We start from the raw sequence: 57,671 nt of genomic DNA, 5'->3' as shown, positions 1-57,671 counted from the left end.
ACGTGCTGCATATAGGCGATCTTTCAGATGCTTGGGAATGCTCTGAGTACCTTGACGAAGCAGGGCAGCGCTAGCCTGGCCAAATTGGTCGACTTGGGTCTGGGTAAATTGGTCATCAAAGTGTTTCACAGCGTAATTCCTTTTAATTTCAATGCTTTAGCTAATGTCTGGGTGGCTCTAGAACAGTGCGTTTTGACGCTTCCTTCGCTACAACTCATTACTTTGGCCGTCTCAGTAATGCTTAGCTCATCCCAATAACGCATCAGGAAGGCTTCTCGTTGACGTACAGGCAATTTAGATATTTCTGACTCAAGGGCCTGTAAAAGCTGACTTTTTTCAAGCTTTTGAGCCCCATCTTGGTGAATTTCACTGTCATCAGGGGCTGAAAGGGACTCCAAAGGGTCAAAATCATCGCTTTCATCGGTCTTTTTGCCCATGTTGGAAAACAAGGTGACCCAGGTATTTCTAACCTTTTGCCTTCTAAACCAATCATGAATGCGATTTTGCAGAATTCTGGTGAATACCAGGGGAAGTTCTCCTGCTGGTCTATCACCGTATTTCTCGGCTAATTTGATCATGGCATCTTGCACGATATCCATCGCAGCATCGTCATCACGCACGGCGTAGACCGCCTGCTTAAAAGCACGCTGCTCAACACTACTGAGAAAGTCGGATAGTTCTTGGGCTGATGCCATGCAATGGATTAGACCTGAATCTGTAAGAATTGAGTCATTTTAGGGGATTGCTATAGAATATAGGGCTTACTACCTAGAATCTCATTCAAGAAGTGGTTTTTTCCGGTAGCAGCGCCGTTCGAACTCAGGCCAAAAGCAAGAGATAGAACAGACCAAACAATTTTTTGCCGAAAATTGCAAAGGACGAAAGAAAATGAATACAAGCAGCGCCGAATTTTTAGCTACTAAAGCTAACAAAGACACAACAAATACAAATCTCGTAGAAGCGCCTCCAGAAATGATTGGTGCTGAAATGCTCGTGCATGCCCTGCACAAAGAGGGTGTTGAATTTGTCTGGGGTTACCCAGGCGGATCCGTTCTCTTTATCTATGATGAAATTTTTAAACAAGATAAGTTCGAACATATTTTGGTTCGCCATGAGCAAGCAGCAGTTCATGCTGCCGATGGTTATGCGCGTGCAACTGGTAAGGTTGGCGTTGCACTAGTTACCTCTGGTCCTGGTGTTACCAATGCGGTGACCGGAATAGCAACCGCCTATACGGATTCGATCCCAATGGTGATCATCAGCGGTAACGTGCCAACGTACGCGATTGGTGAAGATGCTTTCCAAGAGGCTGATACCGTTGGTATTACTCGCCCAGTAGTGAAGCACAACTTCCTTGTGAAAGATGTTAAAGATCTTCCATTGGTTCTGAAGAAGGCTTTCCACATTGCACAGACAGGTCGCCCTGGTCCTGTATTGATTGATATTCCGAAGGACGTATCTGCAGCTAAAGGGCCATTCGTCTATCCAGAGACTCTGGAAATGCGCTCCTACAACCCTGTTGTAAAGGGTCACAGCGGTCAGATTCGTAAAGCGGTGGCGTTACTGCATGAGGCAGAGCGTCCATACATCTATACCGGTGGTGGCGTAATCCTTTCTGATGCTGCTCCAGAGCTCAAAGAGTTTGCCGACTTACTCGGTTATCCAGTTACCAATACCTTGATGGGCTTGGGTGGTTTCCCTGGCACAAGTCCTCAGTTCTTGGGTATGCTCGGCATGCACGGCACTTATGAAGCCAATATGGCGATGCAACACAGTGATGTGTTGATTGCCATTGGCGCTCGTTTTGATGACCGCGTGATCGGTAATACACAACACTTTGCAAGTCATCCGCGCAAGATTATTCATATTGATATTGATCCTTCCGTTATCTCGAAGCGTGTCAAAGTGGATGTTCCTATTGTTGGCAATCTCAAAGAAGTATTGGTAGAGATGACTGCGCAATTGAAAGCTGCTGGCCCACGCAAGAATGGTGACAAAGTTGCTGCTTGGTGGGATCAGATTAATGAGTGGCGTAAAAAAGATTGTTTAAAGTACGACGAAGCCTCACAAATTGTGAAGCCGCAGTATGTGGTTCAAAAGCTGTGGGAGCTCACTGGTGGTGATGCATTTATTACCTCAGACGTAGGTCAACATCAAATGTGGGCAGCACAGTTCTATAAGTTTGATCAGCCGCGTCGTTGGATTAACTCAGGTGGTCTGGGTACCATGGGCGTAGGATTGCCTTATGCCATGGGTATCAAGAAAGCATTTCCGGATAAGGATGTATTCGCCATCACTGGTGAAGGCTCTATTCAGATGTGTATTCAAGAGCTCTCTACCTGCAAGCAATACAACACTCCTGTCAAGATCGTATCCTTGAACAACCGTTACTTAGGTATGGTTCGCCAGTGGCAAGAGCTCACCTATAACAAACGTTATTCCAGCTCATACATGGATTCTTTGCCTGACTTTGTGAAGTTGGCAGAGGCCTATGGTCACGTTGGTATGCGTATCGAGAAAAAATCTGATGTTGAGGGCGCGCTTAAAGAGGCAATTCGCTTAAAAGATCGTACGGTGTTTATGGATTTCCAGACTGACCCAGAAGAAAACGTTTGGCCTATGGTTCAAGCAGGCAAGGGTATTACTGAAATGCTTTTGGGTAGCGAGGATCTCTAATGCGACATATTATTTCTGTACTCATTGAGAACGAGCCGGGTGCCTTATCGCGTGTAGTGGGTTTATTTTCTGCGCGCGGTTACAACATTGACACTTTGAGTGTTGCGCCTACTGAAGACCCATCTTTATCTCGCATGACGATCGTCACATTTGGTTCTGATGACGTCATTGAGCAAATTACTAAGCACTTAAACCGTTTGGTTGAAGTGGTGAAGGTATTTGATTTAAGTGAAGGTCCACATATTGAGCGTGAGCTCATGATGATTAAAGTGCGCGCTGTTGGTAAAGAGCGCGAGGAGCTCAAACGTACTACCGATATCTTCCGCGGTCGCATCATTGATGTGACTGACAAGAGTTACACCATTGAGTTAACGGGTGATGGTGCCAAGTTGGATGCCTTTATTGATTCGATTGATCGCGCTTCGATTCTCGAAACTGTCCGTTCGGGCGGTTCTGGAATTGGTCGCGGTGAACGCATCCTCAAGGTTTAATTTTTTTTAACTGATTACTGCATTAATTACATTTTCAATACAAGGAAAGAGCATGAAAGTTTTTTACGATAAAGACGCTGATTTGTCCCTCATTAAGGGCAAGAAAGTCACCATCATTGGTTATGGTTCACAGGGTCACGCACACGCATTGAATCTGAAGGATTCCGGCTGTAACGTTACTGTTGGTTTGCGTAAAGATGGCGCTTCCTGGAGTAAGGCTGCGAATGCTGGCTTGACAGTAAAAGAAGTTGGTGAAGCGGTTAAAGACGCAGACGTAGTCATGATGCTCTTGCCCGATGAGCAAATTGCTGATGTTTACAGCAAAGAAGTTCACGGCAACATCAAGCAGGGAGCTGCATTGGCGTTTGCTCATGGATTTAACGTTCACTACGGTCAAGTGCAGCCACGTGCTGACTTAGATGTGATCATGATTGCCCCTAAGGCTCCTGGTCATACAGTTCGCGGCACATACGCTCAAGGTGGCGGTGTTCCTCATTTGATCGCTGTTTATCAAGATAAGTCTGGCTCCGCTCGTGATGTTGCTTTGTCATACGCAACTGCAAACGGCGGCGGTCGTGCTGGCATCATTGAGACTAACTTCCGCGAAGAAACTGAAACTGACTTGTTCGGTGAGCAGGCTGTTCTTTGTGGCGGTGCGGTTGAATTGATCAAAGCCGGTTTTGAAACTTTGGTTGAGGCTGGTTATGCTCCTGAAATGGCTTACTTCGAGTGCTTGCATGAGCTCAAGTTGATTGTTGACTTGATCTACGAAGGTGGTATTGCCAATATGAACTATTCCATCTCTAACAATGCTGAGTACGGTGAGTACGTTACTGGCCCACGTGTTGTGACTGAAGACACTAAGAATGCAATGCGTCAGTGCTTGAAAGATATTCAGACCGGTGAGTACGCTAAGAGCTTTATCTTGGAAAACAAAGCAGGTGCGCCTACTTTGATTTCACGTCGTCGTTTGAACGCAGAACATGACATCGAAGTTGTTGGTGCTAAATTGCGCGCCATGATGCCTTGGATTGCTAAGAATAAGTTGGTTGACCAGACTAAGAACTAAGCTAAAAGCTAAGCATCTACTAATAGCAGTTCAATAAAAGGCTCAGAACAAAGATGATGTATCCGCACCCCATTATTGCGAAAGAAGGTTGGCCGTATTTAGCGTTAGTGGGGGCATTGACTTTGCTAGTTCACTATTTAGGTGGGATAGCTTGGTCATGGCTTCTTTGGATCATTTTTTTCTTTGTTCTGCAGTTCTTTCGTGACCCACAGCGTATTCCTGCTTTAGGTCGCGATCTTGTTTTATCTCCGGCGGATGGACGGATTGTTGTCGTTGAAAAAACTAATGATCCGTATGCTGGTCGTGAAGCGCTCAAAATCAGCGTATTCATGAACGTATTTAACGTGCACTCTAATCGTAGCGCGGTAAATGGCTTGGTGAAAGAGATTCAATACTTCCCCGGTAAATTTGTGAATGCAGATTTGGATAAAGCATCTACCGAGAACGAGCGAAATGCCGTTGTTATCGATGCCAATGGTCAAGTAGTTACTTTGGTCCAGGTTGCTGGCTTAATTGCCCGCCGTATTCTTTGCTACATTCATGTTGGCGATCGCCTCAAAGCAGGTGAGCGCTACGGATTTATTCGCTTTGGTTCACGAGTAGACATTTATTTGCCACTGACTGCAGAGCCGCTAGTGAGCGTTGGTGATAAAGTATTTGCAACAAATACAGCCTTGGCTCGTTTGCCTGGTTTGGATTGATTCGAAATATTATTCACTGGGATATTCTTTGACTACATTTCGCCGTCGTGGCCGTATTGACCGTAGCCGCCTCTCTCAGAAACGTCTTACTTCTTCACAAGATCAATGGGCTGAAGACTTAGGCGATGGTATTGATTACGAAGTAGAGGAGTTGCATCCTCAAAAGCCCCGCTTACGCAGCAAAGGCATCTATCTTCTTCCAAATGCTTTTACAACCGCAGCTTTGTTTTGTGGCTTTTATGCCATTGTGAACGCAATGAATCACCAGTTTGAGATTGCGGCAATTGCCATCTTCGCTTCAATGGTATTGGACGGCATGGATGGGCGTGTGGCCCGTATGACCAACACTCAAAGCGCTTTCGGTGAGCAGTACGATTCTCTTGCTGATATGGTCTCGTTTGGGGTTGCGCCTGCATTGGTCGCTTATGAATGGGCATTAAAAGATTTGGGTAAATGGGGGTGGTTAGCAGCATTCACATACTGTGCTGGTGCTGCCTTGCGTTTAGCCCGCTTTAATGTGAATACGGGCGTAGTGGATAAGAAGTTTTTTCAAGGACTGCCAAGTCCGGCTGCAGGTGCATTAATGGCCGGCTTTATTTGGTTGGCTGATGATAATAAGATTCCAGTTCGCGATACAGCAATCCCTTGGATTACCTTCTTTATCGCCGTCTATGCCGGACTGACTATGGTTTCTAATGCTCGCTTTTATAGTGGTAAGGCTCTGGATGTCCGTTACCGCGTGCCATTTGGTGTGATGGTTTTAATGATCTTGACCTTTGTCTTGATATCCTCAAACCCGCCATTAACGCTGTTTGGTTTATTCGTGATTTATTCCATCTCTGGCTATGTAATTTGGGCTTGGGAGCGTCTCAGCGGTAAACGTTTTGGCTAATTCCCTATTTTTGGGGTATATTAATTCCATGTTGATGAATTTCTCACCTTTATCTAGCCTCCTTCCGCTAGCACTAAGCCTAAAGCTTGGGGCGGGTAAGGCCTGAGTTAATGAGATAAACCAGATTCATTAACCACCACATACCAGCCCCAGCTAATTGCTGGGGTTTTTGTTTTATGAGATTGAGTTATCTGAAGAAGTTAAAAAGTGTTTAAAACCGGAGAGTAGTGATGAGCGACAAAGTAATCATATTTGATACCACCTTGCGTGATGGTGAGCAATCGCCGGGTGCATCCATGACTAAAGATGAAAAAGTACGCATTGCGCGTCAATTAGAGCGTCTTAAAGTAGATGTGATCGAGGCAGGCTTTGCCGCTAGCTCTGAGGGTGACTTCCAAGCTATATCAGCGGTTGCGGCCGCTGTTAAGGATTCTATTGTTTGTTCGTTGGCTAGAGCTAACGACAAGGACATCACACGAGCTGCCGATGCATTGCAAGCGGCAAATGCAAAACGTATACATGCATTCTTGGCAACAAGTCCATTGCATATGGCCGTTAAATTACGCATGTCTCCAGAAGAAGTTTTAGAACAGGCTAAACGCTCCATTCGTTTTGCACGTAACTTGGCCTCAGATATTGAGTTTTCAGCTGAAGATGGTTATCGCTCTGAAATGGATTTCTTGTGCAGAGTAGTTGAGGCGGTTATTAACGAAGGTGCATCTACTATCAATATTCCTGATACCGTAGGTTATGCCACTCCTGAGTTGTATGGAGAATTTATTAAGACTTTGCGAACCCGCGTGCCCAACTCCGATAAAGCGGTCTGGTCAGTGCATTGCCATAACGACTTGGGAATGGCAGTTGCCAATTCCTTGGCGGGTGTAAAGATTGGCGGAGCGCGTCAAATTGAGTGCACGATTAACGGCTTAGGCGAGCGTGCAGGTAATACCGCTTTAGAAGAAATTGTGATGGCTTTGCGCACACGTAAAGACTACTTTGATATGGTGTGCGGCATTGATGCAACACAAATTGTTCCAGCATCTAAATTGGTATCTCAGATCACCGGCTTTGTGGTCCAACCTAACAAGGCGGTCGTTGGTGCCAACGCCTTTGCGCATACTTCAGGCATTCATCAAGACGGTATTTTGAAGAACCGCGACACCTATGAAATCATGCGCGCAGAAGATGTGGGTTGGTCTGCTAATAAGATTGTTTTGGGTAAGTTATCTGGCCGGAATGCCTTTAAGCAGCGCTTGCAAGAATTGGGAATCACCGTTGAAGCCGAGGCTGAATTGAATGAAGCCTTCGCCAGATTTAAATCATTGGCTGACCAAAAGTCTGAGATATTTGATGAAGATATTATTGCAATCATGTCTGATTCTGCTGCTGCAGAAGAGGGTGAGCACTATAAATTTATTTCCTTAAGCCAGCACTCTGAAACTGGCGAGCGCCCGAAATCTCGCGTGACTTTTCGCATGGGTGATAAAGAGATGTGCTCTGAAGCAGAAGGTAATGGTCCAGTAGATGCGAGTTTGAATGCAATTGAAGAAATTGCGAAGAGTGGGGCAGAGCAGTTGCTCTATTCTGTCAATGCCATTACATCAGGTACGCAGTCTCAAGGTGAGGTGACAGTACGCTTGGCAAAAGGCGGTCGTATTGTGAATGGCGTAGGCACAGACCCAGACATCATTGCTGCTTCTGCAAAAGCCTATTTATCTGCTTTGAACAAATTGCATGATCCGAGTCAGGCCAAGCTCAATGCACAGATGACTCCTTAATCATTGAGTCATCTGCAAAGAGATTTACTTATTTAAGTCAGTGTTTTTATAGTACTTGGTGCCTTTGCCGGTGATTTCAGCGGCAATGCCAGAGTCTGTCAATTGGTACATTAAAACTCCCGGGGCAACTACGGTTGCATCCTGGTATGCGCCGCCATCTTTTTCGTATTTCGCAGCAGCGGTTACCTGGCCACCGAAAGTCCAGCCTGAGTTAATAAAGTCATTCATAGCCGTTTCAGTTTCAAATACAAAAATATTTTGGAATGATTTAATGCCCAGGCCCAAGCCAGCCTGAACTTCAGCCATATTCATGTAGACGGGCTTCTTGTTTGCTTTGTTAATCACAACGCCGCTACCAGTTCCGCCTCCTGCAATTAGAATTTTCATGCCGAAGTTACTAAAGGTCGCATAACCTACTGACTTTTCAATGAGATCCTTCGCTTTTGGCTGCGCCTCATAAAGTTGCTTCAGAATTGCTTGGTTTTTAATCAAAATGTCCTGGCGTTGCTCGGCAACCGTTTTATCTGGCCCAAAAAAGGAACCAAACTGGGCATGGGCGGGCTGAAAAAGTCCGAATCCGAGGCAGAGAAACGCAATAAGTGAGCGATGTAGTAAGGACATTTTTTATAAGTTATTGATTAATAAAGGAAAAGTGTATTTATTTGCCTAAATATAAGCCTACAGCATAACAACTTCCATGGGGGAATCCGGTAAATACGTGCCGGCTCTGCTACAATTCGATGGTTTTGATTTTTAAAGCTTTTTTGTTTTATTTTGTTAATCACGCACGACACAGACTGGGTGAAAGCTCGAGTGTTCGCAAGTAAGGAGTATTAAAAATGGCAGTTGCTGATATTAAAACGGCGGAAATCGTCAAAGATAACGCGCGCAGCGCAAACGATACGGGTAGCCCTGAAGTTCAAGTTTCATTGCTCACAGCCCGCATCAATGAATTAACCCCCCATTTCAAGGCTAACGCTAAGGATCATCACAGCCGTCGTGGTTTGTTGAAGATGGTTTCACGTCGCCGTCGCCTCTTGGATTACCTCAAGGGCAAAGATTTGGACCGCTATCGCGCATTGATTGAGAAATTAGGTCTCCGTAAGTAATTCTTATCGGTATGCAATGCCATCTATCTTAGGGTTGTTTCTTCGCGGATTCAGTCTTAAGCAGATGGCATGTTTTTTTGGGCGCTTCAAGATTATTTGTGTAGGGGATTGTGTCATTCCAATGAGCTTCTGAAAGTTGATTCAGAGTCTCCCTGGAATGGCATCCCTTGTGATCTTAAATCGCTCCAGTGTTGTCGTGACACTGCTTTATCCCACGACAAGCGCAACTCTCATGTGAGTTTTGCGTGAACAATTTGGAGAAGATCAGAATGACAATGTTTAAAAAAGCAGTAAAAAGTTTTCAATGGGGCAACCATCAAGTAACAATGGAAACAGGCGAGATCGCCCGTCAATCCGGTGGCGCTGTTATTGTTAACGTCGATGACACAGTAGTTATGGGTACAGTAGTAGCCTCTAAGTCTGCAAAGCCAGGCCAGTCTTTTTTCCCGTTGACTGTTGACTACCTAGAAAAAACATACGCAGCAGGTAAGATTCCCGGCGGCTTCTTCCGTCGCGAAGGTCGTCCATCAGAAGGTGAGACATTGATCTCCCGCTTGATCGACCGTCCATTGCGTCCTTTATTCCCAGAAGGCTTCTTGAATGAAGTTCAAGTAGTGGTTCATGTGTTGTCTATCAACCCTGATGTTCCCTCTGATATTCCTGCTTTGATCGCGGCTTCTGCAGCTTTGGCTATTTCAGGCATCCCATTTGCTGGCCCAGTTGGCGCAGCACGCGTTGGTTACGCTAATGGTCAATACCTCTTGAACCCAACTCGTACAGAGCAAGCTACTAGCGAACTCGATTTGATCGTAGCTGGTACACAGGCTGCTGTATTGATGGTTGAGTCTGAAGCAAACCAATTATCTGAAGAAGTGATGTTGGGTGCGGTTGTATATGGTCATGACCAAATGCAAACAGCCATCAACGCAATCAATGATTTGGTACGTGAAGCTGGTAAACCAGAGTGGGATTGGACTGCAGCACCTAAAGATGAGCCATTCATCGCTAAGGTAACTGCATTGGCTGAAGCGCCATTGCGCGAGGCTTATCAGATTCGTCAAAAAGGGGCTCGTTCAGACAAGCTCAAAGAAATTACTAAAGAAGTGGTTGCTAAGTTACAAGAAGAGGGTGATGTTGACGCAGTAGCTGTTAACGATATCTTGTTTGAAATCGAAGCGAAGATTGTTCGTAGCCAGATTTTGAACGGTGAGCCACGTATCGATGGTCGCGATACACGTACTGTGCGTCCGATTGAAATTCGTAACGGCGTATTGCCACGTACACACGGTTCTGCATTGTTTACTCGTGGTGAAACACAAGCTCTTGTTGTAGCTACTTTAGGTACTGCACGTGACGAGCAAATCATTGATGCGCTTGAAGGTGAGTACCGTGATCGTTTCATGTTCCACTACAACATGCCTCCGTTCGCTACTGGCGAAACAGGTCGTGTAGGTAGCCCAAAGCGTCGTGAAATTGGTCACGGCCGTTTAGCTAAGCGCGCATTGATTCCAGTATTGCCAAGTGCGGAAGATTTTGCATACAGCATCCGTGTTGTTTCAGAGATTACTGAGTCCAATGGTTCATCTTCAATGGCTTCTGTTTGCGGCGGCTGTTTAGCAATGATGGATGCTGGTGTTCCAGTTAAAGCACACGTTGCTGGTGTAGCAATGGGCTTGATTCTCGACGGCAACCGTTTTGCTGTGTTGACTGACATCTTGGGTGATGAAGATCACTTGGGCGATATGGACTTCAAGGTAGCGGGTACTGCTAACGGTATTACTGCACTCCAGATGGACATTAAAGTTCAAGGTATTACTAAAGAAATTATGCAAGTGGCTTTAGCGCAAGCTAAAGAAGGCCGTTTGCACATCTTGAGCAAAATGCAAGAAGCAATGGGTTCAGTTCGTACAGAATTGTCAGCTCATGCTCCACGTATGGTTTCTTTCAAAATCCATCCAGACAAGATTCGTGAAGTAATCGGTAAAGGCGGCGCAACAATTCAAGCCTTGACCAAAGAAACTGGCTGCAGCATCGACATCAAAGATGATGGCACTGTAACAATTGCTTCTACTTCCGCTGAAGGTATGGCTGAAGCTAAAGCTCGTATCGAAGGCATTACCGCTGAAGCTGAAGTAGGTAAGATCTACGAAGGCCCAGTTGTGAAGTTGCTAGAATTCGGCGCTTTGGTAAACATTCTTCCTGGTAAAGATGGTCTCTTGCATATCTCTGAGATTTCTAATGAGCGTGTAAAAGAAGTTAAAGACTATTTGGCAGAAGGCCAAGTGGTTCGCGTGAAATTGCTTGCTGCTGATGAGCGTGGCCGTTTACGTTTGTCATTGAAAGCTGCGATGGCTGATGAAGGTGGCACGATTGCTCCTTTAGCTGGCGCTGCCGAGGTTGCTGTTGAAGCAGCTCCTGCTTCTGACGAAACTGCCTAAGCAAGAAGTCTCGGGAGTATTTATGCGTGTTATTGAAATCAAAGAATTTGGCGCCCCAGAAATGCTGGTGCCAACTACTCGCCCTGATCCAGTAGCTCCTGCTGCTGGGACTGGTGAAATTTTGATCAAAGTTCTGGCAGCTGGAATTAATCGACCTGACGTTTTACAGCGTAAGGGGCATTACCCGGTTCCAGCTGGCGCATCTGATATTCCCGGTCTTGAAGTTGCCGGTGAAATCGTCGGCGGTGATTTAGCTCATCCTGACAACATATTTGGCTTAAAGCTGGGTGATAAGGTTTGCGCACTCGTTCAAGGTGGTGGTTACGCTGACTTGTGTACTGCGCCTGTAGCCCAGTGCTTACCTTACCCTAAGGGGTTTACTGACCAAGAAGCTGCAGCTTTGCCTGAAACGTTTTATACCGTATGGAGCAACGTCTTCATGCGTGGTCAACTGGCCGAAGGCGAAACTTTATTGGTTCAAGGAGGCTCCAGTGGTATCGGCGTGACTGCAATCCTGATTGCTAAAGCCTTAGGCCATAAAGTATTTGTGACTGCTGGTACGGATGAAAAATGTGCCGCATGTGTAGCATTGGGCGCTGATCTCGCCATCAATTACAAGACACAAGATTTTGTAGAAGAAGTGAAGAAGGCCACTGATGGCAAAGGTGTTAACGTCATTCTTGATATGGTTACTGGCGCTTATGTGCAAAAAGAAATTGACTGTCTCGCTGATGATGGTCGCATTGTGATTATTGCTATCCAAGGTGGATCAAAAGCAGAAGTGAGTACCAATCAGATTTTGCGTCGTCGCCTAAACATTACCGGTTCAACCTTACGTCCACGCCCAGTTTCATTTAAGAAGCAAATTACCAAGCAGCTTTTTGAAAATGTTTGGCCTTTGCTCAATGCTGGCAAACTGAAGCCAGTCATTTATAAAACGTTTACGCTAGATCAAGCGGCAGATGCTCATGCATTGATGGAGTCATCCGAGCACGTTGGCAAAATTGTTTTAACTGTTTAGAAATATTCATTACCCCTATGCGACCACTCATCGTTATCGGCAATTGGAAAATGAATGGCAGTCTTGCGAGCAATCAAGATTGGATCAAGACCGTTGCTCGTGGCATGGAGAGTGGAATGCCATCTGGACGTAAATATGCGGTCTGCCCGCCATTTCCGTATTTATCCCAATGTGCACAGTTGATTAAAGAGCATTCATTGGCTTTTTTGAATCTAGGCGCACAAGACGCATCAGCCCATAGTTCGGGCGCTTATACCGGTGAGGTTGCGGCCTCAATGCTCAAAGAACTTGGTTGTACTTATGTCATCGTTGGGCACTCTGAGCGCCGTCAAATGCACCAAGAGGTTGATGAGGTCGTTGCTGCTAAAGCCCTCGAGGTATTGGACAATGGTATGACTCCAGTGATTTGTGTGGGTGAGACTGCTGATGAAAGAAATTCAGGTAGGGCGGAAGAGATTGTTTGTGCTCAAGTTGCAAAGCAGGCGGGTGTTTTACAAGATCGTCTTGCTGATTGCTTAATCGCTTATGAGCCAGTATGGGCGATCGGTACAGGCAAAGTCGCCAGCGCTCAAGTTGCGCAAGATATGCATCGTGCTATTCGTCTGCAATTGGCTGAATTTAATGAAGATGTTGCATCTCACGTTGGAATTTTGTACGGCGGCAGTGTCAAGCCTGATAATGCCGTTGAATTATTTGCCATGCCAGATATAGATGGTGGATTGGTTGGGGGAGCATCCTTGAATCCCCAGGACTTTCTAGCTATTTGTCAGGCATAGATTTTTTATTTGGAGATAAGCTGTGGAATGGTTTAAGACTTTATTGATCGTATTGCAGGTAATTTCAGCTTTGGCTGTCATTCTATTGGTGCTATTACAGCAAGGTAAGGGTGCCGATATGGGTGCAGCCTTTGGCTCAGGCTCTTCTGGCAGCCTCTTTGGTGCTAGCGGATCCGCTAATTTCTTGTCCCATACAACGGCTGTTTTTGCAGCAGTTTTCTTCCTTTGTACTTTAGGAATTACTTGGATTGGTAACAAGAAGGAAATAAGTCCTGGTGTTCTCTCCGGAACTGTAGCCCCGGCAGCAATGCCAGCCGCTCCAGTAGCCCCAACACAGGATCCAAGTAAACCAGCAGTTCCTAAGTAAAACAGTAGGCTTTTACAGATTTTCTAGCCCAGAATTTGGGGTAGTGCACTTGTGCAATGCAGTAGAATTGATGAGTTTTGCAAGATGCCGACGTGGTGAAATTGGTAGACACGCTATCTTGAGGGGGTAGTGGCTTAGGCTGTGCGAGTTCGAGTCTCGCCGTCGGCACCAAAAAAGGGTATTGATGAGCGTTTTTTGCTCCAAATCAATGTCTTATGTAGTGGAATAAGTAATAATTTGTTGTTTTTAGGATTTACCAGACAAACGAATCAGGGCTATTTTGAATCTCGCTAATTACTTTCCTGTTCTGCTTTTTATCCTCGTAGGTATTGGGGTGGGATTAGTCCCCATGTTCCTCGGAAAAATCTTGGCTCCTTCGAAGCCTGACGCTGAAAAACTCTCTCCCTATGAGTGCGGTTTTGAAGCTTTCGAAGATGCGCGTATGAAGTTTGACGTGCGTTACTACTTAATCGCCATTCTCTTCATCCTATTTGACTTAGAAACTGCATTCCTATTCCCATGGGGTGTAGCGCTACGTGACATTGGATGGCTTGGCTACGCCTCTATGGTGATTTTCTTATTGGAATTCATTGTGGGATTTGTATATATCTGGAAAAAGGGCGCTCTCGACTGGGAGTGATAGATATGGCATTGGAAGGCGTACTTAAAGAAGGTTTTGTAACTACCACTGCGGATCAGTTGATTAACTGGACGCGTAACGGCTCCTTATGGCCTATGACCTTTGGTCTGGCTTGTTGTGCGGTAGAGATGATGCATGCGGGCGCTTCCCGTTATGACTTGGATCGATTTGGCGTCGTATTTCGTCCATCTCCACGTCAATCCGATTTGATGATTGTCGCCGGCACTTTGTGCAACAAGATGGCTCCAGCACTCCGCAAGGTTTATGACCAAATGCCAGAACCACGTTGGGTAATCTCTATGGGTTCCTGCGCCAATGGCGGTGGTTATTACCATAACTCTTATTCAGTAGTACGCGGTTGCGACCGCATTGTGCCAGTCGATATTTATGTTCCAGGCTGCCCCCCAACTGCAGAAGCGTTGATCTATGGAATTATTCAGCTGCAATCTAAGATTGCTCGTACGAGCACGATTGCGCGGAAGGCTTAATTTATGTCAGATCGTTTAATTCAATTAGCAGCCAACTTAGAAAAAGTTTTAGGTAAGCGCGCTAAATCCATTGAGATTTCATTGGGTGAGGTGACTGTAGTTGTTAATGCGGACACTTATTTTGAATCTGCCATGTTGTTGCGTGATGATCCTTCGCTTGCTTTTGAGCAATTGATTGATCTATGTGGTGTTGACTATCAAGATTTCCGTGATGGAGCATGGAGCGGTCTGCGCTTTGGTGTTGTAAGCCATCTACTTTCTTTGCAACACAACTGGCGTTTACGTGTTCGTGTTTTTGCGCCCGATGATAGCTACCCATTAGTAGCCTCAATTACACCAGTTTGGGCTGCGGCCAATTGGTTTGAGCGTGAAGCCTTCGATCTCTACGGTATCCTATTTGACGGTCACGAAGACTTGCGCCGCATTCTGACTGACTATGGCTTCATTGGTCATCCATTTAGAAAAGATTTCCCAATCAGCGGTAATGTGGAAATGCGTTATGACCCAGAGTTAAAACGTGTTGTCTATCAACCGGTCACGATTGAGGCACGAGAAATTACTCCACGCATTGTTCGTGAAGAGCAGTACGGAGGCCCGGTTTAAGTTATGGCACAAATTAAGAACTACACCCTCAATTTCGGTCCTCAGCATCCTGCTGCGCATGGCGTATTACGTCTAGTGCTTGAGCTCGATGGTGAAGTGATCCAGCGTGCTGACCCGCATATCGGTTTATTACATCGCGCGACAGAAAAATTAGCTGAAACACGTACTTGGATTCAAAACGTCCCCTACATGGATCGTTTAGATTATGTTTCCATGATGTCCAATGAGCATGCCTATGTCATGGCCATTGAAAAATTACTGCAAGTTGATGTTCCGTTGCGTGCTCAATATATCCGCGTGATGTATGACGAGCTCACTCGTTTGCTGAATCACTTGCTTTGGATTGGCTGTCATGGTCTGGACGTTGGTGCAATGGCTGTCTTCTTGTACGCTTTCCGGGATCGCGAAGATATCTTTGATATGTATGAGGCGGTATCTGGTGCACGTATGCATGCCGCTTACTATCGTCCAGGTGGCGTTTATCGTGACTTGCCTGATCAAATGGCTCAGTACACCAAGAACAAGATTCGCAGTGCATCTGCTATCAAGCGTTTGAATGAAAATCGTAGTGGCACATTACTTGATTTCATCGAGCAATTTACCAATGGGTTTGATGCCAATGTTGACGAGTATTGCAACCTCTTAACTGATAACCGTATTTGGAAGCAACGTTTAGTGAATATCGGTATTGTGACTCCTGAGCGCGCATTGCAGCTCGGCTTCACAGGTCCAATGCTTCGTGGTTCAGGTATCGAGTGGGATTTGCGTAAGAAGCAGCCATATGAAGTCTATGACCGTTTAGATTTTGATATTCCAGTGGGCGTGAATGGCGATTCTTATGATCGTTATTTAGTGCGCATGGAAGAAATGCGTCAATCTAATCGCATCATCAAACAGTGCGTAGCTTGGTTAAAGGCTAATCCAGGTCCTGTGATGAGCGACAACCATAAGGTTTCCCCACCAAAGCGTGTGGATATGAAAACCAATATGGAAGAGTTGATTCACCATTTCAAACTATTCACCGAGGGTATTCACGTTCCTGATGGCGAGGCTTACTCAGCTGTTGAGCATCCTAAAGGTGAATTTGGTATTTACTTAATTTCTGATGGTGCAAATAAACCCTATCGCATGAAGATTCGTGCGCCAGGATTTGTGCACTTGTCGGCAATGGACGAGATGTCACGTGGTCACATGTTGGCTGATGCAGTAACCATTATTGGTACCCAAGATATTGTGTTCGGGGAGATTGACCGCTAATAGGCGTGCCAAGGAATATTTAATGACTACGACTCTGCAACTATCCGATAAAACACTAGCTGATATTCATCGCAATATCGCTAAGTATCCTGCTGAGCATAAGCAATCCGCTGTGATGGCTTGTTTGATTGCTGCTCAAACTGAGGTGGGCTGGGTTTCTCCTGAAGTTATTGAAACGGTTGCCCAGATTTTAGAAATGCCAAGCATTGCTGTTGATGAAGTCGCAACTTTCTACAACATGTACAACACCAAAAAAATTGGTAAGTACAAATTGGTGATTTGCACTAATTTGCCATGCCAATTAACCCATGGTGAAACTGCAGCAACATACCTTAAGGAGACCTTAGGTATTGGCTACAACGAAACTACCCCATGCGGAACTTTTACCTTGAAAGAGGGTGAGTGCATGGGTGCCTGTGGTGATTCACCAGTGATGTTGGTGAATGACAAGCGCATGTGCAGTTTTATGAGCAAAGAAAAGATTGATGCTTTATTGAGTGAGTTACGTGCAGAAGGGAAAGCAGCATGACCAGCTTGCACGATCGCCATATCAAGCCTTTAATCCTCGCTGGATTAAATGGAGATAACTGGCGTTTAAAAGATTACGAAAGTCGTGGTGGTTATCAACAACTACGTCGTTTAATTAACGACAAAGTATCTCCTGATGCCATCATTGCCGAATTAAAGGCTTCTTCATTACGTGGTCGCGGAGGCGCAGGCTTCCCAACGGGTTTGAAGTGGAGCTTTATGCCCCGTCAATTCCCGGGACAAAAATATTTAGTTTGCAATAGCGATGAAGGTGAACCCGGTACTTTTAAAGACCGTGACATCATGCGCTATAACCCACACGCTTTGATTGAAGGCATGATCATCGGCGCTTACACAATGGGTATTACAGTTGGCTACAACTACATCCACGGTGAAATCTGGGATGTGTATTCTCGCTTCGAAGAGGCGCTTGAAGAAGCGCGAGCAGCAGGATATCTGGGTGACAAAATTTTAGGAAGCGATTTTTCCTTCCAGTTACACGCATCCCCAGGTTGGGGTGCTTATATTTGTGGTGAAGAAACGGCCCTGCTTGAATCTTTAGAAGGTAAGAAAGGGCAGCCACGCTTTAAGCCACCATTCCCGGCAAGTTTTGGTTTGTATGGCAAGCCAACAACCATTAATAACACTGAGACATTTGCTGCTGTGCCATTTATTTTGGCCATTGGCGGTCCAGCCTATTTAGAGCTTGGAAAACCCAATAATGGTGGAACCAAAATATTCTCGGTATCGGGTGACGTGGTTCATCCAGGCAACTATGAAATTCCGTTGGGTACTCCATTTTCAGAGCTCTTAAAGCTTGCTGGCGGTATGCGTGATGGCAAAGCTTTGAAGGCTGTGATTCCTGGAGGATCTTCTGCGCCAGTTGTTCCTGGTGCGCAGATGACTGATCTGACTATGGACTACGACAGTATTGCAAAAGCAGGATCAATGTTGGGATCTGGCGCTGTGATCGTGATGAACGAAACCCGTTGTATGGTCCGCGCCTTGGAGCGTTTGTCTTACTTCTACCACGAAGAATCATGCGGTCAATGCACCCCATGTCGTGAAGGTACTGGTTGGTTATGGCGCATTGTTCATCGCATTGAACATGGTGAAGGACGTCCAGAGGACTTGGATTTGCTGAATGACGTAGCTGCCAATATTCAAGGTCGTACGATTTGCGCTTTAGGTGATGCAGCAGCAATGCCGGTACGTGGCATGTTGAAACATTATATGGATGAATTTGCGTATCACGTAGAACATAAGCGCTGCTTAGATTCTGCACAACCTTTATAAAGATTTAGAGCACGGGATATCTAAAAGTGAGCATGGTAGAAATCGAATTAGATGGTAAGACTGTAGAAGTTCCGCAAGGTTCGATGGTGATGCACGCCGCGAACAAGCTCGGCACCTACGTTCCTCACTTCTGCTATCACAAGAAGTTATCGATTGCTGCTAACTGCCGCATGTGTCTAGTAGAAGTGGAGAAGGCGCCTAAGCCATTACCTGCGTGTGCGACTCCAGTGACTCAAGGCATGAAGGTGTTTACGCATTCTGCAAAAGCGGTTGAGGCTCAGCGTTCTGTCATGGAATTCTTGCTCATTAACCATCCATTAGATTGCCCAATTTGCGATCAGGGTGGCGAGTGTCAATTACAAGACTTAGCGGTTGGTTACGGAAAATCAAACTCACGCTACGATGAAGAGAAGCGTGTTGTCTTCCATAAAAATGTTGGCCCATTGATCTCCATGCAAGAGATGACACGTTGCATCCATTGCACTCGTTGTGTACGCTTCGGCCAAGAAGTTGCCGGCGTTATGGAGTTAGGTATGGTCAACCGCGGTGAGCATTCCGAGATCACCACCTTCGTTGGTCAGACGGTAGATTCAGAGCTGTCTGGAAACATGATTGATTTGTGTCCAGTTGGCGCTTTAACCAGCAAGCCATTCCGTTATGCAGCGCGTACATGGGAACTCGGACGTAAGCGTTCAGTTAGTCCGCACGATAGCTTAGGTGCCAACACTACAGTTCAGACTAAAGCTAATAAAGTCATGCGTGTAGTTGCTCTAGAAAACGAAGCTATTAATGAATGCTGGATTAGCGATCGTGATCGCTTCTCTTATGAAGGTTTAAATAGTTCTGACCGTGTAACCACACCAATGGTGAAGCAGGGCGGCCAGTGGTTAGAAACAGATTGGCAGTCAGCTTTAGATTATGTTGCTCATTCTCTGAAAACAATTTCAGCAGAAAGTGGTCCTGAGTCGATTGGTGCTTTAGCCCACCCAATATCTTCTACTGAGGAATTGCACCTCTTGCAAAAGTTAGTGCGTGGCCTTGGCTCCAATCAAATGGAAACTCGATTGCGCCAAACTGATGTAAAAAATGCTGCAGCAGCGCCATGGTTGGGTATGCCAATCGCCAAGATCAATGAATTGGATCGTGTATTAGTTATTGGTAGTTTCTTGCGCAAAGACCAGCCTGTATTAGCTGCTCGTATTCGTACTGCCAGCAAACGCGCCTTACAAGTATTACGTATCGATGCGGGTGGTGATGACTGGTTTATTCCAAGTAGCGGTATTTCAGTGGCTCCAAGCGCATGGTTGAATGCATTGAGTGAAGTTGCACTTGCTGTTGCAAAAGCAAAATCAGTAACAGCGCCAGTTGGCACATTTAATCTAACCATTTCTCCTGCGGCGCAGAAGATTGCCGATAGCTTGCTCTCCGGTGAGTCAAAGGCTATATTGCTTGGTTCTGCTGCTATTGCGCATCACCACGCTTCTGACTTGCACGTCATGGCGCAATTTATTGCTGATCAGACTAGTACTACCTTAGGCTTCTTGCCAGTTGGTGGCAATGCCGTTGGCGCATCTTTAGTGAATGCTAACGGCGTGGGTGTTGAGTCAGTCTTATCTGGCGAACGTCGCGCAGTGATCTTGATGAATATCGAGCCAGATTCAGATTTGCCAAATCCAGCAACTGCTCGTGCGGCTTTGGCAAAGGCTAATACCGTTATTGCTTTGAGCGCTTATAAGAGTGCTGACTTGATGGAGGTAGCCGATGTCATTCTGCCTACTTCAGTGTTTTCAGAAACAGTCTCTACCTTTGTGAATTTAGAGGGAAGGGTTCAAACAGTCCAGCCTTCAGTAAAACCTTTAGGTGATTCACGTCCAGCATGGAAAGTATTGCGTGTATTGGGTGGGCTCTTAGGTTTAGACGGTTTCTTGTTTAATGCTCCTGAGGAAGCGCTAGGAGAAGCATTGGACGATGGTTATTGCAATCGCTTAAATAACAAAGCTACAAGCTCTTCGATTGCCAATGGAAATCTAGCTCCTTTCAATGGTCTCGAGCGTTTGGCTGATGTCAACATTTATGCTGGCGACCAAATCGTACGGCGTTCTTCAGCTTTGCAGTTAACGCGTGATGCTAAGCGTGGCAATCAGGTAGGCTTAAATAAAATCACTTTCGTTGAATTGGGCCTCAAAGAGGGTGATGCAGTGCGTGTTAGCCAAGATTCTCATTCGGTTGATATGCCGGCAACATTAGAGGTTAATTTAGCGCCTGGAGCTGTCAGAATTTCTGCTGGCACCATGGCAAGTGCCAAATTGGGATCGATGTTTGGTCCAGTAACTATTAGTAAGGCATAAGGGACGAGATGGATAATTTCTTGAACCTCATAACTACTCAAGGCGAGGCTATTTTTGGCTCATTGTGGCCCTTGGTTTGGGCATTGATTCGTATTGTGATCATCGTATTGCCGATGTTTGGTTGCGTTGCCTATCTAACCCTTTGGGAAAGAAAGTTGATTGGCTGGATGCATATTCGTCTTGGCCCAAATCGCGTAGGTCCACTGGGTTTATTGCAGCCAATTGCTGACGCATTAAAGCTCTTGATGAAAGAGATCATTGCACCTGCTCAAGCTAGTAAGGTTTTGTACTTCATTGCACCAATCATGGTGATCATGCCTGCATTTGCTGCTTGGGCTGTGATTCCATTTCAGGCAAAGATGGTTTTAGCTGATGTAAACGCAGGCTTGCTGTACATCATGGCTATTTCTTCTATTGGTGTTTATGGGGTTATCTTGGCTGGTTGGTCTTCTAACTCTAAATATCCATTCCTCGGTGCAATGCGCGCATCAGCTCAAATGATCTCCTATGAGATTGCAATGGGCTTTGCATTGGTTACCGTCTTGCTTACCTCGGGTTCGTTAAATTTAAGCGCCATCGTAACTTCACAAGAGCAGGGCTACTTTGCCAGCATGGGTCTTAATTTCCTCTCGTGGAATTGGTTACCTTTATTACCAATGTTCTTGATTTACTTTATCTCTGGCGTTGCTGAAACAAACCGCCATCCATTTGACGTGGTTGAGGGTGAATCTGAAATCGTAGCTGGACACATGGTTGAGTATTCAGGTATGTCTTTTGCCATGTTCTTCTTGGCTGAATATGCCAACATGATTTTGATTGCAGCTGTTGCATCCATCATGTTCTTAGGAGGTTGGTTGCCGATTGTTGACTTGCCAATCTTGCGTGATATTCCAGGGTTCTTCTGGTTATTTGGTAAAACATTCTTCCTCCTATCCTGCGTTATTTGGTTGCGCGCTACATTACCGCGCTATCGCTATGACCAAATTATGCGTTTGGGTTGGAAAATATTTATTCCCATATCAGTATTTTGGGTGGTTGTGATCGGCGCGTGGGTTGTCTCTCCATGGAATATTTGGAAATAAGTTGATAAATCATGTTTAAGAAAATTTCCCAATTCCTCGATAGCTTGATGCTAAGAGATATCTTGGTCGGCATGTCTATTACCGGTCGCTATCTCTTTAAGCCAAAAATTACCGTTCAATACCCAGAAGAAAAGACGCCGTTATCCAGTCGCTTTCGTGGTTTGCACGCACTTCGTCGTTATGAAAATGGTGAAGAGCGCTGTATTGGCTGCAAGTTATGTGAAGCAGTTTGTCCGGCTTATGCTATCACCATTGAAACTGCTGAGCGTGATGATGGCACTCGTCGTACCAGCCGTTATGACATTGACCTGACTAAATGTATCTTTTGTGGTTTCTGTGAAGAGGCTTGCCCAGTAGACGCCATTGTTGAAACAAATATTTTTGAGTATTTCGGCGATAAGCGCGGCGACTTGTATTTCACTAAAGACATGCTTTTAGCTGTGGGTGATAAATACGAAAAAGATATCGCCGCTAACCGTGCAGCTGATGCACCTTACCGTTAATCGAATCGAGCTTAACTAATATGACATTCGATCCATCTACTTTATTTGCCATGTTTTTTTATGGCTTTGCAGGCTTATTGGTGATTTCTGGGCTTCGTGTGATCACGGCTCGTAACCCAGTGCATGCAGCACTATTCTTGGTATTGGCTTTCTTTTGCGCGTCAGGTCTTTGGATGTTGCTCAAGGCGGAGTTCTTAAGCTTGGCTCTGATTTTGGTCTATGTTGGCGCAGTGATGGTCTTGTTCCTCTTCGTGGTGATGATGCTGGACTTAGATATTGAACATTTACGTCGCGATTTCAAAAAGTTTCTACCGGTTGCCTTCTTGATGGGTGCCGTCATTGTTCTTGAGTTATCAATTGTGATCATTCGTAGCTTTATTGGAACTGATGTGCCAGTGCAGCTCATGCCAGAAGAGTTGATGGCAAACAATACCCAAGCTTTGGGTATGTTGATCTTTGTCGATTATGTATACGCCTTTGAAGTTGCTGGTGTGATCTTACTAGTGGCGATTATTGCCGCAGTTGCATTGACATTGCGTAATCGCAAAGACTCTAAATCGCAGAATATTCACGAGCAAGTCAATGTCGTTGCAGCAGATCGCATGCGCATTGTGAAAATGGGTTCAGACATGGCTGCAAAGCAAGATACAAGAGGGGGGAAGAAATGAATATCACTCTCGCTCATTATTTAGTGTTGGGTGCGATCTTATTTGCAACTAGCGTTATCGGAATTTTCTTAAACCGCAAGAATGTCATCGTTTTGCTGATGGCAATTGAGTTGATGCTTCTCTCGGTGAACATGAACTTTGTGGCTTTCTCCCATTATTTGGGTGATATGGCTGGTCAAGTATTCGTATTCTTTATTTTGACTGTGGCAGCTGCTGAGGCAGCTATCGGCCTGGCAATTTTGGTTGTGCTCTTCCGTAAGGTTGACACGATTAATGCCGATGATCTTGACCACCTAAAAGGCTAGTCATGCAATTGACCTTAAACATACCTGTACTTTGCGCTATTCCTTTGGCGCCATTAGTCGGATCTATCATCGCTGGTTTCTTTGGCACCAAATTAGGCGGCAATCGCATTGGTCATGGGGCCAGTCAGTTTGTGACTATTTTGGGCGTAACCATTGCATTCGTGCTTTCCTGCAATGTATTAGTTCAAGTGATGGATGGCTTCTATTTCAATGGAACTGTTTACCATTGGATGCAATTGGGCGAACTCAATTTAGATATTGGCTTCCTGATTGACCCTTTAACGGCAACTATGATGTGCGTCGTGACCTTTGTGTCATTGATGGTCCACATCTACACCATTGGCTATATGCACGGTGAAGAAGGTTACAACCGCTTCTTCTCCTATATTTCTTTATTCACCTTTGCTATGTTGATGTTGGTGATGAGTAATAACTTATTGCAACTCTTCTTTGGCTGGGAAGCTGTGGGTGTGGTTTCTTATTTATTGATTGGTTTCTACTTTGAACGCCAGTCTGCAGTGTTTGCTAATATGAAGGCTTTCTTAGTTAACCGAGTCGGTGACTTTGGCTTCATCTTGGGCATCGGCATTCTGTTGGCCAGTACTGGCTCGATGCAATATGACGTGATCTTCTCTCAGAATTCCGCTCTAGCAGCCCAGACATTACCTGGTACTAGCTGGAATTTGATGACCGTTACCTGCATCTGTTTATTTATTGGTGCAATGGGTAAGTCAGCTCAATTCCCATTACACGTTTGGCTACCAGATTCGATGGAGGGTCCAACACCAATCTCTGCATTGATTCATGCTGCAACCATGGTTACTGCTGGTATTTTCATGGTGTCACGCATGTCACCACTGTTTGAGCTTTCAGATGTCGCGCTGAGCTTTATCTTGGTGATTGGTTCAATCACAGCGCTCTTTATGGGCTTCCTCGGTATTGTGCAAAACGATATCAAGCGCGTTGTTGCGTATTCAACTTTGTCTCAGTTGGGTTACATGACAGTCGCATTGGGTGTTTCTGCATATCCGGTAGCCATCTTCCATTTGATGACTCACGCTTTCTTTAAGGCATTGTTATTTCTTGCAGCAGGTAGCGTGATTCTTGGTATGCATCACGAACAAGATATGCGCAAGATGGGCGGTCTCTGGAAATATATGCCAATTACTTGCTTGATGATGTTGTTAGGCAATCTGGCTCTGGTGGGAACTCCATTCTTCTCAGGCTTCTATTCAAAAGACTCCATTATTGAGGCGGTAGCTGCAAGTCATATCCCTGGTTCAGGCTTTGCCTACTTTGCAGTCATGGCTAGCGTATTCGTAACAGCCCTGTATTCATTCCGTTTATATTTCTATGTATTCCACGGTAAAGCACGCTGGGGTCATGAGGATTCACATGCCCACGACCATCATCATGATCATGCGGAGCAGGGTGACGATCATGCGCATCATGGTTTAGCTCCAGGTCAAAAGCCCCATGAATCACCATTCGTTGTGACATTGCCATTGATTCTTCTGGCAATTCCATCCGTAATTATTGGTTTCTACACAATCTCACCGCTGTTATTCGGAACTTACTTTGGCGATTCCATCTTTATCGACTTAGCACGCCATCCGGTGATGAAAGAGTTGGAAGATGAGTTCCATGGTCCAGTTGCAATGGCAATTCATGCATTCACTTCACCAGTCTTGTTGTTGGTAGTACTTGGCGTGTTGACTGCTGCGATTGGTTATCTCTGGGCTCCTAAGCTACCAGCCAAAGTTGCCGAAACATTTGCACCAATTAAGAAATTATTTGATAACAAGTATTACCTCGATGAAATCAACCAAGCCGTGTTTGCTAAAGGCCTTATTTGGATCGGCGGCTTCTTATGGCATCGCGGTGATCAAAAGATCATCGACGGTTTCTTTGTTAATGGTAGTGCCCATGCAGTAGGGCGCTTTGCCGGAGTAATTCGTCATTTGCAATCCGGCTATCTCTACCACTATGCCTTCGCAATGATTGCGGGCCTAGCTGTATTGTTAGCTTGGGTTTTGTATGCTTACCTGCCTTTTGTTCGCTAGGCCTTTGTTACTTAAGTAGCCACTATGATTCTTTCTTACGCCATTTGGACCCCGATTGTCTTTGGACTCATTATTTTGTTTTATGGGTCTGAAAGATCAACTGCCGGTGTACGCTGGTTGACCCTGATCGGAGCTGTGCTTAGCTTTATTGCAACGCTTCCATTGTTGATTAATTTTGATATCGCTAATTCTGGAATGCAGTTCGTTGAAAAGATCAGCTGGATTCCACGTTACGATATTAACTATTACCTAGGCATTGACGGCATTTCTGTTTGGTTCATCGTACTTACTGCATTCATCAACGTCATTGTGGTGATTGCAGCATGGGAAGTGATTCAAACTAAGGTTTCGCAATACATGGCCTCGTTCATGATCCTGTCTGGACTAATGATCGGCGTATTTTGCGCTCTTGACGCATTGCTTTTCTATATGTTCTTTGAGGCGACATTAATTCCGATGTACATCATCATTGGTGTATGGGGCGGCCACAACCGTATTTATGCGGCATTTAAGTTCTTCTTGTATACCTTGCTTGGCTCTTTGCTTACTTTGATTGCCATGCTGTATTTGTACAACGTGACTAATACATTCGATATTTTGGCTTGGCAAAATGCCCGATTAGATATTGTCGAGCAGATCCTATTGTTTGCAGCATTCTTTATGGCGTTTGCTGTCAAGGTTCCAATGTGGCCATTACATACTTGGCTACCAGATGTCCACGTTGAAGCGCCAACAGGTGGCTCAGTGGTTTTGGCTGCAATTATGTTGAAGCTTGGTGCCTATGGATTTCTGCGCTTCTCTTTGCCAATCGCGCCAGATGCGAGCCAATACTTAGGCCCTTTTGTAATCTTCTTATCTTTGGTTGCGGTGATCTATGTAGGTGCAGTTGCTCTTGTTCAAAAAGACATGAAAAAACTGGTTGCCTATTCTTCAGTTGCTCACATGGGCTTTGTAACCTTAGGCTTCTTCCTCTTTAGTCCGCTGGGTATTGAGGGCGGTATTGTGCAGATGATTTCACACGGCTTTGTTGCCGGTGCGATGTTCTTGTCCATTGGCGTACTTTACGACCGTATGCATACCCGACAGATCGCTGATTACGGTGGCGTAGTGCATCGCATGCCTGCATTTACTGCGTTTGCCGTATTAATGGCGATGGCCAACTGCGGTTTACCTGCTACCTCTGGGTTTGTTGGTGAATTCATGGTGATCTTAGCTGCTGTTGACTATGACTTTGTCATCGGTATCCTAGCTGCTACAGCATTGATCTTAGGCGCCGCTTATTCCTTGTGGATGGTGAAACGTGTATTTTTCGGTACCGTTAACAATGCCCACGTTGAAGAGTTAAAGGATTTGAACGGTCGTGAATATTTCTTGATGGCAGTTTTATCTATCTGTGTAATTGGTATGGGTGTCTATCCAAAACCATTTACCGACATCATTCATCCAGCTGTAATTAATCTGTTGCAGCATGTTGCTGTCAGCAAACTCTGAGTAAGTACAAATGCAAGCATTCGACCTTTACGCCATCCTGCCGGAACTTGTTTTACTCGTAGCAACCTGTTTGTTATTGGTTGCTAGCGTTTATGTTCACGAAAGAGTGGCATCTACCCCTGGTGTTGAGCAAGACATCTTTCATACTCCGCGTGGAGTTGGCTTCGTGTACTTTTTCTCGCTGATCTTATTGGCGTATCTCATTTTTGCTTTCATTGGACGCATGGGCGATCCAGCGCTTGTAGCAATGAATGGGCTATTTCAGTCTGACCCATTTTCTAACTTACTCAAGGCATGTTCTTGCATCGCTGTTTTGGTGAGCTTGATTTATTCTAAGCAATATTTGATGGATCGCGCCTTGTTCCGTCCGGATTTCATTGTCTTAGCTCTGCTTGCTTTGCTTGGCCAGTTTGTATTGATCTCTGGTGCAAATCTGTTAACTCTATACCTAGGCTTGGAGTTGATGGCTTTGCCTACATACGCATTAGTTGCAATGCGTCACAGCAGCGAAAAGAGTGTGGAAGCCGGTATTAAGTACTTTATCTTGGGTGCATTAGCATCCGGTTTCTTACTTTATGGCATGTCGATGCTCTACGGTGTCACCGGATCACTTGACCTTATTGAAATCTTTAAAACCGTTGCTGACCCTCGTGTAAACCATTTGGTGATGGCGTTTGGCTTGGTATTTATTGTTGCCGGTTTAGCCTTCAAGTTGGGTGTGGTGCCATTTCATATGTGGGTACCGGACGTCTATCAAGGTGCGCCAACTGCTGTGACCTTAATGATTGCTGCAGCTCCAAAATTAGCTGCATTTGCATTGTTATTTCGCTTATTGGTAAATACCTTATTGCCTTTATTGGGCGATTGGCAGCCAATGCTGGTTTTGCTCGCAGTTCTATCACTAGTTGTAGGTAACGTGACTGCAATTGCGCAAACCAACATCAAGCGCATGCTGGCTTATTCTGCCATTGCGCAAATGGGCTTTGTTCTCTTGGGCATGTTGTCTGTTTTTGATGATCACGCATTTAGTGCAGCAATGTTCTACGCCATTACCTATGTGTTGACAACCCTTGGCACCTTCGGCTTATTGATGGCTTTGTCGCGCAAAGGTTATGACTGCGAAACCTTGGATGGATTAAAGGGGCTCAATAAGAAGCATCCGTGGTTTGCCTTTATTGGTCTGGTTATGATGTTCTCTTTAGCAGGGATTCCGCCTACAGTTGGTTTTGCAGCTAAATTGGGCGTTCTAGAAGCGCTAGTGGATGCTGAGCATACCTTCTTGGCAGTCATCGCTGTAATGGCTTCTTTAGTGGGTGCCTTCTATTACTTGCGCGTAGTCAAGGTGATGTATTTTGATGAACCTGAGCACGAGATCACAGTTTCTGGTTCAGGCTTTGCTAAAGGGCTCTTGAGTCTTAATAGCATTTTGGTTTTGGTTATCGGCATTGTTCCTGCGGGTCTAATGAGTCTTTGTTTAGATGCAATGCGCCGTACCTTACTGGGGTCTTAGAAGGAATTAACATCTATCTAAAGGCTCCGTAAGGGGCCTTTATCATTTCAGGTGCCATCAAAATGACATTCAATTTAGTTAAGCTGGTTTAATCAATAACAGACGGAATATGTACTAAGACCTATGACTGAAAAATCATTTGAAGATCTGTCTACTGGTGATAAACATTTACGTGAAGTGCGTCTATCTGGAGAGGATATTTACGGCGGCATCTTTTTAAAGATGAAGCGAGATAAAGTGTCATTGCCTGATGGTGAAGAGGCGATACGCGAATATTTAACCCATCCGGGTGCGGTAGCTATTGTTGCGATCTTGGATGATGGTCGTGTGTTGCTCGAGCGCCAGTATCGCTATCCAATCGCAAAAGCCTGCATTGAAATTCCTGCAGGAAAACTAGACCCTAAAGAGGATCATTTAGTATGCGCGAAACGTGAGCTCGAAGAAGAAACCGGATATACAGCAAAAAAATGGAGTTTCATTCGCCGTATTCATCCCGTGATTTCGTATTCAACAGAGTTCATTGATATCTATCTGGCAGAGGAGCTGATCCCCGGTAAAAGCCATCTTGATGATGAAGAGTTTTTGGATGTATTTGCTGCTCCATTGGAGCTATTGATTTCTTGGGTTGAGGATGGCGAGATTACGGACGTCAAAACCACGATAGCCACCTATTGGCTTGATCGCTATCGTAGGGGCTTAGTAAAACCGCATCCAATCGAATAGGGCGCATTCAAACCCGATTAAAATAGGGTATTGAATTTATCGTTTTTGCCCTTATATACGTTTTATGAAAGTTTATAACTTAGCCTGCCCCCTAGACCATCGCTTTGAAGGATGGTTTGCTTCAGAAGAAGATTGCCTTGCTCAGCAGGACAAGGGGATGCTTGCTTGTCCAGTATGCGACAGCACAGAAATCACCCGCATGCCTTCAGCCCCCCATATTGGTAAATCAAGCTCTACTGAGTTAGCCTTATCTAAAGCTGAACCTGAAAGTATGAGTGGGGGCGTTGTTGCTTTGACTGGAAGCGACCATTCTCATCTCGAGGCTCAAGTACAGGCCGCCTTTTTGAAAGGTATGCGTGAGCTAATGGGCCGATCTGAGGATGTTGGCAATTCTTTTGCTGATGAGGCCAGAAAGATTCACTACAAAGAAACTCCTGAGAGAAGTATTCGTGGCCAAACTACTTTCGATGAGGCTGAAGCCTTACGAGAAGAGGGCATCGATGTCCTCTCGATGCCAATGATTCCCGCTCTTAAAAATACGCTACAGTAATTTTTTACTTCATCCTGGCAAATAAAAAAGCGATCCGAAGATCGCTTTTTTGCTAATCACTTCCTGGTATTACTTAGAGGTAGGCATTACAAACTCTGCACCTTTAGCAATACTCTCGGGCCAGCGTTGCATCACACTCTTTTGCTTGGTGTAGAAACGTACGCCTTCTTTGCCGTATGCATGCATATCGCCAAAGATCGACTTTTTCCAACCACCAAAGCCATGCCATGCCATAGGTACTGGAATTGGTACGTTAATACCAACCATGCCTACTTGTACACGACGAGCAAATTCACGGGCAATATTGCCATCGCTTGTGAAGCAGGCAACACCATTGCCAAATTCGCAAGAGTTAACTAAGTTAAGCGCATCTGTAAAGTTGGCAACACGCAAGCAGGACAAAACTGGTCCAAAGATTTCTTCTAAGTAAATCTTCATGTCTGGGGTGACATTGTCAAACAATGTACCGCCGATAAAGAATCCGCTCTCGTTGCCAGGAACTTTGAGTCCGCGGCCATCAACAAGGAGTTTTGCTCCCGAAGCTACGCCAGCCTCAATATAGCCGGTAATGCGCTCTAGAGCTGCTTTAGTAACGATTGGTCCCATTTCAGCATCAAGTTCCATGCCGTTTTTAACTTTTAGAGTCTTGGTGCGCTCAATCAGCTTTGGCATGATCTTCTCTGCCACATCACCAACCAATACCGCTACAGAAATGGCCATACAGCGTTCGCCAGCGGAGCCGTAAGCAGCACCAACCAGGGCATCAATTGCTTTATCAATATCAGCGTCAGGCATGATCACCATGTGGTTCTTCGCGCCGCCTAAAGCTTGGGAGCGCTTGCCAAAGTGCGAGCAGCGCTCATAGATGTAATTGGCAATTGGAGTGGAGCCCACAAAACTGACCGCTTTAACATCTGGATTTTCTATTAAGGCATCAACCGCTTCTTTATCGCCTTGAACAACGTTGAATACGCCGTCAGGTAGGCCAGCTTCCTTGAGGAGCTTAGCCATGAACAGTGAAGCGGAAGGATCTGTAGGGCTGGGTTTGAGAATGAAAGTGTTGCCGCAAGCAATCGCAACTGGGAACATCCACATTGGCACCATGACTGGGAAGTTGAATGGGGTGATACCAGCAACTACACCTAAAGGCTGACGCATAACCCAGTTGTCGATACCAGTCGATACTTGCTCGGTGTAGTCGCCTTTGAGTAGCTCAGGAATGCCAGTAGCAAATTCCACAATCTCAATACCGCGTGTTACTTCCCCTTGGGCATCGGTAAATACCTTGCCATGTTCTGCTGTAATGATGGCAGCCAACTCATCGCGATGAGCGTTTAGCAATTCAAGATACTTGAACATGATGCGTGCACGGCGCAATGGGGAGGTTTGACTCCATGACACAAAGGCTGTTTGGGCATTGGCTACAACTTCATCAACTTCTTTACGGCTAGCAAGCGCAACACGGCGTGCTACTGTTCCTTTGGTTGGGTTGTAAACATCGGCAAAGCGACCATCTTTAGGGTTAACTACATTGCCGCCAACAAAGTGGCCAATATCTTCTTTTGATTCAAAGGCTTGAGGTGCGTTCATAATCTCTTGTGGTGAGTATTTTTCAGGTTTTGGGTAAAAAAGCCGTTTGGCCAATTAGCCTGCACGACTTCGCTGTCTCGTTTATTCTGCTTTTTAAGTATTCTAGCGCTTAACAGCAATTTTCGTATTTTTGACCTATTTTTGGATTTTTCAAGGCATTTTATGAGTCTTTTATTTTCGAGCTATACCCTCAATTCCCCGCGGGGACCTCTAGAGCTGGCAAATCGCATTGTGGTTGCCCCGATGTGCCAGTATTCGGCCAATAACGGCGAGGCAACTGACTGGCACCTCATGCACTGGGGTAATTTGCTGAATAGTGGCGCAGCACTCTTCATTATTGAGGCTACAGGGGTAAGTCCGGAGGCCAGAATTACGCCTGCTTGTCTTGGGCTCTGGGATGATCGCACTGAAGCAGCTTTGAAAGACAAATTAAGTCGAGCGCGCGGGTTGGCTCCTGCCGTACCTGTTTTTATTCAGTTAGCGCATGCAGGTCGCAAAGCATCCAGTGCAACCCCCTGGGATGGCGGACAATTGCTCCCAACGGATCAGGGCGGATGGGAAACTCTAGCACCCTCAGCGATCCCCCAGTTAGATGGAGAGCGTTTACCTCATGAATTGAGTAAGGTTGAATTAAAAAAGTTGATTGATGATTTTGTAGCATCAGCAAAACGTGCAGGTCGTATTGGAATTGATGGGATTGAACTCCATGGTGCCCATGGATACTTGTTGCATCAATTTTTATCTCCTATCGCCAATCAACGCACGGATGAATACGGCGGCTCATTTGAAAACCGCATTCGCTTTCCATTAGAGTTATTTGCTGCCGTAAGAGCCGCATATCAAGGAGTTCTTGGCATACGCATTTCAGCTAGCGACTGGATAGAGGGTGGCTGGACTCCGGAAGAAACAGCGAATTTTGCAAGACAACTCAAACCTTTGGGTTGTGATTTCGTACACATTTCTTCTGGTGGCATTTCGCCAAAACAAAAGATTGCAATTGGTCCAAATTACCAAGTGCCTTTTGCAAAGATAGTTAAAGATCAATCTGGTTTGCCAACTATGACTGTTGGACTCATTACCGAGCCACAGCAAGCCGAAGACATTTTGCAGGCGGGTGATGCGGATCTCATCGCTTTGGCTAGAGCATTCCTATACAAGCCTCGCTGGGGTTGGGAAGCTGCAGCAGCTCTAGGTGGCACAGTTACTGCAAATGAGCGTTATTGGCGTTGTTTACCTCGAGAAGCCCAGGCCGTATTTGGTGATGTAAAAGTAGGGCAGCGATAAACATTAAAAAATCATATATTGGGGGAGCGCTAATGAAAAAATATTCGGTGATACGCAGTGCGCTTGTAATTTTGGGGTTTGGGATTTCATGCCTAGTTATGGCCCAATCCTTTCCGGATCGTCCAATTACTTTAGTAGTACCCAATCCACCTGGTGGGCTGGTTGATACTTCGGCACGTCTATTAAGTGAGCCGTTGACGCGTGTGATCGGTCAACCGGTGATTGTTGACAACAAGCCGGGAGCAAGTGGCAATACCGCCTATCAGTATGTTGCCAAAGCAAAACCCGATGGCTACACCTTATTGATTTCCTATTCTGGTTATCACGTTGGTAATCCCGCTTTATTCGATAAGCTTCCGTGGGATCCCATTAAAGATTTTTCTCCAATTGCCTTACTGACTGTTTCAACCAATGTCATTGCAGTGCACCCTTCAGTTCCGGTAAATAATTTGAAGGAATTTATTGCGTACGCAAAAGCTAATCCAGGTAAATTAAATTACGCCTCACAAGGCAATGGTTCTGTGTCGCATATTGGTACTGAGATCTTCAAGCAAACTACTGGTGTGGATATGGTGCATGTTCCATACAAGGGATCTGGTCCAGCCATTCAGGACGTTTTGGCGGGGCAGGTACAGGTATTTATTAGTACGCCACCCTCAGTCATGCAACACGTCCAAAGTGGAAAACTCAAGGGGCTTGCTGTGACCGGCAAAAATCGTCACCCTGGTATGCCAAACGTACCAACTACCGCTGAAGCTGGTCTACCATCATTTCAGTTGGAATCATGGGTGGCCCTTTATGCGCCTGCAGGAACACCTGCAGCAGTGGTTACCAAGCTCACTAATTCTGTAAAGCAGAGCTTGGCATTGCCTGAAATTAAAGAGCGTGCCGATGCCGCTGGTGTTGAACTTCGTTACTTGGGACCAAACCAAACTGATGCGCTAGTTAAGAAAGAACTTCCTTTCTGGGCTAAAGCAATTAAAGCGGCAAACATTACTCTTGATTAAGGGCTTGGCTAAGCCTGATCTCGCAGGGTGGGGTCAGGTAATGCCAATGTAAATGCCCGGGCAGCACTCAATAAGAAATGATCTTTACCTGGGCCTGCAATGAGCTGAACTCCTACTGGCAATCCATTGGGGCCACTGCTTACATTGATATTGATGCAGGGCAAACCTAGAAGAGTCCAAGCTCTAGAAAAAAGAGGATCTCCAGTACCATCTTTAATGTTGGGCGCTTCGCCATTTGCACTTGGGGCTATCAAGATATCCACTTCATTATTAAATAAGTCTTCCATGGCCGCCCTTGACTTATCGGCAAGGCTCAAATCTTTTGCATATTGCTCGTAGCTAATTTCAGCGCCTTCACTAAGTTGCTTCAGAAGTTGTGGGCTGAGCTTTTTAGCGTAATGCACACGTTCAAAAGTAAGGCTGCGTGACATTTCAGAGATCATGATGCGAGTTTGCGCTTGGGTGAGTCCATCACATGTCTTTGGTAACTTCAGATCAATTACGGTGCCTTTAGCAATCATCTCGGCAGCATGCCGGGCAACAGCAAGCGCTGTAGCAGTTTCTTTTTGTGCAAACGGCCAGCTAGATGTTTTGCAAATGGCGATGCGGGGTTTGTTATGCAGGACTTCAATATTTGCTAGTTGATGATCGCCACTCATGGCAGCTACACCAAGACCCACATCTTCTACTGTTCTACCAAAGCAACCCATGGTGTCGAGTGTTATAGAAAGACTTTTAATTCCCGCAATACTCACTTTGCCATGACTAGGTTTAAAACCCACTACACCACAAAAAGACGCAGGGCGAATGATTGAGCCAGCAGTTTGACTGCCGGTTGCTAGTGGAACCATAAAATCGGCTACCGCAGCCGCAGAGCCGCTAGAAGAACCGCCGGGTGTGTGCTTTGGGTTATGGGGATTTGTTGTTAAGCCACTCTTAAATGTTGCAAATTCTGTTGTAACGGTTTTGCCTAAAATAATGGCACCAGACTGTCGCATCAGGGCAACCGCCACAGCATCGGCAACTGGATAGTGGTTGGCGTAAATGGGTGAACCATAGGAGGTCGGCAAATCATAGGTGTCATAAAGATCCTTAACCCCAATTGGGAGACCATGTAATAGGCCCTGAAAGGCACCTTTATCAAGCTGTTTGGCGCGAGATAAGGCATTTTCCTTTCCTAGGCTTGCCCAGGCCTTAACAACGCTCTCTTTTTGTCCTATGCGGTCTAGGCAGGATAGGAGTAAATCAGTGGCTTTAATTTCCCTCTTAGAGAGGGCTTTGATGGCTTGGGTAGCGCTTAGGCTTTCTAGATCTTTCATGGACTCATTCTACTTATGGTGGCGTATGATCGCAATTGATGGTTTTTGTCCTAGATTTCGATAGAAGAGAAGTTAAATGAAGCAACATACAGTCCGTGAGGCTTGGCTAGAAGACGCCGTAAGGCATCTTGAGCCGGTCTTTTCAAAAGCAGGTTATGCCATCCCTCCCGTCAGGGTCTCATGCGGATTCCCGGCCTCTAGTAGTCCTAGAACAACACTAGGCCAATGCTGGCCACGTGAGCGCTCAGGTGGTGGCGTAAATGAGATATTCATTTCCCCTAAGTTGGATGAGCCTGTTCAGCTTTTAGATACCTTAGTTCATGAACTCTGCCATGCAGTGGATGACTGTTTTAGTGGCCATGGCGAAGATTTCAAGGGAATCGCTCAAACGGTGGGTCTGGAAGGCCCTGCCAGAATGGCTCATGCCACTGAGGAGCTCACTGTAAGACTGATGATGATTAGTCAGGAGCTTGGCCCTTACCCGCATCAAGCGATTGTTTTCCCGCCCCCAAGGCCTAGCAATGCTAGTCGAAGTAAGGCTAAATGTGGGCAATGTGGCTACGAGGTAACTTTGCTCAAGAAGTGGGCCAGTTATGGAGCGCCAATCTGCCCCAAGGACAATATTCGGATGCTAGAAGCTGTTCCAGAGACCATTGAAAATACCACTGATTACGATAGTGAATCAGTTGAAAAGGGTAGCAAGAAGGCGCCAGATGAAATCCGTCGCGCTATTAGCTAGTTATTTGTAAAATTCATCTTCAACAAAATAAAACGAGACACATCATTTATGAACGCAAAGAAAATATTTAAGAATCCAAAGATTGCCGTTATTCCTGGGGATGGTATTGGCAAAGAAGTCATGCCGGAGGGCGTACGTGCGCTAGAGGCAGCCAATCGTAAATTTAATCTAGGTATGCAGTTTGATCATTTTGATTTTGCAAGCTGTGATTACTATCTCAAGCATGGGAAGATGATGCCGGATGATTGGTTCGATATCCTCATGAAGTACGATGCGATCTTTTTTGGCGCTGTAGGTATGCCGGATATTCTGCCTGACCATGTTTCACTCTGGGGCAGCTTAATTCAATTCCGCCGTGGCTTTGACCAGTATGTCAATTTGCGTCCAGTACGTTTATTGCCCGGTGTGCCTTGCCCACTTGCCAACCGTAAGCCCGGTGACATCGATTTCTTTGTGGTGCGTGAGAACACTGAAGGTGAATACTCCAGCGTTGGTGGCAAGATGTTCCCGGATACCGATCGTGAAATCGTGATTCAAGAATCTGTCTTCACTAGACAGGGTGTTGACCGAATTTTGCAATACGCTTTTGACTTAGCCCAAAGTCGCCCTAAGAAGCATTTAACTTCTGCAACCAAATCAAATGGTATTGCCATCACTATGCCTTATTGGGATGAGCGTGTAGAGGCAATGTCTAAGAAATTTGCCGATGTAAGAGCCGACAAATACCACATTGATATTTTGGCGGCTCACTTCGTTATGAATCCAGATCGCTTTGACGTTGTCGTTGCAAGTAATTTATTTGGCGACATTCTCTCGGATTTGGGTCCTGCATGTACCGGCACCATTGCGGTAGCACCATCTGGCAGTATCAATCCTGAAGGTAAATTCCCTTCCTTGTTTGAGCCGGTTCACGGTTCAGCGCCTGATATCTTTGGCAAAATGATCGCCAACCCAATTGGTCAGATCTGGAGTGGGGCGATGATGTTAGATCACCTTGGTTATCCAGAGGCTGGTAAAGCAATATTTAGTGCCATTGAAAAGGTATTGGCATCTGGTCCAGGACATGCGCCATTGACACCAGATCTTGGTGGCACCGCTAAGACAGATGATTTGGGTAAGGCGATTGCCGCAGCAATCTAACTAGTAATCTACTAATTAGGCAGTAGCATTTAAAGGACTCCAAACGGGGTCCTTTTTACTTGCCTTGGCAATTTCTGCCAAGATTTTTTCATGGCTTTCAAGGTCATCATCTGATGCAGACAGCACCATGAGATTAGTTGGTAAAGCTTTGGTATGACCAGTAGAGTCTGCTCCCACTGTGTAGTCAATCAGATCAATCGAAAGGTCTTCTTGACCCCTTGTCATCGATACGTAAACTTCAGCTAGTAACTGGGCGTCTAATAACGCGCCGTGCAAAGTACGGTGTTTATTACTAATTGAAAAGCGTTCACACAGCGCATCTAATGAATTGCGCTTTCCAGGGAACATTTGACGCGCGTCGAGCAGTGTGTCGGTAATCTTGGAGGCTAAATTTCTGAAGGGAGGGCGCTTTAGAAGGGCAAACTCGTTATCTAAGAATCCCAAATCGAAGGCTGCGTTATGAATCACAATTTCAGCGCCATCTACAAACTCAATTAACTGCTCAACGATGTTTGCAAAGATTGGCTTATCAGATAAAAACTCTCTAGAAAGTCCGTGGACCGCAAAGGCGCCAGCATCAATATCACGCTCAGGATTAATGTAGTAATGGAAGGTTCTATCGGTAAGTCGACGACCAACCATCTCAACACAGCCAATTTCAATAATGCGGTCGCCGGTGGCTGGATTAAGGCCAGTAGTTTCGGTATCGAGAATCACTTGACGCATCAGGTTCCCTCTAGAACAGCTGGTGGAATATCCATCGGTCCATTGCCTGCATATTTATCCAAATAGAGATAAATCACGGGTGTAATGATCAACGTTACGAACTGAGAAAAGATCAGGCCGCCTGCAACGCTAATGCCTAAAGGTTGACGTAACTCTGCTCCAGCACCCAGCCCAAATGCGATCGGAAGTGCACCCATGAGAGCGGCAACGGTTGTCATCATAATAGGCCGGAAACGCAAGATACATGCTTCACGAATGGCTTTTTCAGGAGACATGCCTTGGTTACGTTGAGCATCTAAGGCAAAGTCAATCATTAAGATCGCATTTTTCTTAACAATGCCGATCAATAATAAAATACCGATCGATGCAACGACTGTTAGCTCGAAGCCAAAGATGCGCAAAGCAAGGATGGCGCCAATCGCAGCAGATGGCAAACCAGCCAAAATAGTCAGCGGATGAATGTAACTCTCGTAAAGCACGCCAAGTAATATATAAATTACGCCTAGAGCCGATAGAATTAGTATCAGCTGACCTGATTGGTTGCTTTTAAATACTGCCGCATCTCCACCGTAACTCGTAATGATGGAAGCGGGTAAGCCAATTTCCTTGGTGTATTCCTCAATCTTTTTCGTGGCGTCACCAAGGAAGACATCAGGAGCAAGGTTGAATGACAGGGTTACAGCCGGAATTTGCCCTTGATGGTTTACGGCGGTTGGGCCGATTTCACGAGTGAAGCTAGCTACGCTAGATAGTGGAATCAGCTTGTCGGTTGCGCGACCTCTTACAAAAATCTTATTCAGATCCGTCTCATATTGACGATCTTCTTCAGCAGCTTCTAGGATCACGTAATAAGTATTCACTGGTGTGTAGATAGTAGATACCTGCCTCTCACCGTAGGCAGAATAGAGGGCTGTACGGATGTCAGCAATCGTAACGCCGGCACTAGCCGCTTTTTCACGATCAATATTGATCTTGACGTTGAGACCTTTTAGCTGTGAGTCACTGGTAACGTCACGGAAAAGTGGGTCGGTACGCATCTTTTGCATCAACTTATCAGCCCATTCATTCACGCCTTCAAAGCCAACACTTTGCAAAGTAAATTGGTAGCGGCTTTTACTATTTTTGCCGCCAAGCTGTAAATTCTGGACCGGACGCATGTAGACCTGAAGGCCGGGGATCTCTTTAAATTTATTTCTTAATCCCTCCATCACCTGAGCCATCTTAGCGCGATCGCCCTTGGGCTTAAGAATGATAAAAATCCTGCCGGTGTTGTAGCCTGAGCTCGCACCACCGCCAATGACTGAAATAGAGCTATCCACATTCGGGTCTGTATTCACTAGTTCTGCAGCTCTATCCTGAAGTGCCAACATCGCTTTAAAGGAGATATCTTCAGATGCCTCAGTAGTTGCTTGAATTTGCCCAATATCTTCTTCTGGAAAGAAACCCTTCGGGCTATAGACAAACATCACCACGGTAATGACAAAGGTGGAAAGGGCGCCCCATAGAACTTTCTTACGATTATTAAGGGCCAGATCTAGGTAGTGAATATAGGTTTTCAGCATCCAGTCAAAGACGCGATCAAACTTCTTGTTGATGGCATATTCCTTGGCATGCTGACCTGGTTTTGGTAGGAAGCGACTGCAAAGCATCGGCACAACCGTCAGCGATACGACTGCTGATACCAAAATTGAAAGGGAAACCACTACCGCAAATTCTCTAAACAGAAGGCCAATAGGACCAGCCATAAAGAAGAGCGGAATAAATACAGCCACCAAAGAAATAGAAATGGAAATAATCGTAAAGCCCACTTCTTTGCTACCTTTGAGGGATGCTTTGAGTGGGTCCATACCTTGTTCAACATAACGCATGATGTTTTCAAGCACCACAATTGCATCATCAACAACCAAGCCTACAGCAAGCGTAATACCCAGAAGCGAGATGTTGTCTAAGCTGTATCCCAAAAAATAGAGCAGAAAGAATGCCCCGATCAGTGAGATTGGAAGGCTGATAGAGGGAATAACTGTCGCCGAAACATGTTTCAGGAACAAGAAAATTACCATAACAACCAACAAGATCGTTAAAGCCAATGTGAGATTAACGTCATGTATCGCTTCTAGAATGGAGAGCGAACGATCATTCAACAATTGCATACGAACAGATTCCGGCATCTGCTTTTGTAATTGAGGTAGTAATGCCTTAACGGAGTTAACAACATCCACAGTATTCGCGCTCGGTTGGCGCAATACTGCAATCGCAATAGAGCGCTCTCCATTAGCACTCGCCAATGTTTTTACATCCTCGTAACTCTCGATCACATCGGCAACGTCCTTGAGGTAGATCGGAAGACCATTTTTTTGACTAACAATTAAATTGGCAAACTCTTCAGGTCCTACTAGTTGTGGGTTGGCATAAATAGTGATGGCCTGACGGGGCCCGTCTAAAACCCCTACAGGACTATTGGAGTTGGCTTTGTTGATAGCAACGGCGATATCGTCAATAGTGAGATTGCGGTTAGCAAGAGCGTCGGGATGCACTCGTACGCGAACCGCATAACGCTTTGCACCATAAACTAGAACTTGCGCTACACCACTAATGGTTGATAAGTTAGGTGAAAGTAAATTTTCTGCGTATTGATTGAGATCTGAGAGACTGATTGATGGCGAGCTCATGCGCACCACTAGAACAGGAGTGTCGGCTGGATTTATCTTCCGGTAGGACGGTGGCACCGTCATTTCAATCGGTAAGCGCTTTTGGGCTCTCAACAAAGCTGCTTGAACGTCAACTGCGGCTTTATCAATATCTCGATCGTTATTGAATTCCAAAGTAATGCTCGTACTGCCCAAAGAATTAGTGGAGCTAATTACGGTGATGCCATCAATCGTCGAAAATTCTTTTTCAAGGGGAAGGGCTACCGAGGCAGCCATATTTTCTGGTGATGCACCCGGTAAAGATGCGCTTACAGAAATAACTGGCGTATTAAAACTAGGTAGCGCAGCTACTGGAATTTTCATGTAGGCAACAGCCCCTGCGATGACTGTTGCTATCGAGAGCAACACCGTCATTACCGGGCGCCGAATACATAATTCGGATAGTGTCATTTTTTCTCTGGGGCTGTTGGAGTTGTTGAGGTAGTAGTTGCTTGCGGTGCAGCTGATTTATCCTCGCGGACTTTGCTTCCTGGACGCAAATTCTGCTTACCTTCAACCACTACTCTATCGCCATCATCTATACCGGTAACAACAGACAATCCTTGGTAGTCATAAACTACTTTCACGGGTTTGGCTGCAACTTTGTCATCTTTATCGACCACGTAAACCAATTTTCCGCGGGGATTGATCACTACTGCTTGCGATGGAATAGCTAAGGCATCCTTTAGAGTATTGGCCACTAGGGATACGCGAGCAAATTCACCTGGCAAGAGGGTTTTGGCGTCATTCGGGATTTGCGCTTTTACGCGTACCGCCGCGATCGAAGGATCGACTTGGTTATCAACGACCAGCACCTTTCCTTCGTAAGTTCTTTTGCCGCTATCGCCTACAGTCACCGTAACATTCATCGCATCACCATCTAACTGGTTCTCTAAGATGATCGGAATATCTTTTTCTGGAATGACAAATTGAACATCAATTGGGTTTAATTGAGTAATGGTCACCATGGATCCAACGCTGGATGTAGCAGTTGAGCTGGTCGCGGTGGAAACAATGTTGCTAGCCTGGACAAGGGAGCCCGGGAATACATTGACGATGCCAGCACGACCATCAATAGGGGACTTAATGTAATCAAAAGAAAGCTGCACTTCTGCCGCGCGGGCTGCTGCTTGTGCTGACTTGGCATTTGCCAACGTAGTTTCTAGAGCGGCTTTAGAAATAAAGTTTTTAGCAACCAATTCTTTGGCGCGTAAGTACTGTTTTTGAGCATCATCAGCAAGGGCTTTGAGCTTTTCATAGTTGGCTTTATCGTTGCGGTCATCCAAGGTAAAAAGCAGATCGCCAGCTTTAACTTCTTGACCATCTTTTACCTGAATTGTGGCGACGGTATTGGTGACCATTGGGCGAATGTCAACAATGCTATTGGAAACAATGGTGCCAGTTGCCTCAATGATTAGCGGCACATCTTTTTTCTGGACTACGAATGATGTTACGGTGACAGGGCCGCCAGATTTAGCAGAGGCTGGGAAAAAATAATCATATGCTTTTGAGCCCGCATAGAGTAAGAGCAGAATTAATAGCAAGCGCCATTTAAATCTGATCACAAAAGATTTTACTGTCGCGAAATCTAGTTTCTTAACTTGGTCTAATTGGGGTGAATATTTTTGCCAAAGGACGCATAAGCGAACTTTGCCAGCATCTTTTAATTGAACGAGTTTGGCAAACGCCTTATCGAGGGTGGATTCTATTTTTGACACAGTCTCGTTTTTCTAGGTTTTATGTGGGTTTTATGCTGTTTCTAAGCTATTTAGAGCAGGATCATTCTCTCATAAGATGGCTGAAAAGGAAGCTGTCGACGAGCATTTGCCCTATGGCAAAAAATCCTCAACACCCTTATTGGCCAACTGGTCGGCCAACTCATTTCCGGGGTGTCCGTTGTGCCCTCTAACCCAGTGCCAGGAGATCTCATGTCCTGGGAGCAGGGAGTCGAGCTCCTGCCAGAGATCTGCGTTTTTGACCGAATCCTTATTAGCGGTCTTCCAACCCCTTTTTTTCCAACCCTCTAGCCATTCTGTGACGCCCTTTTGTACGTATTGAGAGTCCGTCCATAGCTCGACAGTGCTGCGTTGTTTCAGTGCTTTTAAGGCAAAAATAACGGCACAAATTTCCATGCGGTTGTTGGTGGTGAGCTTTTCACCCCCATGAATATGCTTTTCATGACCGCCTGATCGCAAAACAGCCCCCCAGCCGCCAGGCCCAGGATTGCCTTTACAGGCGCCATCTGTGTAGATCACGATATGAGGATGGTGGGGGTGGAATTTCGATTGCGGCATGGCAATAATTTACTTGGTATTGCTGTTTTTGAGGCGTTTTTGCATATTGCTACGCTCGGCAGCAGGACTTAACTGCTTAATGGCTGGTATGCGGACAAGTGATGCCGGGCCAATGAGGCGTATTCCTTGTTGGCGTTTAATGGCTGAAACTAAGAAAACAGCCCCAAATATGGGCCACCAACGATTCCCCATTTTTTCAAGAAAATTCATCTTGCCCATCACAGCTTCGCCTTGCAAGGGAAATTTATAGCAGCCAAAGTGACCGCGGTCTAAAGAGAAGTTAAGTAACTCCAACCAGTCTTTAATTCGGATCAGACTAATAAATTGACCATCTCTAGGTAGATAGGGAGTGCCTACCAATCTACTCAGATATTGTCTGGCACCCCAGAGGCTTGCTGGGTTGAAGCCGGAAATAATTAAACGACCCTCAGGTCGAAGCACTCGATCGACTTCGCGCAATATTTGATGGGGGTCTGTAGCAAATTCTAAAACATGCGGCAGCACAATCAGATCTAGGCTATCGCTGGCAAAAGGGAGGTCTGTCGAGTCACCTTCAATCAAATGCCAGTTGTAATTGCCAGCTTGAGAGCGGCTGTCGTTAGAGTGAATGAGGATGGCATGCAAAGGCATGCGATTTTCACTTAACGCGTTTATCTGAGGTAGGCCTATTTGCAACGCATGAAAGCCAAAGACATCAGCAACAATTTGGTCAAAACACCGTTGCTCCCAAGCTAGAACATAGCGTCCAGGAGGGGATTGGAGCCATTTTTCCCATGAGCTCCAGGGAGGTGCAGGTGTCTGAGAGGGTATGGGTGGGGTTGGTATCATCGGTCTATGGATAAGAATACTTTATTGCAGGTTTGGCCCATTCCGGCTTTTGATGATAACTATATCTGGTGCATTCACGATGGCAGCTCTGCTTTAGTGGTGGATCCAGGTGATTCAGCACCAGTTTTGCAGTACCTGAGCTCAAATCATTTGACCCTCAAGGGCATTCTCATTACCCACCACCATGCAGACCATACGGGTGGCATTCTCAACTTATTGCAAAGTTTGGGTGCAGATCTGCCTGTTTATGGCCCAGTTGGTGACAATATTCCAGGTCGTACTAATGTCGTAATGCAGGACGATAAATTTGAAATTGCTTCCCCACGCATTAGCTTGAAGGTTCTCGAAGTTCCTGGGCATACCTTAAGTCACATTGCTTATTTTGCAAACATGCAAGCAAATGTTGTTGAACCAATGCTGTTCTGTGGAGATACTTTATTCGCCTCGGGTTGTGGAAGATTGTTCGAAGGTACGCCTACGCAAATGTCCGAGTCGCTAGATAAGTTCGCTTTACTTCCAAAAAATACTTTGGTGTATTGCACTCATGAGTACACCTTATCGAATATTCGTTTTGCTTTAGCAGTAGAGCCTAACAACCTCAATCTACTCTCATGGGCCGACCAGGCTAAAGCTCTGCGAGAGCAGGGTTTGCCAACTCTTCCAACGACTATTGGACAAGAGCTGCAAGTTAATCCATTCATGCGCTGTGATCAAGCTGAAGTCATTGCAATGGCTAAGGAGGTTTCAGGTCAGACATCATTGCCAACGCCTGCACATGTATTGGCAGTCATTCGTGGCTGGAAAGATCGCTTCTAATGCGAATGATGTATGCAGTAGTAGTGATTACTGCTTTGTTAAGTGGTTGCGCTAGCACTGGCGATTGGTCTTCTGATACGCCAACTAGAGGGAATTCAAAAGCTTCTAGGGCTGCAAGGGTTAACCTCAAAAATCAATCCGTCAGCAAGGTTTATGCGCCTTCAGACAACCTGTGGATACGCATTCGGGATGGCTTTCAAATGGAGCCCATGAATAGCCCGTTAGAGATCGAACAGGTTCGCTGGTTGGCTGCAAGACCAGACTATGTAAATCGCTCGATGACGCGTTCTTCACGCTATTTGTTTTACATCGTTCAAGAAGTAAATGCGCGCAATATGCCCACCGAGATTGCATTACTACCATTTGTTGAAAGTGCGTTTGTAACCAATGCAAAGTCAAATGCAAAGGCTGTGGGTCTATGGCAATTTATGCCTGCCACCGGCAAAGACTTTCGTCTCACACAAAACGTATTTAGAGATGAGCGACGAGATATTGTGCAGTCAACGGATGCGGCCTTGGATTACCTACAACGTTTGAATAATCAATTCGGTAGCTGGGAGCTCGCCTTAGCAGCTTACAACTGGGGTGCCGGCAATATTACGAAAGCGCAAAAGCGTAATGCCGCTGCAGGCTTGCCTATAGATTATGAGAGCTTGACCTTACCGCGCGAAACTAGAAATTACGTTCCTAAATTAATGGCGTATCGTCAAATTGTGTTGGATCCACAGGCATATGGCATTGTGCTTCCTGAGTTAGAAAATCACCCATATTTTGTTGCAGTTGATGTGGGTAGCGATATTGATGTTGCCCTAGTTATTAAGTTGGCCGATATACCAGCGGATGAATTTTATAGCCTGAATCCATCATTCAATAAGCCGGTTATTTTAAGTAATGCTAACCAGCAAATTCTGTTGCCGTTTGCGCATGCTGAGATCTTTCAAGATAACCTCAAGCAATACCCTAAACCTCTTTCGTCGTGGACTGCTGTTCAAGTATCCAAAACAGAAAGTGTTGATCAGGCAGCTAAAACGTTAGGGGTTGATGTAGATACTCTGCGCGAGGTCAACGGCATTCCAAGGGGAATGCGTATACGGTCGGGCTCTACAGTGCTGGTCCCTAAAACCAGTCTCAGGCCGGGTGATGTTTCAAGTGCCATGGCAGAAAATGCTAGCCTCAGCTTAGAAAAGCCAGCTCCACCTGCACCCAAATGCCCCAAACCGGCAAAGGGTGCAAAAGGGGCTAAATCAAGTAAATGTGTAGCACCCAGAAACACCAAAACAGTAGATAAGGTCGCCTCTAAGGGTAATTCTTCTGGAAAAAATGCTGCATCTCAGCATAAATCCGCATCGACAGGGCTTGCAAAATCTGCGAAAAATGGTAGTTCACCTGCCTCAACCAGCAGCAACGCTAGTAAAGGGGTGAGCAAGAGCCAATAATTTGAGTAACTTTTTAAGAGATCAGGTTGACCATGTCCTACAAAGCACACCACGAACGTTCAATTAAAGACCCGGATGGATTTTGGGGTGAGCAAGCGCAGTTAATACATTGGGAAAAACCTTTTAACAAAGTTCTTAATTACGACAACCCACCATTTGCTAAATGGTTTGAGGGTGGCTCAACGAATCTTTGCTACAACGCAGTTGATCGTCACTTAAAAGATCGTCCAGATCAAATTGCCTTGGTTGCGGTTTCTACAGAAACCAATCAAGAGAAGGTATATACCTTTAAAGAGTTATACGAAGAAGTGAATCGTATGGCAGCAATTTACAAAGCAGCGGGCGTTAAAAAGGGTGATCGTGTACTCATTTACATGCCAATGATTGCTGAAGCTTGTTTTGCTATGCTTGCCTGCGCCCGCATTGGCGCCATTCACTCTGTTGTATTTGGTGGCTTTGCATCCCACAGCTTGGCATCTCGCATTGATGATGCAAAACCAAAGCTGATTGTTACTGCAGAAGCAGGTGCACGTGGTGGCAAAGCAGTTCCTTATAAGCCATTGCTTGATGAAGCAATTACGCTGGCTGAATACAAACCTGAAAAGGTTTTGATTGTGAATCGTGGTTTGACTGAATTCACCACCGTCGCTGGACGTGATTTAGATTACGCAAGCGAACGCCAAAAACATTTAAATGATGTAGTGCCTGTTGAATGGGTTGATGCAACACATCCTTCCTATATTTTGTATACCTCCGGTACAACTGGAAAGCCTAAAGGTGTTCAGCGTGATACAGGCGGCTATGCAGTGGCTCTCGCCGCCTCGATGAAACATATCTTTACCGGCAATGCTGGTGAGGCCATGTTCTGTACGTCTGATATTGGTTGGGTTGTTGGCCACAGCTACATTATTTATGCGCCATTGCTATCTGGTATGGCCACGATCATGTACGAGGGCACTCCCTTGCGTCCTGATGCAGGCATTTGGTGGGAGCTAGTAAATAAGTACAAAGTGTCAGTCATGTTTTCTGCTCCAACAGCAGTTCGCGTTCTGAAGAAACAAGATCCCGCTTTCTTAACCAAGTATGACCTTTCTAAATTGCGCGCTCTGTTCTTGGCGGGTGAGCCCTTGGATGAACCGACTGCCAGCTGGATTCATGGCGCAATTAATAAGCCAATTGTCGATAACTACTGGCAGACAGAAACAGGTTGGCCAATGCTTGCTATTCAACGTGGCGTTGAAGTCATGCCACATAAATTTGGTTCACCAGGTGTGCCATCATTTGGTTACAACATGAAGTTGCTTGATGACGCTACTTCCGAAGAGCTGGGTCCAGATCAGAAGGGTGTCATTGCTATTGAAGGTCCATTACCTCCAGGTTGCATGCAAACTATTTGGGGCGATGACAAGCGCTTTGTTAGTACTTATTGGGAAACAATTCCAGGCAAATTAATTTACTCCACCTTTGACTGGGGCATTAAAGACAAAGATGGCTATTTCTTCATCTTGGGTCGTACGGATGACGTGATCAACGTAGCTGGACATCGTCTTGGTACTCGCGAAATCGAAGAAAGTATTTCTAGCCATCCGAATGTTTCAGAAGTTGCCGTGGTTGGTATTGAAGATAAATTAAAGGGACAAGCCGCGATTGCCTTTGTGATTCCAAAAGATGCCTCCCATACTGCTACCTTGGAAGCGGAGTGCATGAAGACTGTAGACACCACCTTAGGGGCGATTGCACGACCTGGCCGGGTTTATATAGTTACGGCTTTACCGAAGACGCGTTCAGGAAAAATCGTTCGTCGTGCACTTCAGGCTGTAGCTGAAGGACGCGATCCTGGCGATATCAGCACGATGGATGACCAGTCTGTGTTAGCTCAAATTAAGACCATCATTGAGCAAAGCGCCAAGGCTTAAAACAACACCCATTTTTGGATAAATTGCTCTCCCAGCCATTAGGCTAGGGGAGCTTTTTACCTTCCAGCCCCCATTTGGCTGTATATCCAAGGGTTTACGAGCAAAAATGTTATGATTGCAAGGTTCGAAACTTAATAAATACCCTAGCGCTTAAAGACACTCACCACCCGCAAAAATATCCCCGGGCTAGTCTTTTGTGGGGTTTTGAGCGTCGGATGGAGCAGGGACTGGAGATGGTTTGTCACCCTTGCTTCCTTCTTTTCCCCCAGCCGTGTTGGCCCTAGCCGACGGCACATTATTTCCCGGTTTTAGCATTGGCGCCCCTGGCGAAACTACTGGTGAAGTCGTATTCAATACTGCATTGACTGGATATCAAGAGATCATTACTGATCCTAGCTACTCACGCCAAATTGTTACCTTAACTTACCCGCATATCGGTAATGTCGGTGTAAATGCTCAAGATGCGGAATCAGATCAGATTCATGCGGCAGGCTTGGTGGTGAAGGATCTTCCAAAACGCGTATCCAATTTCCGCTCAGAGGGCTCCTTGGATGACTGCCTTACCAAAGCTGGTGTTTTAGGGATTGCTGGCATTGATACACGCAAGCTCACCAGAACTCTGCGTGATAAGGGCGCTCAATCCGGCGCTATTGTTGCTGGCAAATTAGGTGATAGCTATGAATCTTTAGGCGCGAAGGCTCTTGAACTTGCTAAAGCTTTCCCTGGTATGTCAGGCTTAGATCTTGCAAAGGTTGTGACTACTAAGAAAGCCTATGAGTGGCGCGAGGCTGAATGGGATCTTCATGGGCCAAATGGCAAGCCTGCTTATAGAGCATTAGATACTAGCAAGCCAATCAAAAAGGTAGTTGCTTACGACTTTGGTGTGAAACGCAATATCTTGCGAATGCTGACTGAGCGTGGCTGTCAATTAACAGTTGTGCCAGCACAAACTAGCGCAGCAGAAGTGCTGGCCATGAATCCAGATGGCGTGTTCTTCTCAAATGGCCCTGGCGATCCTGGTCCTTGTGATTACGCTATCACTGCCGCTAAAGAAATTATAGAAAAGGGTGTTCCGACCTTTGGCATCTGTCTAGGACATCAAATCATGGGTCTTGCAGCAGGCGCCAAGACATTGAAGATGAAGTTCGGCCACCATGGCGCTAATCACCCTGTAAAAGATCTAGATACAGGCCGTGTTGCCATCACTTCTCAAAACCATGGATTTGCTGTTGATGCCAATACATTACCAAGCAATATTCGCGTAACCCACGTGTCTTTATTTGATGGATCTTTACAAGGTTTGGCATGGAATGACAAGCCAGCACTGTGTTTCCAAGGACATCCTGAGGCCTCACCAGGTCCTCATGACATTGCCTATTTATTTGATCGTTTTGTGGAGCTAATGAATGCTGCCAAGAAGGAGGGCAAATAATGCCTAAGCGTAGCGACATTAAGAGCATCCTGATTATTGGAGCTGGTCCGATTGTGATTGGACAGGCCTGTGAGTTTGACTACTCTGGAGCGCAAGCTTGTAAGGCATTGCGTGATGAAGGCTACAAAGTTATTTTGGTCAACAGCAATCCTGCAACCATCATGACTGATCCAGAGATGGCTGATGTTACATACATCGAGCCGATTACTTGGGAGGTAGTTGAACGCATTATTGCTACTGAAAAGCCTGATGCCATTTTGCCAACCATGGGTGGTCAGACTGCACTGAACTGCGCGTTAGATCTGCACCGTCATGGTGTTTTAGAGAAATACGGCTGCGAATTGATTGGCGCTTCACCAGAAGCCATTGATAAAGCAGAAGATCGCCAAAAGTTTAAAGAGGCTATGACCAAAATTGGCCTAGGCTCTGCAAAATCCGGCATTGCGCACTCAATGGATGAGGCACATGAGGTTCAGCAGCAAATTCAGAAGCAAACTGGCAGCTCAGGTTTCCCGGTAGTCATTCGTCCATCATTCACCATGGGCGGATCAGGTGGAGGTATTGCCTATAACCGTGAAGAATTTGAAGAGATTTGTAAACGTGGTCTCGATTTATCACCAACACGTGAGCTCTTGATCGAAGAGTCTCTCTTGGGCTGGAAAGAATTCGAGATGGAAGTCGTGCGCGATCGCAATGACAACTGCATCATCGTTTGTTCAATTGAAAACTTGGATCCAATGGGTGTGCATACCGGTGACTCAATTACCGTAGCGCCTGCGCAAACGTTGACGGATAAAGAATATCAAATCATGCGTAATGCATCGATTGCGGTTCTGAGAGAAATTGGCGTTGATACCGGTGGGTCTAACGTTCAGTTCTCAATTAATCCAGTAGATGGTCGCATGATCGTCATTGAGATGAATCCAAGGGTATCCCGTTCCTCGGCTTTAGCATCAAAGGCTACAGGCTTCCCAATTGCAAAGATTGCGGCTAAATTGGCCGTGGGTTATACCCTTGATGAACTCAAGAATGATATTACTGGCGGCGCTACACCAGCATCATTTGAGCCTTCAATCGATTACGTTGTTACCAAGATTCCACGTTTTGCATTTGAAAAGTTCCCGCAGGCTGATTCCCGCCTAACAACGCAGATGAAGTCAGTTGGCGAAGTCATGGCCATTGGCCGGACTTTCCAGGAGTCTTTCCAAAAAGCGCTCCGCGGTCTTGAGGTTGGTGTTGACGGCTTGGATGAAGTATCCACAGACCTTGATGACATCATTAATGAAATTAATGAGCCGGGTCCAGATCGCATTTGGTATTTGGCAGACGCATTCCGCATGGGTATGGGTCTTGATGAGATCTATAGTGAAACTAAAGTTGATCCTTGGTTCCTGGAGCAAATTGAAGAACTGATCACCATTGAGACTGAGCTTAAGCAGCGCAAGATCGATAGCCTAACAGCTCCTGAGTTACGCTTTGTAAAGCAAAAAGGTTTCTCCGATCGCCGCTTAGCAAAGTTACTCAAAGTTGACGCTGCGTCCGTTCGTGCTGCGCGCCATCGTTTAAATGTTGTTCCTGTCTATAAGCGTGTAGATACTTGCGCGGCTGAATTCTCGACTAATACTGCTTATCTGTATTCAACATACGAAGCAGAACATGGCGAGTGCGAGTCACAGCCAACCAATAAAGAGAAGATCATGGTTTTGGGTGGCGGTCCTAACCGAATTGGTCAAGGCATTGAGTTTGACTATTGCTGTGTGCATGCTGCTTTAGCAATGCGTGATGATGGCTACGAAACCATCATGGTTAACTGCAACCCTGAAACCGTATCGACTGACTACGACACCTCAGATCGCCTGTACTTTGAGCCTCTAACTCTTGAAGATGTATTGGAGATTGTTGCTAAAGAAAAACCAAAGGGCGTCATTGTTCAATACGGCGGTCAAACTCCTTTGAAATTGGCTTTAGATCTTGAGCGCAATGGTGTTCCAATTATCGGCACTTCACCAGATATGATTGATGCAGCAGAAGATCGCGAACGCTTCCAGAAGCTACTACAGGATCTCGGATTGCGTCAGCCACCTAACCGTACAGCGCGTACTGAAGAAGAGGCTCTCAAGCTTGCCGAGGAAATTGGTTATCCATTAGTGGTTCGTCCTTCCTATGTCTTGGGTGGTCGTGCAATGGAAATCGTTCATGATGGTCGCGACCTTGAGCGTTACATGCGTGAAGCCGTTAAGGTATCCCATGACTCTCCTGTGCTGCTAGATCGCTTCTTGAATGATGCTATCGAATGTGACGTCGATTGCATCAGCGATGGCACAGCCGTGTTTATCGGTGGCGTCATGGAACATATTGAGCAAGCCGGTGTTCACTCAGGTGATTCAGCCTGCTCATTACCTCCATATTCTTTATCTGATGCGACTGTAGAAGAGATTAAGCGTCAAACTGCAGCTATGGCCAAAGGTCTCAATGTTGTTGGCCTGATGAACGTCCAGTTTGCGATTCAGAATGTAGATGGCAAAGATGTAATTTATGTCCTTGAGGTTAATCCGCGAGCATCTCGTACTGTACCTTTCGTATCTAAGGCAACAGGCCTACAGCTTGCAAAGATTGCCGCGCGTTGTATGGTTGGTCAGACACTAGAACAGCAGGGTATCAAAACAGAAGTGAAACCGCCATACTTCTCGGTTAAAGAAGCCGTATTTCCATTTAATAAATTCCCAGGCATTGATCCAATTCTCGGACCAGAAATGCGCTCCACTGGCGAAGTGATGGGTGTTGGCAAGACCTTTGGCGAGGCTTTATTTAAGTCACAGTTGGGCGCTGGCATCAAATTACCGAAGAGCGGAACAGTTCTTTTGACCGTCAAAGATAGCGACAAGCCAAAAGCAATTGAAGTCGCTAAGTTGTTACATCAACTGGGCTTCCCGATGGTTGCCACTAAAGGTACTGCGGCAGCAATTGAAGCGGCTGGCTTACCCGTAAAAGTAGTCAACAAAGTAAAGGATGGACGCCCCCATATTGTGGATTTCATTAAGAATGGCGAGATTTCACTGGTATTTACTACTGTGGATGAGACCCGGACGGCGATTGCTGACTCTAGATCGATTCGAACCAGCGCTCAGGCTAATGGCGTTACTTATTACACAACTATTAGTGCCGCACGAGCAGTGATGGATGGTTTGTTGGCCTCTGAAAATGGCCGACTCGACTCCCTCGAGGTTTATTCCTTGCAAAACTTACATCGGGAGCTCATTTAATCTAAAATTAACTTTTATACGCGCGATTTTGCGCAAGAATTTAAGTTAGGTTAGTTTCATGAGCACAATTCCGATTACTAAGCGCGGTGCAGAACTTCTCAAAGAGGAGCTGCACCGTCTTAAACATGTTGAACGTCCTTCTGTTATTAATGCCATCTCCGAGGCTCGCGCTCAAGGTGATCTCTCTGAGAATGCTGAATACGATGCTGCTAAAGAGAAGCAGGGCTTCATTGAAGGCCGCATTCAAGAATTAGAAGGCAAGTTATCGGCAGCTCAAATTATTGACCCTGCTACTTTGGATGTTGCTGGCCGCATAGTATTTGGTGCTACTGTTGATCTTGAGGATTTAGAAGATGGCACTAAGCTCACCTATCAAATCGTTGGAGATGATGAGGCGGATATTGCCGTTAAGAAAATCTCCATCAGCTCACCGATAGCTCGTGCATTAATAGGTAAAGAAGAGGGTGACGTTGTTGCTGTACAAGCCCCAGGTGGCAATCGCGAAGTTGAAATCTTGGCTGTGCGTTACGTCTAATGCCCCACATCCGCACCCAAAGAATATTTAGCCTGATATCAGGTCTTTGGGTTGGTAGTTTCATCGCCATTGGATTTCTGGTGGTGCCTGTTTTGTTCTCTAGTTTGGGAGACAGACAGGTTGCCGGCATGATTGCAGCAAATCTCTTCAAAACCACTGCCTATATCGGTGTCGCCTTAAGCGCATTTCTAATGGTGATGGCAAATCACCTAGTAAGACGGGGTGGCGACCGTTACCGCATCGTTCGTTGGATCTTATTGGGAATGCTCGCATGCACTGTTGCTGCAGCATTCATCATTATTCCTTGGATGGATTCGTTGAGAGATCAAGCGCTCTATTCAGGCTTGTCGGTTCGCGAGTCCACTAATGCCACATTATTTTCACGCCTCCATGGTGTTTCTAGTGCAATCTTTATGATTCAAGCGGCACTTGGCCTAGCCTTGGTTTGGCGGGCAACAAAAAACGCCGACTAGCGGCGTTTTTGTATTTCACTTGCTTGAATTAAGAGCCAAGTGACTTTTTCTTAGTGCTGCTCATTCTGACTTTACGCTTCTTAATCGGTGCTGGCGCAGCAACCGCTTTTCTGTAGCCGGGAGAAGACCAGCCAATTTTTGACTCAGCCGCTTCAGAGCGTAAAACCCGCTTCTTAGGTGTTGCCGATTTCACTGCCGCAGCACGTGCAAATGGTGCCGCATTTGAAGCAGAGCGACGATCCGATCTTTCAGAGGTACTCGTGCGGACACCGGCTTTTGCTGGAGCACGATTTGGCTGGCGTTTCGTACGAGGAGCCTGCAAAGATTTTTTAGTTTGCTTACTTGATCTACCTAGATTACTAAAAGCCTCATCCACCATATCTTTTGGTTTCCACAACACAAGTAACTTGCCGATATGTTGAACTGGAGCAGCATCAAGTTTGTCGCAAAGCTCTTCATACATAGCAATACGTGCCTCACGCTCATCACCAAAAACACGGATCTTGATTAATCCGTGATGATTGATGGCTAATTTAGCTTCTTTGATTACAGCAGGTGTTAAGCCATCGCCACCAATCATGACAACAGGACTTAGGTCGTGAGCGTCAGCTTTGAGGGATTTACGTTGTGCAGGGGTAATAGTGAGTGCAGTCATGGTGTTGATGATAGAGCATTGAGGGTCTAAATTGCCCTTTTAGCTTGAATTTGCCTGTATTTTGATCGATTCCTTTTGCTTTAGAGCTCAGAAACCAGGAAAATAGACGGCGAAAGTAGGTAAGTTTTGGCAAAGAATAAATTTAATAAAAGTTGGTTGCAGGATCATCTATCCGATCCCTATGTGAAGATGGCTCAAAAAGAGGGCTACCGCGCTAGAGCGGTTTATAAGCTCAGTGAAATTGACGAGCAAGATCATCTTATCAAGGCAGGTATGACTATTGTGGACTTAGGGAGCGCTCCCGGGAGTTGGTCTCAGTACGTCCGCAATCGCCTCACTGAGCTTGGTAAAAGCAATCCCAAAATTGAGTCAGGCAAGCCAGATGGTCAGATTATTGCCATCGATATTTTGCCAATGGAAGATATAGCTGACGTAAGCTTTATTCAGGGTGATTTTAGGGAGGAAGAGGGGCTGGCTGCTTTAGAGGCGCTTTTACCGAAGAGTGCCGAAGGCAAAGTCGATTTAGTTCTATCGGACATGGCGCCAAATCTTTCTGGGGTTGGTGTTGCTGATGCAGCCAGAATGGCTTTTTTAGCAGAGATAGCCCTAGACTTCGCTACCGCTCATCTGAAGCCTGAAGGTGCGCTTTTAATTAAATGTTTTAACGGTAGTGGCTATAGCCAAATAGTGGAATCCTTTAAAAAGGTCTTCAAAACGGTTGCCTCCCGCAAACCTAAAGCATCTAGAGCAAAGTCTTCTGAGATCTTCCTTTTGGGTAGAAACCTTAAACCTCCTAAATAGGCTCTAAACACTGGCTAATACCCCCGTTTTTATAGGGTTTTATCAAATATATATGCCATTAGCTCTTGAAAAAGGGTGGTAGTAGAATCAAATACTTAGGAAGCAAATCGCTTTAACTCCTGGTTCACTCCAGAAAAGGACTCATTTTGAACAGCAATATGTTCCAAAAAATCGGCGTGTGGCTCATTGTGGGCTTGGTGCTTTTCACTGTTTTTAAACAGTTTGATAAGCCTAAGGACCAAACTCAGGTGACGTATTCCCAATTCATGGATGACGCTAAGGCCGGCAAAGTAAAGCGCGTAGATGTACAAGGTCGCACATTACAAGTGACGCCTGCTGACGGCACTAAATACTCCATCATCTCTCCAGGTGATATCTGGATGGTTGGTGACCTCATGAAATATGGAGTTCAAGTTACCGGCAAAGCTGATGACGAACCGAATATGTTGGTTTCTGCTTTGTACTATCTTGGCCCTACCTTATTAATTATTGGCTTTTGGTTTTTCATGATGCGCCAAATGCAAGGTGGCGGTAAGGGCGGTGCATTCTCCTTTGGCAAATCTAAAGCGCGCTTGATTGATGAGAATAGCAATACGGTTACCTTTGCCGACGTTGCAGGTTGCGATGAAGCCAAAGAGGAGGTCTTTGAGATTGTTGATTTCTTAAAAGATCCCCAAAAATTTCAAAAGCTCGGCGGTCGTATTCCGCATGGTGTGTTGCTTGTAGGGCCTCCAGGTACTGGTAAGACTCTTTTGGCTCGCGCCATCGCGGGTGAGGCTAAGGTGCCATTCTTCTCGATCTCAGGCTCTGACTTCGTGGAGATGTTTGTTGGTGTTGGTGCATCACGTGTTCGTGACATGTTTGAAAACGCCAAGAAAAATTCTCCTTGCATCATCTTTATTGATGAGATTGACGCTGTTGGTCGTCATCGCGGTGCCGGCATGGGTGGCGGCAATGATGAACGCGAACAAACACTAAACCAAATGCTGGTTGAGATGGATGGTTTCGAAAGTAATAGTGGCGTGATCGTAGTCGCTGCAACAAACCGCTCTGATGTGCTTGATAAAGCTTTGTTGCGTCCAGGACGTTTCGATCGACAAGTGCACGTAGGTTTGCCAGACATCCGTGGTCGTGAGCAAATTTTGCAAGTGCATATGCGTAAGGTTCCAATCGATCCTGACGTTAATGCTGCTGTTTTGGCTCGCGGCACTCCTGGTTTCTCAGGAGCAGATTTGGCGAACTTGGTAAATGAATCTGCATTGTTTGCGGCACGTCGAAATAAGCGTGCAGTAGATATGAAAGACTTTGAAGACGCTAAAGATAAAATTTATATGGGGCCTGAGCGCAAGTCAGCTGTTATGCGCGAAGAAGAGCGTCGCAACACCGCATATCACGAGTCTGGCCATGCTGTTGTAGCTAAGGTTTTACCTAAGGCTGACCCTGTTCATAAAGTTACCATCATGCCGCGAGGTATGGCGTTGGGTGTGACTTGGCAGCTACCTGAGTTTGATCGTGTGAACTTGTATAAAGATCGCATGATGGAAGAGCTGGCTATTTTGTTTGGTGGTCGTGCTGCAGAAGAGTTGTTCTTGCATTCTTCAAGTACTGGCGCTTCCAATGATTTTGAACGCGCTACGAAAATGGCTCGTGATATGGTGACTCGTTATGGCATGAGTGATAGCTTGGGCACCATGGTTTATGTTGATACCGAATCAGAAAGTATTTTTGGTCGCAACAGCACCAAAACAGTTTCTGAACTAACCCAACAAAAGGTAGATGCTGAAATACGTACGTTGATTGATAGTCAGTATGCTTTAGCTAGATCGATCTTGGAACAAAACCGAGATAAGGTTGAAGCGATGGTTGCAGCTTTACTGGAATGGGAAACTATTGATGCAGAGCAAATCAATGACATCATGGAAGGTCGCCCACCACGTGCACCTAAGCCACCTCCAGCAACTCAGTTTGGTAATTCCGCTGGTACTCCTGGCCCTGCTACTGGCAGCGCTCCAGCTACCGCTTAATTACACTATTTAGCTGTAGTCTTTGATGCATTATCAAAGCCTTCAAGAGATGCCCACAACTTGGCGTTGTGGGCGTTTTCTCTTTGATTTCTCCAAACGCAAGCGCCCGATTGTGATGGGCATTCTGAATGCAACGCCGGATTCTTTTTTTGATGGTGGTAAATTCAGAAGCGCTAAAGATGCTATTGCACAAGCGGAGTTAATGATCGAAAACGGGGTTGATCTCATTGATATTGGCGGGGAATCAACCCGTCCTGGTGCTGAACCAGTTGAGTTGCAAGAAGAGTTGGATAGAGTGCTTCCGGTTATTGAGGCACTGAAGGATTGCGGTGTGCCTTTATCAATAGATACCTACAAAGCAGACACAATGCGCCAAGCGTTGCATGCTGGTGTAGATTGTGTAAATGATATTTGGGCCCTCAGGCAAGCGGGGGCTTTAGAGGCTGTGATGGGCAGTCATCACTGCGGCATTGTATTAATGCACATGCAACGCGACCCCCTAACAATGCAATTTAACCCTGAATATCAGGACGTCATTGCCGAGGTCAAGCAGTTTCTAAATCATAGAGCGAAGCTTTTAATTTCGAAAGGCATCAGCAGTGACCGTATTGCTATTGATCCAGGATTTGGTTTTGGTAAGAGCTTGGAACATAACCTCAATATGCTGGCACACTTTGCTGACTTCTCGACATTAGGCTTTCCCGTATTGGCAGGAATTTCACGTAAATCGATGATTGGCAAAATTACCGGTAAAGATACCAACAAGCGACTTGCCCCAAGCATTGCCGCAGCAATTATGGCCGCCGATCGTGGCGCTCAAATTGTCCGGGTTCATGATGTTCCCGAGACTGTTGATGCCCTAAAGCTTTGGAGTGCTATAAATACTTAGTAACGCATCTAAGTTTTATAATGAAACCCATGAAAAAACAATACTTTGGCACTGATGGCATTCGAGGGGAAGTAGGCCAATTTCCTATCGTCCCTGAATTTATGACACGCCTTGGCTATGCTGCCGGCAAAGTATTAACACGTGAAGCCAAGCCGGGTGAACGCTGCAAAATTCTCATAGGTAAAGACACGCGCGTATCAGGATATTTGTTGGAAGCTGCATTAGAGGCTGGGTTTGCTGCTGCCGGGGTTGACGTTATGCTCTGCGGCCCCATTCCAACCCCTGGCGTTGCATACCTCACTAAGGCATTACGTTTGTCTGCTGGCTTAGTGATTTCTGCTTCTCATAACCCTTATCAAGATAACGGCATCAAGTTCTTCTCTGCTAAAGGCGATAAGTTGTCTGATGAGTTTGAGCTTGCCATTGAAGCTGAATTAGAAAAAC

General features: G+C 45.7%; 53 protein-coding genes and 1 tRNA gene (2 of these 54 only partly in view). 43 read left to right on the top strand and 11 right to left on the bottom strand.

Going from position 1 to position 57,671, the window contains the following annotated elements:
- Together ICN34_RS04985 and ICN34_RS04980 are read right to left on the bottom strand one after the other, a co-directional pair.
- On the bottom strand, positions 1 to 129 hold the 5' end (the start) of the coding sequence (locus ICN34_RS04985; protein WP_072582502.1) for a DUF3619 family protein. The gene continues 330 nt to the left of window position 1, outside the view; the window shows 129 of its 459 coding nt (coding positions 1-129); it begins with the start codon at positions 127 to 129; its stop codon lies off the left edge, out of view.
- Entirely contained in the window at positions 126 to 695 is a 570-nt protein-coding gene (locus ICN34_RS04980; RefSeq protein ID WP_216121139.1) for an RNA polymerase sigma factor, read from the bottom strand. The genes ICN34_RS04985 and ICN34_RS04980 overlap by 4 nt, the downstream gene beginning before the upstream one ends.
- A 193-nt stretch (positions 696 to 888) precedes the next feature.
- Here ICN34_RS04980 and ICN34_RS04975 point away from each other — a divergent pair, with 193 nt between their 5' ends.
- The 6 genes from ICN34_RS04975 to ICN34_RS04950 all read left to right on the top strand — a co-directional run bounded on the left by ICN34_RS04975 (position 889) and on the right by ICN34_RS04950 (position 7,607).
- Positions 889 to 2,676, top strand: coding sequence for an acetolactate synthase 3 catalytic subunit (locus ICN34_RS04975; RefSeq protein WP_216121137.1), 1,788 nt, complete (start codon positions 889 to 891; stop codon positions 2,674 to 2,676).
- Entirely contained in the window at positions 2,676 to 3,167 is a 492-nt protein-coding gene (ilvN, locus tag ICN34_RS04970) for an acetolactate synthase small subunit (RefSeq protein ID WP_011902903.1), read from the top strand. The genes ICN34_RS04975 and ilvN overlap by 1 nt, the downstream gene beginning before the upstream one ends.
- Positions 3,168 to 3,219: 52 nt before the next feature.
- Positions 3,220 to 4,236, top strand: coding sequence for a ketol-acid reductoisomerase (ilvC, locus tag ICN34_RS04965; protein ID WP_046329933.1), 1,017 nt, complete (start codon positions 3,220 to 3,222; stop codon positions 4,234 to 4,236).
- A gap of 53 nt (positions 4,237 to 4,289) precedes the next feature.
- Positions 4,290 to 4,937 carry a phosphatidylserine decarboxylase gene (locus ICN34_RS04960; RefSeq protein ID WP_216121135.1) on the top strand — a complete coding sequence of 216 codons (648 nt, stop codon included), beginning with the start codon at positions 4,290 to 4,292 and terminating at the stop codon, positions 4,935 to 4,937.
- A gap of 28 nt (positions 4,938 to 4,965) precedes the next feature.
- Entirely contained in the window at positions 4,966 to 5,829 is an 864-nt protein-coding gene (gene pssA, locus ICN34_RS04955) for a CDP-diacylglycerol--serine O-phosphatidyltransferase (RefSeq protein ID WP_216121133.1), read from the top strand.
- Positions 5,830 to 6,059: 230 nt separating this feature from the next.
- Positions 6,060 to 7,607 carry a 2-isopropylmalate synthase gene (locus tag ICN34_RS04950; protein ID WP_216121131.1) on the top strand — a complete coding sequence of 516 codons (1,548 nt, stop codon included), beginning with the start codon at positions 6,060 to 6,062 and terminating at the stop codon, positions 7,605 to 7,607.
- 24 nt (positions 7,608 to 7,631) lie between these two features.
- Here the strand turns inward: ICN34_RS04950 and ICN34_RS04945 are convergent, their stop codons facing one another.
- Positions 7,632 to 8,228: a YSC84-related protein gene (locus ICN34_RS04945; protein ID WP_216121129.1), complete on the bottom strand. Its 597-nt coding sequence runs from the start codon at positions 8,226 to 8,228 to the stop codon at positions 7,632 to 7,634.
- 218 nt (positions 8,229 to 8,446) lie between these two features.
- Between ICN34_RS04945 and rpsO the strand changes: the two genes are divergently transcribed.
- The 22 genes from rpsO to ICN34_RS04835 all read left to right on the top strand — a co-directional run bounded on the left by rpsO (position 8,447) and on the right by ICN34_RS04835 (position 29,373).
- Positions 8,447 to 8,716 (top strand): 30S ribosomal protein S15, encoded by a 270-nt coding sequence (gene rpsO / locus ICN34_RS04940; protein ID WP_011902897.1) that lies wholly within the window; start codon positions 8,447 to 8,449, stop codon positions 8,714 to 8,716.
- 269 nt (positions 8,717 to 8,985) lie between these two features.
- Complete coding sequence (pnp, locus tag ICN34_RS04935) at positions 8,986 to 11,154, top strand: polyribonucleotide nucleotidyltransferase (protein WP_072582494.1); 2,169 nt, start codon at positions 8,986 to 8,988, stop codon at positions 11,152 to 11,154.
- A gap of 22 nt (positions 11,155 to 11,176) precedes the next feature.
- Positions 11,177 to 12,175 carry an NAD(P)H-quinone oxidoreductase gene (locus ICN34_RS04930; RefSeq protein WP_216121128.1) on the top strand — a complete coding sequence of 333 codons (999 nt, stop codon included), beginning with the start codon at positions 11,177 to 11,179 and terminating at the stop codon, positions 12,173 to 12,175.
- A gap of 17 nt (positions 12,176 to 12,192) precedes the next feature.
- Positions 12,193 to 12,951 (top strand): triose-phosphate isomerase, encoded by a 759-nt coding sequence (gene tpiA / locus ICN34_RS04925; RefSeq protein ID WP_216121126.1) that lies wholly within the window; start codon positions 12,193 to 12,195, stop codon positions 12,949 to 12,951.
- A gap of 22 nt (positions 12,952 to 12,973) precedes the next feature.
- Positions 12,974 to 13,318, top strand: a complete 345-nt coding sequence (secG, locus tag ICN34_RS04920) for a preprotein translocase subunit SecG (protein ID WP_072582491.1) — start codon at positions 12,974 to 12,976, stop codon at positions 13,316 to 13,318.
- A gap of 86 nt (positions 13,319 to 13,404) precedes the next feature.
- Positions 13,405 to 13,489, top strand: a tRNA-Leu gene (locus ICN34_RS04915).
- A gap of 109 nt (positions 13,490 to 13,598) precedes the next feature.
- Entirely contained in the window at positions 13,599 to 13,958 is a 360-nt protein-coding gene (locus ICN34_RS04910; RefSeq protein WP_012357790.1) for an NADH-quinone oxidoreductase subunit A, read from the top strand.
- Positions 13,959 to 13,963: 5 nt separating this feature from the next.
- Complete coding sequence (locus ICN34_RS04905; protein ID WP_011902891.1) at positions 13,964 to 14,446, top strand: NADH-quinone oxidoreductase subunit B family protein; 483 nt, start codon at positions 13,964 to 13,966, stop codon at positions 14,444 to 14,446.
- A gap of 3 nt (positions 14,447 to 14,449) precedes the next feature.
- Positions 14,450 to 15,049, top strand: a complete 600-nt coding sequence (locus ICN34_RS04900) for an NADH-quinone oxidoreductase subunit C (protein WP_216121123.1) — start codon at positions 14,450 to 14,452, stop codon at positions 15,047 to 15,049.
- A gap of 3 nt (positions 15,050 to 15,052) precedes the next feature.
- Positions 15,053 to 16,306 (top strand): NADH-quinone oxidoreductase subunit D, encoded by a 1,254-nt coding sequence (locus ICN34_RS04895; protein ID WP_072582489.1) that lies wholly within the window; start codon positions 15,053 to 15,055, stop codon positions 16,304 to 16,306.
- A gap of 22 nt (positions 16,307 to 16,328) precedes the next feature.
- The gene (gene nuoE / locus ICN34_RS04890; RefSeq protein ID WP_072582488.1) at positions 16,329 to 16,835 is read left to right on the top strand and encodes an NADH-quinone oxidoreductase subunit NuoE; all 507 of its coding nucleotides are present in this window, start codon (positions 16,329 to 16,331) and stop codon (positions 16,833 to 16,835) included.
- Positions 16,832 to 18,130 (top strand): NADH-quinone oxidoreductase subunit NuoF, encoded by a 1,299-nt coding sequence (gene nuoF / locus ICN34_RS04885; protein ID WP_216121121.1) that lies wholly within the window; start codon positions 16,832 to 16,834, stop codon positions 18,128 to 18,130. Before nuoE ends, nuoF begins: the two co-directional genes overlap by 4 nt.
- A gap of 32 nt (positions 18,131 to 18,162) precedes the next feature.
- Positions 18,163 to 20,478, top strand: coding sequence for an NADH-quinone oxidoreductase subunit NuoG (nuoG, locus tag ICN34_RS04880; RefSeq protein ID WP_216121119.1), 2,316 nt, complete (start codon positions 18,163 to 18,165; stop codon positions 20,476 to 20,478).
- Between the two features lie 8 nt (positions 20,479 to 20,486).
- Entirely contained in the window at positions 20,487 to 21,560 is a 1,074-nt protein-coding gene (gene nuoH / locus ICN34_RS04875; protein ID WP_072582485.1) for an NADH-quinone oxidoreductase subunit NuoH, read from the top strand.
- Positions 21,561 to 21,571: 11 nt separating this feature from the next.
- On the top strand, positions 21,572 to 22,063 hold the full coding sequence (nuoI, locus tag ICN34_RS04870) for an NADH-quinone oxidoreductase subunit NuoI (protein ID WP_215319862.1): 492 nt from the start codon (positions 21,572 to 21,574) through the stop codon (positions 22,061 to 22,063).
- A 20-nt stretch (positions 22,064 to 22,083) separates the two neighbouring features.
- On the top strand, positions 22,084 to 22,731 hold the full coding sequence (locus tag ICN34_RS04865; RefSeq protein ID WP_072582483.1) for an NADH-quinone oxidoreductase subunit J: 648 nt from the start codon (positions 22,084 to 22,086) through the stop codon (positions 22,729 to 22,731).
- The gene (gene nuoK / locus ICN34_RS04860; RefSeq protein WP_072582482.1) at positions 22,728 to 23,036 is read left to right on the top strand and encodes an NADH-quinone oxidoreductase subunit NuoK; all 309 of its coding nucleotides are present in this window, start codon (positions 22,728 to 22,730) and stop codon (positions 23,034 to 23,036) included. Before ICN34_RS04865 ends, nuoK begins: the two co-directional genes overlap by 4 nt.
- 2 nt (positions 23,037 to 23,038) lie before the next feature.
- A complete protein-coding gene (gene nuoL, locus ICN34_RS04855) occupies positions 23,039 to 25,099 on the top strand; it encodes an NADH-quinone oxidoreductase subunit L (RefSeq protein ID WP_216121117.1) in 2,061 nt (686 codons plus the stop codon).
- A gap of 24 nt (positions 25,100 to 25,123) precedes the next feature.
- Positions 25,124 to 26,590, top strand: coding sequence for an NADH-quinone oxidoreductase subunit M (locus tag ICN34_RS04850; RefSeq protein WP_216121116.1), 1,467 nt, complete (start codon positions 25,124 to 25,126; stop codon positions 26,588 to 26,590).
- A gap of 10 nt (positions 26,591 to 26,600) precedes the next feature.
- Positions 26,601 to 28,100: an NADH-quinone oxidoreductase subunit NuoN gene (gene nuoN / locus ICN34_RS04845; protein ID WP_216121114.1), complete on the top strand. Its 1,500-nt coding sequence runs from the start codon at positions 26,601 to 26,603 to the stop codon at positions 28,098 to 28,100.
- Positions 28,101 to 28,223: 123 nt separating this feature from the next.
- The gene (locus ICN34_RS04840) at positions 28,224 to 28,823 is read left to right on the top strand and encodes an NUDIX hydrolase (protein ID WP_216121112.1); all 600 of its coding nucleotides are present in this window, start codon (positions 28,224 to 28,226) and stop codon (positions 28,821 to 28,823) included.
- A gap of 64 nt (positions 28,824 to 28,887) precedes the next feature.
- A complete protein-coding gene (locus ICN34_RS04835) occupies positions 28,888 to 29,373 on the top strand; it encodes a DUF1178 family protein (RefSeq protein ID WP_072582477.1) in 486 nt (161 codons plus the stop codon).
- A gap of 69 nt (positions 29,374 to 29,442) precedes the next feature.
- On the opposite strand, the gene ICN34_RS04830 is transcribed toward ICN34_RS04835, so the two are convergent.
- On the bottom strand, positions 29,443 to 30,963 hold the full coding sequence (locus ICN34_RS04830) for a CoA-acylating methylmalonate-semialdehyde dehydrogenase (RefSeq protein WP_216121111.1): 1,521 nt from the start codon (positions 30,961 to 30,963) through the stop codon (positions 29,443 to 29,445).
- Positions 30,964 to 31,125: 162 nt separating this feature from the next.
- Here ICN34_RS04830 and ICN34_RS04825 point away from each other — a divergent pair, with 162 nt between their 5' ends.
- Positions 31,126 to 32,247, top strand: coding sequence for an NADH:flavin oxidoreductase/NADH oxidase (locus ICN34_RS04825; protein WP_216121109.1), 1,122 nt, complete (start codon positions 31,126 to 31,128; stop codon positions 32,245 to 32,247).
- A gap of 32 nt (positions 32,248 to 32,279) precedes the next feature.
- Complete coding sequence (locus ICN34_RS04820; RefSeq protein WP_072582475.1) at positions 32,280 to 33,254, top strand: tripartite tricarboxylate transporter substrate binding protein; 975 nt, start codon at positions 32,280 to 32,282, stop codon at positions 33,252 to 33,254.
- Positions 33,255 to 33,262: 8 nt separating this feature from the next.
- On the opposite strand, the gene ICN34_RS04815 is transcribed toward ICN34_RS04820, so the two are convergent.
- On the bottom strand, positions 33,263 to 34,573 hold the full coding sequence (locus ICN34_RS04815) for an amidase (RefSeq protein WP_072582474.1): 1,311 nt from the start codon (positions 34,571 to 34,573) through the stop codon (positions 33,263 to 33,265).
- A 76-nt stretch (positions 34,574 to 34,649) separates the two neighbouring features.
- On the opposite strand from ICN34_RS04815, the gene ICN34_RS04810 reads away from it, so the two are divergent.
- Together ICN34_RS04810 and ICN34_RS04805 are read left to right on the top strand one after the other, a co-directional pair.
- Positions 34,650 to 35,312: a SprT family zinc-dependent metalloprotease gene (locus ICN34_RS04810; RefSeq protein ID WP_072582473.1), complete on the top strand. Its 663-nt coding sequence runs from the start codon at positions 34,650 to 34,652 to the stop codon at positions 35,310 to 35,312.
- A 48-nt stretch (positions 35,313 to 35,360) separates the two neighbouring features.
- Positions 35,361 to 36,452: a tartrate dehydrogenase gene (locus tag ICN34_RS04805; RefSeq protein WP_216862533.1), complete on the top strand. Its 1,092-nt coding sequence runs from the start codon at positions 35,361 to 35,363 to the stop codon at positions 36,450 to 36,452.
- A gap of 15 nt (positions 36,453 to 36,467) precedes the next feature.
- On the opposite strand, the gene dnaQ is transcribed toward ICN34_RS04805, so the two are convergent.
- The 5 genes from dnaQ to ICN34_RS04780 form a co-directional block, all read right to left on the bottom strand.
- Positions 36,468 to 37,178, bottom strand: a complete 711-nt coding sequence (gene dnaQ, locus ICN34_RS04800) for a DNA polymerase III subunit epsilon (RefSeq protein ID WP_072582471.1) — start codon at positions 37,176 to 37,178, stop codon at positions 36,468 to 36,470.
- On the bottom strand, positions 37,178 to 40,276 hold the full coding sequence (locus ICN34_RS04795) for an efflux RND transporter permease subunit (protein WP_216121107.1): 3,099 nt from the start codon (positions 40,274 to 40,276) through the stop codon (positions 37,178 to 37,180). The genes dnaQ and ICN34_RS04795 overlap by 1 nt, the downstream gene beginning before the upstream one ends.
- Positions 40,273 to 41,583: an efflux RND transporter periplasmic adaptor subunit gene (locus tag ICN34_RS04790; RefSeq protein ID WP_072582469.1), complete on the bottom strand. Its 1,311-nt coding sequence runs from the start codon at positions 41,581 to 41,583 to the stop codon at positions 40,273 to 40,275. The genes ICN34_RS04795 and ICN34_RS04790 overlap by 4 nt, the downstream gene beginning before the upstream one ends.
- 111 nt (positions 41,584 to 41,694) lie before the next feature.
- Positions 41,695 to 42,159 carry a ribonuclease HI gene (gene rnhA / locus ICN34_RS04785; protein ID WP_216121105.1) on the bottom strand — a complete coding sequence of 155 codons (465 nt, stop codon included), beginning with the start codon at positions 42,157 to 42,159 and terminating at the stop codon, positions 41,695 to 41,697.
- Between the two features lie 9 nt (positions 42,160 to 42,168).
- A complete protein-coding gene (locus tag ICN34_RS04780; protein ID WP_216121103.1) occupies positions 42,169 to 42,987 on the bottom strand; it encodes a class I SAM-dependent methyltransferase in 819 nt (272 codons plus the stop codon).
- 6 nt (positions 42,988 to 42,993) lie between these two features.
- Between ICN34_RS04780 and gloB the strand changes: the two genes are divergently transcribed.
- The 7 genes from gloB to ICN34_RS04745 all read left to right on the top strand — a co-directional run bounded on the left by gloB (position 42,994) and on the right by ICN34_RS04745 (position 52,858).
- On the top strand, positions 42,994 to 43,803 hold the full coding sequence (gene gloB, locus ICN34_RS04775) for a hydroxyacylglutathione hydrolase (RefSeq protein ID WP_216121101.1): 810 nt from the start codon (positions 42,994 to 42,996) through the stop codon (positions 43,801 to 43,803).
- Positions 43,804 to 43,808: 5 nt separating this feature from the next.
- Entirely contained in the window at positions 43,809 to 45,239 is a 1,431-nt protein-coding gene (locus ICN34_RS04770) for a transglycosylase SLT domain-containing protein (RefSeq protein ID WP_255538577.1), read from the top strand.
- 32 nt (positions 45,240 to 45,271) lie between these two features.
- A complete protein-coding gene (locus tag ICN34_RS04765) occupies positions 45,272 to 47,155 on the top strand; it encodes a propionate--CoA ligase (protein WP_072582465.1) in 1,884 nt (627 codons plus the stop codon).
- Positions 47,156 to 47,402: 247 nt separating this feature from the next.
- Positions 47,403 to 48,587, top strand: coding sequence for a glutamine-hydrolyzing carbamoyl-phosphate synthase small subunit (carA, locus tag ICN34_RS04760; RefSeq protein ID WP_216121096.1), 1,185 nt, complete (start codon positions 47,403 to 47,405; stop codon positions 48,585 to 48,587).
- Entirely contained in the window at positions 48,587 to 51,850 is a 3,264-nt protein-coding gene (gene carB, locus ICN34_RS04755; RefSeq protein ID WP_216121094.1) for a carbamoyl-phosphate synthase large subunit, read from the top strand. Before carA ends, carB begins: the two co-directional genes overlap by 1 nt.
- A gap of 58 nt (positions 51,851 to 51,908) precedes the next feature.
- Positions 51,909 to 52,385, top strand: a complete 477-nt coding sequence (gene greA, locus ICN34_RS04750) for a transcription elongation factor GreA (protein ID WP_072582463.1) — start codon at positions 51,909 to 51,911, stop codon at positions 52,383 to 52,385.
- A complete protein-coding gene (locus tag ICN34_RS04745; RefSeq protein WP_072582462.1) occupies positions 52,385 to 52,858 on the top strand; it encodes a DUF4149 domain-containing protein in 474 nt (157 codons plus the stop codon). Before greA ends, ICN34_RS04745 begins: the two co-directional genes overlap by 1 nt.
- A gap of 28 nt (positions 52,859 to 52,886) precedes the next feature.
- On the opposite strand, the gene ICN34_RS04740 is transcribed toward ICN34_RS04745, so the two are convergent.
- Positions 52,887 to 53,513: a YhbY family RNA-binding protein gene (locus tag ICN34_RS04740; RefSeq protein WP_072582461.1), complete on the bottom strand. Its 627-nt coding sequence runs from the start codon at positions 53,511 to 53,513 to the stop codon at positions 52,887 to 52,889.
- A 126-nt stretch (positions 53,514 to 53,639) separates the two neighbouring features.
- Here ICN34_RS04740 and ICN34_RS04735 point away from each other — a divergent pair, with 126 nt between their 5' ends.
- From ICN34_RS04735 to glmM, 4 genes are all read left to right on the top strand, one after another.
- Positions 53,640 to 54,314, top strand: coding sequence for an RlmE family RNA methyltransferase (locus tag ICN34_RS04735; protein ID WP_072582460.1), 675 nt, complete (start codon positions 53,640 to 53,642; stop codon positions 54,312 to 54,314).
- A 146-nt stretch (positions 54,315 to 54,460) separates the two neighbouring features.
- The gene (gene ftsH, locus ICN34_RS04730) at positions 54,461 to 56,338 is read left to right on the top strand and encodes an ATP-dependent zinc metalloprotease FtsH (RefSeq protein WP_072582459.1); all 1,878 of its coding nucleotides are present in this window, start codon (positions 54,461 to 54,463) and stop codon (positions 56,336 to 56,338) included.
- A 49-nt stretch (positions 56,339 to 56,387) separates the two neighbouring features.
- Positions 56,388 to 57,227: a dihydropteroate synthase gene (folP, locus tag ICN34_RS04725; RefSeq protein ID WP_072582565.1), complete on the top strand. Its 840-nt coding sequence runs from the start codon at positions 56,388 to 56,390 to the stop codon at positions 57,225 to 57,227.
- 29 nt (positions 57,228 to 57,256) lie between these two features.
- On the top strand, positions 57,257 to 57,671 hold the beginning of the coding sequence (gene glmM / locus ICN34_RS04720; RefSeq protein WP_216121092.1) for a phosphoglucosamine mutase. It continues 929 nt past the right edge of the window; 415 of the gene's 1,344 nt are visible here — the first part of the coding sequence; it begins with the start codon at positions 57,257 to 57,259; its stop codon lies off the right edge, out of view.

Source organism: Polynucleobacter sp. Tro8-14-1, from assembly GCF_018881655.1.
GTDB lineage: Bacteria > Pseudomonadota > Gammaproteobacteria > Burkholderiales > Burkholderiaceae > Polynucleobacter.
Note: the sequence above shows the minus strand (reverse complement) of the source record. Positions and strands in the feature narration are given on the sequence as shown.

What these genes read in the sequence shown, in the direction of transcription:
- ICN34_RS04980 (WP_216121139.1), bottom strand. Translation starts at nt 695, where the DNA reads ATGGCATCAGCCCAAGAACTATCCGACTTTCTCAGTAGTGTTGAGCAG.
- ICN34_RS04975 (WP_216121137.1), top strand. Translation starts at nt 889, where the DNA reads ATGAATACAAGCAGCGCCGAATTTTTAGCTACTAAAGCTAACAAAGAC.
- ilvN (WP_011902903.1), top strand. Translation starts at nt 2,676, where the DNA reads ATGCGACATATTATTTCTGTACTCATTGAGAACGAGCCGGGTGCCTTA.
- ilvC (WP_046329933.1), top strand. Translation starts at nt 3,220, where the DNA reads ATGAAAGTTTTTTACGATAAAGACGCTGATTTGTCCCTCATTAAGGGC.
- ICN34_RS04960 (WP_216121135.1), top strand. Translation starts at nt 4,290, where the DNA reads ATGATGTATCCGCACCCCATTATTGCGAAAGAAGGTTGGCCGTATTTA.
- ICN34_RS04950 (WP_216121131.1), top strand. Translation starts at nt 6,060, where the DNA reads ATGAGCGACAAAGTAATCATATTTGATACCACCTTGCGTGATGGTGAG.
- ICN34_RS04945 (WP_216121129.1), bottom strand. Translation starts at nt 8,228, where the DNA reads ATGTCCTTACTACATCGCTCACTTATTGCGTTTCTCTGCCTCGGATTC.
- rpsO (WP_011902897.1), top strand. Translation starts at nt 8,447, where the DNA reads ATGGCAGTTGCTGATATTAAAACGGCGGAAATCGTCAAAGATAACGCG.
- pnp (WP_072582494.1), top strand. Translation starts at nt 8,986, where the DNA reads ATGACAATGTTTAAAAAAGCAGTAAAAAGTTTTCAATGGGGCAACCAT.
- ICN34_RS04930 (WP_216121128.1), top strand. Translation starts at nt 11,177, where the DNA reads ATGCGTGTTATTGAAATCAAAGAATTTGGCGCCCCAGAAATGCTGGTG.
- tpiA (WP_216121126.1), top strand. Translation starts at nt 12,193, where the DNA reads ATGCGACCACTCATCGTTATCGGCAATTGGAAAATGAATGGCAGTCTT.
- ICN34_RS04905 (WP_011902891.1), top strand. Translation starts at nt 13,964, where the DNA reads ATGGCATTGGAAGGCGTACTTAAAGAAGGTTTTGTAACTACCACTGCG.
- ICN34_RS04900 (WP_216121123.1), top strand. Translation starts at nt 14,450, where the DNA reads ATGTCAGATCGTTTAATTCAATTAGCAGCCAACTTAGAAAAAGTTTTA.
- ICN34_RS04895 (WP_072582489.1), top strand. Translation starts at nt 15,053, where the DNA reads ATGGCACAAATTAAGAACTACACCCTCAATTTCGGTCCTCAGCATCCT.
- nuoE (WP_072582488.1), top strand. Translation starts at nt 16,329, where the DNA reads ATGACTACGACTCTGCAACTATCCGATAAAACACTAGCTGATATTCAT.
- nuoF (WP_216121121.1), top strand. Translation starts at nt 16,832, where the DNA reads ATGACCAGCTTGCACGATCGCCATATCAAGCCTTTAATCCTCGCTGGA.
- nuoG (WP_216121119.1), top strand. Translation starts at nt 18,163, where the DNA reads ATGGTAGAAATCGAATTAGATGGTAAGACTGTAGAAGTTCCGCAAGGT.
- nuoH (WP_072582485.1), top strand. Translation starts at nt 20,487, where the DNA reads ATGGATAATTTCTTGAACCTCATAACTACTCAAGGCGAGGCTATTTTT.
- nuoI (WP_215319862.1), top strand. Translation starts at nt 21,572, where the DNA reads ATGTTTAAGAAAATTTCCCAATTCCTCGATAGCTTGATGCTAAGAGAT.
- ICN34_RS04865 (WP_072582483.1), top strand. Translation starts at nt 22,084, where the DNA reads ATGACATTCGATCCATCTACTTTATTTGCCATGTTTTTTTATGGCTTT.
- nuoK (WP_072582482.1), top strand. Translation starts at nt 22,728, where the DNA reads ATGAATATCACTCTCGCTCATTATTTAGTGTTGGGTGCGATCTTATTT.
- nuoL (WP_216121117.1), top strand. Translation starts at nt 23,039, where the DNA reads ATGCAATTGACCTTAAACATACCTGTACTTTGCGCTATTCCTTTGGCG.
- ICN34_RS04850 (WP_216121116.1), top strand. Translation starts at nt 25,124, where the DNA reads ATGATTCTTTCTTACGCCATTTGGACCCCGATTGTCTTTGGACTCATT.
- nuoN (WP_216121114.1), top strand. Translation starts at nt 26,601, where the DNA reads ATGCAAGCATTCGACCTTTACGCCATCCTGCCGGAACTTGTTTTACTC.
- ICN34_RS04840 (WP_216121112.1), top strand. Translation starts at nt 28,224, where the DNA reads ATGACTGAAAAATCATTTGAAGATCTGTCTACTGGTGATAAACATTTA.
- ICN34_RS04835 (WP_072582477.1), top strand. Translation starts at nt 28,888, where the DNA reads ATGAAAGTTTATAACTTAGCCTGCCCCCTAGACCATCGCTTTGAAGGA.
- ICN34_RS04830 (WP_216121111.1), bottom strand. Translation starts at nt 30,963, where the DNA reads ATGAACGCACCTCAAGCCTTTGAATCAAAAGAAGATATTGGCCACTTT.
- ICN34_RS04825 (WP_216121109.1), top strand. Translation starts at nt 31,126, where the DNA reads ATGAGTCTTTTATTTTCGAGCTATACCCTCAATTCCCCGCGGGGACCT.
- ICN34_RS04820 (WP_072582475.1), top strand. Translation starts at nt 32,280, where the DNA reads ATGAAAAAATATTCGGTGATACGCAGTGCGCTTGTAATTTTGGGGTTT.
- ICN34_RS04815 (WP_072582474.1), bottom strand. Translation starts at nt 34,573, where the DNA reads ATGAAAGATCTAGAAAGCCTAAGCGCTACCCAAGCCATCAAAGCCCTC.
- ICN34_RS04810 (WP_072582473.1), top strand. Translation starts at nt 34,650, where the DNA reads ATGAAGCAACATACAGTCCGTGAGGCTTGGCTAGAAGACGCCGTAAGG.
- ICN34_RS04805 (WP_216862533.1), top strand. Translation starts at nt 35,361, where the DNA reads ATGAACGCAAAGAAAATATTTAAGAATCCAAAGATTGCCGTTATTCCT.
- dnaQ (WP_072582471.1), bottom strand. Translation starts at nt 37,178, where the DNA reads ATGCGTCAAGTGATTCTCGATACCGAAACTACTGGCCTTAATCCAGCC.
- ICN34_RS04795 (WP_216121107.1), bottom strand. Translation starts at nt 40,276, where the DNA reads ATGACACTATCCGAATTATGTATTCGGCGCCCGGTAATGACGGTGTTG.
- rnhA (WP_216121105.1), bottom strand. Translation starts at nt 42,159, where the DNA reads ATGCCGCAATCGAAATTCCACCCCCACCATCCTCATATCGTGATCTAC.
- ICN34_RS04780 (WP_216121103.1), bottom strand. Translation starts at nt 42,987, where the DNA reads ATGATACCAACCCCACCCATACCCTCTCAGACACCTGCACCTCCCTGG.
- gloB (WP_216121101.1), top strand. Translation starts at nt 42,994, where the DNA reads ATGGATAAGAATACTTTATTGCAGGTTTGGCCCATTCCGGCTTTTGAT.
- ICN34_RS04770 (WP_255538577.1), top strand. Translation starts at nt 43,809, where the DNA reads ATGATGTATGCAGTAGTAGTGATTACTGCTTTGTTAAGTGGTTGCGCT.
- ICN34_RS04765 (WP_072582465.1), top strand. Translation starts at nt 45,272, where the DNA reads ATGTCCTACAAAGCACACCACGAACGTTCAATTAAAGACCCGGATGGA.
- carB (WP_216121094.1), top strand. Translation starts at nt 48,587, where the DNA reads ATGCCTAAGCGTAGCGACATTAAGAGCATCCTGATTATTGGAGCTGGT.
- greA (WP_072582463.1), top strand. Translation starts at nt 51,909, where the DNA reads ATGAGCACAATTCCGATTACTAAGCGCGGTGCAGAACTTCTCAAAGAG.
- ICN34_RS04745 (WP_072582462.1), top strand. Translation starts at nt 52,385, where the DNA reads ATGCCCCACATCCGCACCCAAAGAATATTTAGCCTGATATCAGGTCTT.
- ICN34_RS04740 (WP_072582461.1), bottom strand. Translation starts at nt 53,513, where the DNA reads ATGACTGCACTCACTATTACCCCTGCACAACGTAAATCCCTCAAAGCT.
- folP (WP_072582565.1), top strand. Translation starts at nt 56,388, where the DNA reads ATGCCCACAACTTGGCGTTGTGGGCGTTTTCTCTTTGATTTCTCCAAA.